55 protein-coding genes, 2 tRNA genes and 1 riboswitch (2 of these 58 cut by a window edge) are annotated in these 57,671 nt (G+C 59.4%); of the genes, 13 read left to right on the plus strand and 44 right to left on the minus strand.

What is annotated here, in order from left to right:
• Nucleotides 1–1,548, minus strand: partial view of an acetate--CoA ligase gene (acs, locus tag FYJ43_RS06590; protein WP_154563078.1) — the 5' portion only. The gene continues 339 nt to the left of window position 1, outside the view; 1,548 of the gene's 1,887 nt are visible here — the first part of the coding sequence; it begins with the start codon at nucleotides 1,546–1,548; the stop codon falls past the left edge of the window.
• Between the two features lie 224 nt (nucleotides 1,549–1,772).
• On the opposite strand from acs, the gene FYJ43_RS06595 reads away from it, so the two are divergent.
• The 4 genes from FYJ43_RS06595 (at nucleotide 1,773) to FYJ43_RS06610 (ending at nucleotide 5,790) form a co-directional block, all read left to right on the plus strand.
• Complete coding sequence (locus FYJ43_RS06595) at nucleotides 1,773–2,294, plus strand: rhomboid family intramembrane serine protease (RefSeq protein ID WP_154563492.1); 522 nt, start codon at nucleotides 1,773–1,775, stop codon at nucleotides 2,292–2,294.
• Nucleotides 2,295–2,373: 79 nt separating this feature from the next.
• Nucleotides 2,374–3,303, plus strand: a complete 930-nt coding sequence (locus tag FYJ43_RS06600) for a 1,4-dihydroxy-2-naphthoyl-CoA synthase (protein WP_326833453.1) — start codon at nucleotides 2,374–2,376, stop codon at nucleotides 3,301–3,303.
• Nucleotides 3,304–3,332: 29 nt separating this feature from the next.
• A complete protein-coding gene (locus FYJ43_RS06605) occupies nucleotides 3,333–4,517 on the plus strand; it encodes an AMP-binding protein (RefSeq protein ID WP_154563080.1) in 1,185 nt (394 codons plus the stop codon).
• 46 nt (nucleotides 4,518–4,563) lie between these two features.
• Nucleotides 4,564–5,790, plus strand: a complete 1,227-nt coding sequence (locus FYJ43_RS06610) for an isochorismate synthase (protein ID WP_154563082.1) — start codon at nucleotides 4,564–4,566, stop codon at nucleotides 5,788–5,790.
• 41 nt (nucleotides 5,791–5,831) lie between these two features.
• Here FYJ43_RS06610 and FYJ43_RS06615 read toward each other — a convergent pair whose 3' ends face one another.
• The 4 genes from FYJ43_RS06615 to lepA form a co-directional block, all read right to left on the minus strand.
• Nucleotides 5,832–7,004, minus strand: a complete 1,173-nt coding sequence (locus FYJ43_RS06615; protein ID WP_154563084.1) for an alpha/beta fold hydrolase — start codon at nucleotides 7,002–7,004, stop codon at nucleotides 5,832–5,834.
• 184 nt (nucleotides 7,005–7,188) lie between these two features.
• Nucleotides 7,189–8,778, minus strand: coding sequence for a 2-succinyl-5-enolpyruvyl-6-hydroxy-3-cyclohexene-1-carboxylic-acid synthase (menD, locus tag FYJ43_RS06620; protein WP_326833401.1), 1,590 nt, complete (start codon nucleotides 8,776–8,778; stop codon nucleotides 7,189–7,191).
• A 1-nt stretch (nucleotide 8,779) separates the two neighbouring features.
• Nucleotides 8,780–9,781, minus strand: a complete 1,002-nt coding sequence (locus FYJ43_RS06625; protein ID WP_326833402.1) for an o-succinylbenzoate synthase — start codon at nucleotides 9,779–9,781, stop codon at nucleotides 8,780–8,782.
• Nucleotides 9,778–11,625, minus strand: a complete 1,848-nt coding sequence (gene lepA, locus FYJ43_RS06630; RefSeq protein ID WP_326833454.1) for a translation elongation factor 4 — start codon at nucleotides 11,623–11,625, stop codon at nucleotides 9,778–9,780. The genes FYJ43_RS06625 and lepA overlap by 4 nt, the downstream gene beginning before the upstream one ends.
• Before the next feature lie 138 nt (nucleotides 11,626–11,763).
• Between lepA and FYJ43_RS06635 the strand changes: the two genes are divergently transcribed.
• Entirely contained in the window at nucleotides 11,764–13,671 is a 1,908-nt protein-coding gene (locus FYJ43_RS06635) for an alpha-amylase family protein (protein ID WP_154563088.1), read from the plus strand.
• Nucleotides 13,672–13,791: 120 nt separating this feature from the next.
• Nucleotides 13,792–14,058 (plus strand): 30S ribosomal protein S20, encoded by a 267-nt coding sequence (rpsT, locus tag FYJ43_RS06640; RefSeq protein WP_326833403.1) that lies wholly within the window; start codon nucleotides 13,792–13,794, stop codon nucleotides 14,056–14,058.
• A gap of 129 nt (nucleotides 14,059–14,187) precedes the next feature.
• On the opposite strand, the gene holA is transcribed toward rpsT, so the two are convergent.
• From holA to leuS, 5 genes are all read right to left on the minus strand, one after another.
• A complete protein-coding gene (holA, locus tag FYJ43_RS06645; RefSeq protein ID WP_326833404.1) occupies nucleotides 14,188–15,192 on the minus strand; it encodes a DNA polymerase III subunit delta in 1,005 nt (334 codons plus the stop codon).
• Nucleotides 15,193–15,212: 20 nt separating this feature from the next.
• A complete protein-coding gene (locus tag FYJ43_RS06650; RefSeq protein WP_154563506.1) occupies nucleotides 15,213–16,922 on the minus strand; it encodes a DEAD/DEAH box helicase in 1,710 nt (569 codons plus the stop codon).
• Between the two features lie 117 nt (nucleotides 16,923–17,039).
• Nucleotides 17,040–19,310 (minus strand): ComEC/Rec2 family competence protein, encoded by a 2,271-nt coding sequence (locus FYJ43_RS06655; RefSeq protein ID WP_154563509.1) that lies wholly within the window; start codon nucleotides 19,308–19,310, stop codon nucleotides 17,040–17,042.
• Between the two features lie 52 nt (nucleotides 19,311–19,362).
• A complete protein-coding gene (locus FYJ43_RS06660) occupies nucleotides 19,363–20,205 on the minus strand; it encodes a helix-hairpin-helix domain-containing protein (RefSeq protein WP_154563090.1) in 843 nt (280 codons plus the stop codon).
• Nucleotides 20,206–20,369: 164 nt separating this feature from the next.
• A complete protein-coding gene (leuS, locus tag FYJ43_RS06665) occupies nucleotides 20,370–22,850 on the minus strand; it encodes a leucine--tRNA ligase (RefSeq protein ID WP_326833405.1) in 2,481 nt (826 codons plus the stop codon).
• A 142-nt stretch (nucleotides 22,851–22,992) separates the two neighbouring features.
• Between leuS and FYJ43_RS06670 the strand changes: the two genes are divergently transcribed.
• Nucleotides 22,993–23,823 (plus strand): VIT1/CCC1 transporter family protein, encoded by an 831-nt coding sequence (locus tag FYJ43_RS06670; RefSeq protein ID WP_154563094.1) that lies wholly within the window; start codon nucleotides 22,993–22,995, stop codon nucleotides 23,821–23,823.
• Between the two features lie 8 nt (nucleotides 23,824–23,831).
• On the opposite strand, the gene FYJ43_RS06675 is transcribed toward FYJ43_RS06670, so the two are convergent.
• A complete protein-coding gene (locus FYJ43_RS06675; protein ID WP_154563512.1) occupies nucleotides 23,832–24,848 on the minus strand; it encodes a DUF4192 domain-containing protein in 1,017 nt (338 codons plus the stop codon).
• Between the two features lie 105 nt (nucleotides 24,849–24,953).
• Nucleotides 24,954–25,307, minus strand: coding sequence for a hypothetical protein (locus tag FYJ43_RS06680; protein ID WP_154563096.1), 354 nt, complete (start codon nucleotides 25,305–25,307; stop codon nucleotides 24,954–24,956).
• On the opposite strand from FYJ43_RS06680, the gene FYJ43_RS06685 reads away from it, so the two are divergent.
• On the plus strand, nucleotides 25,300–25,542 hold the full coding sequence (locus FYJ43_RS06685) for a hypothetical protein (protein WP_326833406.1): 243 nt from the start codon (nucleotides 25,300–25,302) through the stop codon (nucleotides 25,540–25,542). The two genes, FYJ43_RS06680 and FYJ43_RS06685, sit on opposite strands and share 8 nt — an antisense overlap.
• A 41-nt stretch (nucleotides 25,543–25,583) precedes the next feature.
• Here the strand turns inward: FYJ43_RS06685 and FYJ43_RS06690 are convergent, their stop codons facing one another.
• The 4 genes from FYJ43_RS06690 to thiM all read right to left on the minus strand — a co-directional run bounded on the left by FYJ43_RS06690 (nucleotide 25,584) and on the right by thiM (nucleotide 29,869).
• Entirely contained in the window at nucleotides 25,584–27,290 is a 1,707-nt protein-coding gene (locus FYJ43_RS06690) for an NAD-dependent malic enzyme (protein WP_154563098.1), read from the minus strand.
• A 42-nt stretch (nucleotides 27,291–27,332) separates the two neighbouring features.
• Nucleotides 27,333–28,301: an L-lactate dehydrogenase gene (locus tag FYJ43_RS06695; RefSeq protein ID WP_154563516.1), complete on the minus strand. Its 969-nt coding sequence runs from the start codon at nucleotides 28,299–28,301 to the stop codon at nucleotides 27,333–27,335.
• 97 nt (nucleotides 28,302–28,398) lie between these two features.
• Nucleotides 28,399–29,049, minus strand: coding sequence for a thiamine phosphate synthase (thiE, locus tag FYJ43_RS06700; RefSeq protein WP_154563100.1), 651 nt, complete (start codon nucleotides 29,047–29,049; stop codon nucleotides 28,399–28,401).
• Entirely contained in the window at nucleotides 29,036–29,869 is an 834-nt protein-coding gene (gene thiM / locus FYJ43_RS06705; protein WP_154563102.1) for a hydroxyethylthiazole kinase, read from the minus strand. Before thiM ends, thiE begins: the two co-directional genes overlap by 14 nt.
• Nucleotides 29,838–29,951: riboswitch (TPP riboswitch) on the minus strand. Its footprint overlaps the gene before it by 32 nt.
• A gap of 134 nt (nucleotides 29,952–30,085) precedes the next feature.
• Here thiM and FYJ43_RS06710 point away from each other — a divergent pair.
• Nucleotides 30,086–30,223 (plus strand): hypothetical protein, encoded by a 138-nt coding sequence (locus FYJ43_RS06710; RefSeq protein ID WP_229771636.1) that lies wholly within the window; start codon nucleotides 30,086–30,088, stop codon nucleotides 30,221–30,223.
• Nucleotides 30,224–30,740: 517 nt separating this feature from the next.
• Here FYJ43_RS06710 and FYJ43_RS06715 read toward each other — a convergent pair.
• Complete coding sequence (locus FYJ43_RS06715; protein WP_154563104.1) at nucleotides 30,741–31,163, minus strand: hypothetical protein; 423 nt, start codon at nucleotides 31,161–31,163, stop codon at nucleotides 30,741–30,743.
• Between the two features lie 378 nt (nucleotides 31,164–31,541).
• On the opposite strand from FYJ43_RS06715, the gene FYJ43_RS06720 reads away from it, so the two are divergent.
• The 4 genes from FYJ43_RS06720 (at nucleotide 31,542) to FYJ43_RS06735 (ending at nucleotide 35,604) form a co-directional block, all read left to right on the plus strand.
• On the plus strand, nucleotides 31,542–31,796 hold the full coding sequence (locus FYJ43_RS06720; protein WP_154563106.1) for a type II toxin-antitoxin system Phd/YefM family antitoxin: 255 nt from the start codon (nucleotides 31,542–31,544) through the stop codon (nucleotides 31,794–31,796).
• A 3-nt stretch (nucleotides 31,797–31,799) separates the two neighbouring features.
• On the plus strand, nucleotides 31,800–32,060 hold the full coding sequence (locus tag FYJ43_RS06725) for a Txe/YoeB family addiction module toxin (RefSeq protein ID WP_154563108.1): 261 nt from the start codon (nucleotides 31,800–31,802) through the stop codon (nucleotides 32,058–32,060).
• Nucleotides 32,061–32,825: 765 nt separating this feature from the next.
• Nucleotides 32,826–33,257, plus strand: a complete 432-nt coding sequence (locus FYJ43_RS06730) for a MarR family winged helix-turn-helix transcriptional regulator (protein WP_195839917.1) — start codon at nucleotides 32,826–32,828, stop codon at nucleotides 33,255–33,257.
• 427 nt (nucleotides 33,258–33,684) lie between these two features.
• Complete coding sequence (locus tag FYJ43_RS06735) at nucleotides 33,685–35,604, plus strand: excinuclease ABC subunit UvrA (protein ID WP_154563520.1); 1,920 nt, start codon at nucleotides 33,685–33,687, stop codon at nucleotides 35,602–35,604.
• A 60-nt stretch (nucleotides 35,605–35,664) separates the two neighbouring features.
• On the opposite strand, the gene FYJ43_RS06740 is transcribed toward FYJ43_RS06735, so the two are convergent.
• From FYJ43_RS06740 to FYJ43_RS06865, 27 genes are all read right to left on the minus strand, one after another.
• Entirely contained in the window at nucleotides 35,665–35,868 is a 204-nt protein-coding gene (locus FYJ43_RS06740; protein ID WP_229771637.1) for a hypothetical protein, read from the minus strand.
• Nucleotides 35,865–36,113 (minus strand): ribbon-helix-helix domain-containing protein, encoded by a 249-nt coding sequence (locus FYJ43_RS12025; RefSeq protein WP_195839918.1) that lies wholly within the window; start codon nucleotides 36,111–36,113, stop codon nucleotides 35,865–35,867. The genes FYJ43_RS06740 and FYJ43_RS12025 overlap by 4 nt, the downstream gene beginning before the upstream one ends.
• A 95-nt stretch (nucleotides 36,114–36,208) precedes the next feature.
• Nucleotides 36,209–36,284 (minus strand) — tRNA-Ala (locus tag FYJ43_RS06750).
• 70 nt (nucleotides 36,285–36,354) lie between these two features.
• Nucleotides 36,355–36,427, minus strand: a tRNA-Ala gene (locus FYJ43_RS06755).
• Between the two features lie 210 nt (nucleotides 36,428–36,637).
• Nucleotides 36,638–37,942, minus strand: coding sequence for an N-acetylmuramoyl-L-alanine amidase (locus tag FYJ43_RS06760; RefSeq protein WP_154563110.1), 1,305 nt, complete (start codon nucleotides 37,940–37,942; stop codon nucleotides 36,638–36,640).
• Between the two features lie 81 nt (nucleotides 37,943–38,023).
• Nucleotides 38,024–38,683, minus strand: a complete 660-nt coding sequence (locus tag FYJ43_RS06765; RefSeq protein WP_326833407.1) for a histidine phosphatase family protein — start codon at nucleotides 38,681–38,683, stop codon at nucleotides 38,024–38,026.
• Entirely contained in the window at nucleotides 38,680–39,066 is a 387-nt protein-coding gene (gene rsfS / locus FYJ43_RS06770) for a ribosome silencing factor (protein WP_154563114.1), read from the minus strand. The genes FYJ43_RS06765 and rsfS overlap by 4 nt, the downstream gene beginning before the upstream one ends.
• Complete coding sequence (gene nadD, locus FYJ43_RS06775; RefSeq protein ID WP_154563116.1) at nucleotides 39,063–39,725, minus strand: nicotinate-nucleotide adenylyltransferase; 663 nt, start codon at nucleotides 39,723–39,725, stop codon at nucleotides 39,063–39,065. Before nadD ends, rsfS begins: the two co-directional genes overlap by 4 nt.
• Nucleotides 39,725–39,847: a hypothetical protein gene (locus tag FYJ43_RS12430; RefSeq protein WP_002515513.1), complete on the minus strand. Its 123-nt coding sequence runs from the start codon at nucleotides 39,845–39,847 to the stop codon at nucleotides 39,725–39,727. Before FYJ43_RS12430 ends, nadD begins: the two co-directional genes overlap by 1 nt.
• A 47-nt stretch (nucleotides 39,848–39,894) precedes the next feature.
• On the minus strand, nucleotides 39,895–41,142 hold the full coding sequence (locus FYJ43_RS06780; RefSeq protein WP_326833455.1) for a glutamate-5-semialdehyde dehydrogenase: 1,248 nt from the start codon (nucleotides 41,140–41,142) through the stop codon (nucleotides 39,895–39,897).
• A 49-nt stretch (nucleotides 41,143–41,191) separates the two neighbouring features.
• Entirely contained in the window at nucleotides 41,192–42,337 is a 1,146-nt protein-coding gene (gene proB, locus FYJ43_RS06785) for a glutamate 5-kinase (RefSeq protein WP_326833408.1), read from the minus strand.
• A complete protein-coding gene (obgE, locus tag FYJ43_RS06790; protein ID WP_154563118.1) occupies nucleotides 42,330–43,847 on the minus strand; it encodes a GTPase ObgE in 1,518 nt (505 codons plus the stop codon). Before obgE ends, proB begins: the two co-directional genes overlap by 8 nt.
• A 92-nt stretch (nucleotides 43,848–43,939) precedes the next feature.
• The gene (locus FYJ43_RS06795; protein WP_154563120.1) at nucleotides 43,940–45,664 is read right to left on the minus strand and encodes an MDR family MFS transporter; all 1,725 of its coding nucleotides are present in this window, start codon (nucleotides 45,662–45,664) and stop codon (nucleotides 43,940–43,942) included.
• A gap of 89 nt (nucleotides 45,665–45,753) precedes the next feature.
• The gene (locus FYJ43_RS06800) at nucleotides 45,754–46,350 is read right to left on the minus strand and encodes a TetR/AcrR family transcriptional regulator (RefSeq protein ID WP_326833409.1); all 597 of its coding nucleotides are present in this window, start codon (nucleotides 46,348–46,350) and stop codon (nucleotides 45,754–45,756) included.
• A gap of 97 nt (nucleotides 46,351–46,447) precedes the next feature.
• A complete protein-coding gene (locus FYJ43_RS12030; protein WP_195839933.1) occupies nucleotides 46,448–47,062 on the minus strand; it encodes a hypothetical protein in 615 nt (204 codons plus the stop codon).
• Between the two features lie 231 nt (nucleotides 47,063–47,293).
• The gene (gene rpmA / locus FYJ43_RS06810; protein ID WP_154563122.1) at nucleotides 47,294–47,563 is read right to left on the minus strand and encodes a 50S ribosomal protein L27; all 270 of its coding nucleotides are present in this window, start codon (nucleotides 47,561–47,563) and stop codon (nucleotides 47,294–47,296) included.
• Nucleotides 47,564–47,574: 11 nt separating this feature from the next.
• Nucleotides 47,575–47,883, minus strand: a complete 309-nt coding sequence (rplU, locus tag FYJ43_RS06815; RefSeq protein WP_002515641.1) for a 50S ribosomal protein L21 — start codon at nucleotides 47,881–47,883, stop codon at nucleotides 47,575–47,577.
• A gap of 159 nt (nucleotides 47,884–48,042) precedes the next feature.
• Complete coding sequence (locus FYJ43_RS06820; protein WP_154563538.1) at nucleotides 48,043–50,466, minus strand: Rne/Rng family ribonuclease; 2,424 nt, start codon at nucleotides 50,464–50,466, stop codon at nucleotides 48,043–48,045.
• A 479-nt stretch (nucleotides 50,467–50,945) separates the two neighbouring features.
• Nucleotides 50,946–51,674: a TIGR03936 family radical SAM-associated protein gene (locus tag FYJ43_RS06825; RefSeq protein WP_326833410.1), complete on the minus strand. Its 729-nt coding sequence runs from the start codon at nucleotides 51,672–51,674 to the stop codon at nucleotides 50,946–50,948.
• Between the two features lie 2 nt (nucleotides 51,675–51,676).
• Nucleotides 51,677–53,629, minus strand: a complete 1,953-nt coding sequence (locus FYJ43_RS06830) for a TIGR03960 family B12-binding radical SAM protein (protein WP_326833411.1) — start codon at nucleotides 53,627–53,629, stop codon at nucleotides 51,677–51,679.
• A 45-nt stretch (nucleotides 53,630–53,674) separates the two neighbouring features.
• Entirely contained in the window at nucleotides 53,675–54,091 is a 417-nt protein-coding gene (ndk, locus tag FYJ43_RS06835; protein ID WP_154563124.1) for a nucleoside-diphosphate kinase, read from the minus strand.
• Nucleotides 54,092–54,123: 32 nt separating this feature from the next.
• A complete protein-coding gene (locus FYJ43_RS06840) occupies nucleotides 54,124–54,510 on the minus strand; it encodes a DUF4233 domain-containing protein (protein ID WP_326833412.1) in 387 nt (128 codons plus the stop codon).
• A complete protein-coding gene (locus FYJ43_RS06845; protein ID WP_154563128.1) occupies nucleotides 54,507–55,967 on the minus strand; it encodes a bifunctional folylpolyglutamate synthase/dihydrofolate synthase in 1,461 nt (486 codons plus the stop codon). The genes FYJ43_RS06840 and FYJ43_RS06845 overlap by 4 nt, the downstream gene beginning before the upstream one ends.
• Entirely contained in the window at nucleotides 55,964–56,320 is a 357-nt protein-coding gene (locus FYJ43_RS06850; protein WP_154563130.1) for an RNA polymerase-binding protein RbpA, read from the minus strand. Before FYJ43_RS06850 ends, FYJ43_RS06845 begins: the two co-directional genes overlap by 4 nt.
• 115 nt (nucleotides 56,321–56,435) lie before the next feature.
• Nucleotides 56,436–56,678 carry a preprotein translocase subunit SecG gene (secG, locus tag FYJ43_RS06855; RefSeq protein WP_195839934.1) on the minus strand — a complete coding sequence of 81 codons (243 nt, stop codon included), beginning with the start codon at nucleotides 56,676–56,678 and terminating at the stop codon, nucleotides 56,436–56,438.
• A 156-nt stretch (nucleotides 56,679–56,834) separates the two neighbouring features.
• Nucleotides 56,835–57,614 (minus strand): triose-phosphate isomerase, encoded by a 780-nt coding sequence (tpiA, locus tag FYJ43_RS06860; RefSeq protein ID WP_154563134.1) that lies wholly within the window; start codon nucleotides 57,612–57,614, stop codon nucleotides 56,835–56,837.
• On the minus strand, nucleotides 57,614–57,671 hold the final stretch of the coding sequence (locus FYJ43_RS06865; RefSeq protein ID WP_154563136.1) for a phosphoglycerate kinase. 1,151 nt of this gene lie beyond the right edge of the window; only the last 58 of its 1,209 coding nucleotides appear in the window; the start codon falls outside the window, past its right edge; its stop codon occupies nucleotides 57,614–57,616. Before FYJ43_RS06865 ends, tpiA begins: the two co-directional genes overlap by 1 nt.

The raw sequence follows: 57,671 nt of genomic DNA on the forward strand, positions 1-57,671 counted from the left end.
GATGACGTCGTCGGTGCGACCGATGATCCAGATATAACCATCCTCATCAATACGGGCAGAATCACCAGTGAGGTAAACCCCCGGATACTTTTCCCAGTACGTCTTAAGATAGCGGTCCGGGTCTTTATACAGAGTGCGCATCATGGCTGGCCACGGGTTTTTGAGAACAAGGAAGCCCTCCTTGCCCGCAGGCAGCTCGTTCCCGTCTTCGTCGACGACGGCTGCCTCCTGGCCGAAGACCGGACGCCCAGCCGCGCCAGGTTTCAGCGGCATCGACGGCACGGTAGTTATTTGGAACATGCCGGTCTCGGTTTGCCACCAGGTATCGGTAATCGGGCATTTGCCGCCACCAACGACGTCGTGGAACCAGCGCCACGCCTCAGGGTTGATGGGCTCACCAACCGAACCGAGTATGCGCAAGCTGGACAAGTCGTGCTTACGCACCCAGGCGTCACCAAAACGCATGAGAGTACGAATCGCGGTCGGTGCAGTGTAGAAGCTCGTGATGCCGTAGTGCTCAATGAGCTGCCACCAGCCGTCCGGATAAGGGTATGTCGGGCCGCCCTCATGCATGAAGGCCGTGGCGCCGTTGAGTAGCGGGCCGTAAACGAGGTAGGAATGGCCGGTGATCCAGCCCGGATCAGCGGTGCACCACCACCGGTCCTCTTCCTTGATGTCGAAACACTGCTTGAGGGTGGTGTAGGTGCCAACCTGGTATCCACCATGAGTATGGACGATAGCCTTGGGCGTGCCGGTAGACCCAGAGGTGTAGAGGATGAATAGCGGGTCTTCTGCGTCCACTTGAACTGTTTCGCACTTGCCCTTAGCGATGGGCAGCTTGCACAACTCGTGGTACCAATGGTCGCGAGTCGAATCCATCGAGACCTCGGACCCGGTGTTACGCACCACGATGACGTTTTCGACCGTTGGAGAGAACTTCACAGCATCATCGATGATCTGCTTCATCGGGAAGATCTTGCCATTAATCCATGACCCGTCAGCGGTGATAACGACCTTCGACTCCGAGCCATCAATACGGGCGTTGAGAGCCTCCGACGAGTACCCGGCAAACACCACCGAATGCACCGCACCGATCTTGGCACACGCCAGCATCGCGAAAAAGATCTCAGGGATGCGGGGCAGGTAAATAGTGACGACGTCACCCTTGCGCACGCCCATGGCCTTGAGAACATTAGCCATCTGCTCAACTTCGCGGTTGAGAGCAAAATAGGAGAAAGTGCGTACCTCGTCGGTGTTCTCGCCAACCCAGATCAGAGCCAGCTTATTGCGGCGGGCAGTAGTCAGATGACGGTCCACCGCGTTCGTAACGATATTGGTGCGTGCACCGGTAAACCACTTAAAGAAGGGCTTATTCGAGTCGTCGAGGACCTTGTCCCACGGCTTCGACCATTCCAGTTCTTGGGCCCGCTCTTCCCAGTACGCGAGTGGATCAGCCTTGGCCTTGCCCTCAAGCGCCTTCCAGTCTGAGACCCAGGCGTTGTCAACGATGCTCTGATCGGGTTCGAAGACGTCCTTGTGGTCCGTCATACGGTCCTCCTCGACCTTCAGCCGCTGGTGCGGCATCCGACATGTTGGCAACGATAGAACCACACAATGGGGCCATATGTGAAGAAAATCACAGAAAATTCTTGATTCTTCTTTGACACACTGGAGGTATGACTTCCTATCCGCCCCCATCATCTATCCCTGTCCGCCGGCGTCGGACCGAACCTCCGAGCCGCACCAACTCTGTCGCCAGCAGCGCAGGCGTCATGGCGGTCGTCGTCGCGATCATGTGGATCCTCGAAGGCATCGACACTATGCTTGGCAACACCCTTGACAGGTTCGGCATTCATTCCTGGACCGGACAGGGGTTGTGGGAAGTCTTTACTGCACCATGGCTCCATTACGGCTGGGCACACCTGGCAGGTAACTCCGTGCCACTGTTCATTCTTGGAATGCTCGTGTACCTTGAGTCGACGCGAACCTGGCTCGTCTCGGGATTGACGATCACTGTGTGCTCAGGCCTGTTCGCATGGTGCTTGAGCGCTCCTGGCACAATTACGCTGGGTGCATCCGGAATCGTCTTTGGTTGGTTGGCCTATTTGCTGGTCCGTGGCCTATTCACCAAGAAGCTGCGCGACATCCTGGTAGCAATCGTGGTATTCCTCATCTACGGATCAGTGCTGTGGGGAGTATTGTCAGGCGCAGCGGGGGTCTCCTGGCAAGCCCACCTTGGCGGAGCAGTCGGTGGCGTCATCTCGGCATCATGGCTAGCTCGTCATCCCAGATAGGAGTGGTAGCTTCCACCGAGTGAGCACCCTTCCGTTCATTTCTGACACTTTTGACGCACACCGATGGCGCGACGTTGACATTCCCGGCGAGCCACTGACTGACATGACCTTCCACCGCCTGGTGTCTCGGGGCGAATCGGACCATGCTCCGGCTGGAGAAGACCTACCAGTAGTGCGCATTGCCTTCGACCGTCCGGCAATCCGCAACGCCTTCCGCCCCCATACTGTCGACGAGTTGTACCGCTGCATCGACACAGCCCGTTGCAGCCCAGATGTTGCAGCGATCATTCTCACAGGTAATGGCCCTTCCCCCCGGGACGGCGGATACTCTTTCTGTTCTGGAGGTGACCAGCGCATCCGTGGAGCCGCCGGATACCAGTACGAGTCGGATGAATCGGCCGGTGACGAGGATCTCGCCGTCGACGCTCGCAGAGAAAAAATAGCTAAGGGGCGACTAGGGCGTCTACATATCCTTGAAGTACAACGCCTGATGCGCGCTACCCCGAAGCCAATCATCGCGGCCATCCCAGGATGGACGACCGGTGGCGGACACTCCCTGATGGTGGTAGCCGATATGGCTGTCGCCAGCCGGGAGCACGCCCGGTTCAAGCAAGTCGACGCCAATGTTGGTTCCTTTGATGCCGGGTATGGTTCGGCCCTCCTGGCACGTCAAATCGGCGACAAACGAGCCCGCGAGATCTTTTTCCTTGCCGAAACCTACGATGCCGACCAGGCCGAAAAATGGGGTGTCATCAACCGGGCTGTTGACCACGCTGAGCTAGAGAACACGGCCATTGAGTGGGGCCTGACGATCGCCGGCAAGTCCCCACAGGCCATCCGAATGCTGAAGTACGCCTTCAATATGGTGGACGACGGCATCGCCGGACAGCAAGCCTTTGCTGGAGAAGCCACTCGGATGGCATATATGACCGACGAAGCTCAGGAAGGACGCGATGCGTTCCTTGAGCATCGCCAGCCCGACTGGTCATCGTATCCATATTACTTTTGATTCCAGCTGGAATCACGGAAAGGACTGCCATGTCGATTGCAGAGACGTCGCGGGTACGCGTCGTGCGTGTCGAGCGCACCGCCGCCGATGTCACCTGGCTCATGGGGAGGCTGTCACGCTTTCTGGATGGCGAATCCTCAGTGCTCGTACCTGTCGGGGGTGACGAGCTGCCTCCAGCTGTGGTCCAAGATGTCGAAGATCGAGTCGTGTGGCTGCCCGATGAGGTCGGGCTGATCGTGAGAACCTCAGGATCGACGACGGGGACCGGTCGCATCGTCGGACTGTCTGCCACTCAGATGCGGGCATCGGGAGCGGCCACACGACAGTGGTTAGGAGGCCCATGCACGTGGGTGCTTGGTCTGCCCCCACACCACATTGCTGGGTTACAGGTCGTGGCGCGCGCGGTCGCCGACGGTCGAGACGTTGTGACAATTCAAGGCCACGTCGATCCGTCCTCGGTGACGGCAGCGATCGAGCAGGCAGAGCAGCGCCATCCCGACGGTCGGGTAGCGATCTCTCTCGTACCTACCCAATTGACTCATCTCATAGATGACCCACAATGCGCCGCAGCATTAGCCCGATGCGTGGCAGTTCTGGTAGGAGGCGCACCACCGACAGCAACCCTGTTGGATCGAGCCCGCAACCTCGGTTTGACAGCGACAGTTACCTACGGCATGAGTGAAACCTGTGGCGGGTGTGTCTATGACGGGGTTCCGCTTGAGGGGGTACGAATCGAGGTAGCCGATGACTCCCGCGTCTCCATTGCTGGCCCAATGGTCATGAGCGGCTACCTTGACGAAGGGCCGGTCGGTCCGTGGCTTCGTACCCAGGATTTAGGTCACTGGGCAGACGGACGGCTCATCATTGACGGGCGCGTCGACGACGTCATCAATTCCGGCGGGCTGAAAATTTCAGCACCTGAGGTGCTAGGACAGGTCCGGGCCAGTCAGATGGTGCTCGATGCTGTCGTCATCGGGATAGACGACGACACCTGGGGCCAGGTCGTAGCAGCTCTAGTAGTACCGAGTCAGCAATGGCAAGGAGGACAGGCTTTGCGCGACGCGGTAGCTGACCGATTAGGGCGTACTCACGCACCGCGAGTCGTCGTCGAGACATCTGCGCTGCCGATGTTGGCCTCGGGCAAGGTAGATCGGGTGCGGGCGCGTCAGGTGATAACCCAAGCACTTTCAGATGCGAGCGCATGGCAGCGGTGAAAAACCCGCCGGTTGTGATCGTAGCCAGGTCGGCGTAACACTGCCAATGGCGTCAATACGGCTAGAGTCAGGCTTCGTGCCGACGCTTTCATGTTCCGACGCCATCTCCACCCTCCCCGGTGCAGAATGGCTAGCCGAGGTCCTGCACTGGGTGCCCGATGGCATCGATCCGTGGATCTGGCTCGCTCCTGACTCCGATGACGCCCCAGCAATGGTTGGTTGGGGGGTCCGACAGCGGTTCGTCGCCTCGGGCCACCGAGCGGTGGAATGCGCGTGGCACCGCATGGCATCGTGGAGCAACGACCACATCGTCGCCTTCGGGTCCTTCCCCTTCTCCAAGACTCAGGAGGGGTTTCTCGTCGTACCGCAGGTACTCGTCACTCGTCAACACCTGGGATCGCCAACTGTCGTCACCGGTGATGTCTCATCCCTGGAACGTCGCGATCTCAACCTACAGCCTCCGCGCATCCGCAGCAGTAGCCCAGCCACCTCCCACGGACAGTGGACTGCCTCAGTCAAAGCGGCCACCCGCCGTCTACGCGAGGATCCCTACCTTGAGAAGGTCGTGTTAGCCCGAGCGGTCGACGTCGACACCGATTCGCCAGTGAGCCGCAGCGACATGGCGTCACGCCTGGCTTCACGGTTCCCTGGATGCTGGACGTACAGCCATGACGGCCTCGTCGGAGCCACACCGGAGCTACTAGTTGACTGCCGAGACGGGCTCTTTCGCGCCCGGGTGCTGGCCGGTACCCGCAAACCAGAATGGGCCGACGAACTGTTGTCGAACGCCAAAGAACGCCGTGAGCACGAACTTGCTGTCGCATCAGTCACCGGGAAACTCGCCGAGGCTGGCCTGAGTGATCCCACCGTTCGGGGCCCATTCCGTTTGCAGCTTCCCAATGTCGTGCACTTGGCAACAGATGTCACAGCTCGGGTCAACGGATCCAACGCCGCTCGAATTGTCGACGCGATGCATCCCACAGCCGCCGTGTGTGGCACGCCCAGAGAAGACGCTTACCGGCTCATCAGCGAGATAGAAGGTCTGGATCGCGGGCGGTTCGCGGGCCCGGTTGGCTGGATGAGTTCTGATGGATCGGGGCAGTGGGCGCTCGCGTTGCGCTGCGGACAATTTAGCGACGACTCGCAACAGGTACGTCTATACGCCGGAGCCGGGATCATGCCAACCTCTGATCCAGCGAAGGAGTGGATCGAGGTCGGCGCCAAAATGGAGGCTTTCTGGACAACACTGGAGCATAGTGCGACCTCGTGGTGACCCCGGCCCCTGAGTAGTTCGTCACCCAGGTGCTGGGCACCTCACTTGTTATGGTCATTGATCCACGACAGCACCATATCTATCGGCTGATCCTTGACAGTCTCATTGAACACCTCGTGCATAAGCCCCTTCCAGAACACGGCCTTCTTATCCTTGGAACCGATGGCATTAAGCCAGTTAACGTCAGCGTAGGACGGAGCGAGACCATCAGCCTGGCCGTGCATGATAAGAGTCGGATCCTTGAAATCACGCGCATTGAAAGTGTTGTAGAGCTGCCCAACAACCATCTGAGTGAGTAAGCCCTGAGTGGCATACCGGTTATTGAGGGGATCATTCATCATCTGCTGTTCCACCTCTGGATCGGTGCACACACCGTTCCGCATAGCGCCGGGCACAAGAACCAGTGTATTTGGGTACTTAATTAACGCAGACGCCGCTAGTGATGGGTGATCGAATCCGCGAGGGTCTTTGATAACTTGAGGAAGGAGCGAGCTCTTCACGGACGTGATCTGGTCTAGTGGAAGGAGCTGTGACACCGTTGGCTTTGCATGCTGCTCGGCTGGGGTGAGGTTCTTGGCCGTCACGACCTCAGGCTGCTCGACGTCTTTGCCGAACGGGTTCATGAAAATACCGCCGGCATTTGAAACAATCCCGTCGACCTCACCGGGGTACGTGATTCCAAAGGATTGGACAGCCATAGCGCCCATCGAATGCCCAACGAGGAAAACCTTTTTGCCAGGGTTTTGTTGCTTAGCCCGACCAACAAGCTCGTGGACGTCAGAGACGACAGAGCTCCAGTTATCGAGATGACCACGAGGAACCACGTTGTCAACGTAGGGTCGGGCACTGCGACCATGACCACGGTGATCGAGGCGATAAACGCTGTAGTTCGCGTCATTGAACCGCTTAGTGATGTAGTCGTAACGCCCCAGGTGTTCACCGGCACCAGGAACCACAACGATGACGCCCTTGGGATCGGCGACAGCGTCAGTCTTGGTGAAAATTTTAGTGCCCCACCGGTCAGTTGAGGTCATGTAGTTCGTCGTCGTCACCACGCTCGGCGCGCTTGACGCAACCGGGGCATGAGTCGGCACCGGAGCGGCCTGTGCACAGATACTTAGACCGCTGAAGGCGGTAACCCCAGCAACAAGACCCGCGGTCATCCGCATCCGAAAACTGTGCGCCCCGCCACGTTGCATCTTCTGTTCTGACATCAGCAAGCCCCCTTTGGCTTCTATTGATCTCGACGTCGAGATCCATCCAGTAGTCGTCACCCTAGAGGTCGAAGGGTCACATCAGCCGCAGCGCGTGAGCTATTTGTGCGTCAGTGCACACCAGTGCATACGGAATACTAACAACGCGCACTGATGTGCATCATGTGCTCGCAACAATCACGGGTCATACCGCAGGCAGAGATACCTCGACGACACTTCTGCCACGGATCGGCTCAGCCAGCAGGCGACGCATCTCATTAACCGTATCGTTACGATCGCGCATCGTTACGGTGCAATGGCGCGCACCGAGCCCAACAGCCAGGGCTGAAATATCTAGACGCTGCGGGGTAAGAAACATCCTCTCTAGGACAGGGCGAGGCGCAGCTGAATGCTCCAGGCCTCCAAAGATCGCACCCCCGTGGTCGTCGAGAACAATAACCTGTACGTCGACGTCATCGTCATTGTCGCCTCTGAGCAGCGCCATGGCGTCATGGGCGAAGGTGAGATCACCGACGACCACCCTGACTGGACGTCGACCGCCGATCGCAAGCCCAATTCCGGTGCTCACCGTTCCATCGATACCAGCCAGCCCACGGTTTGCCACTGCGCAGGCAGGCTCAGGCCCTGGCACCGCACCAATGTCGAAGGCCCGGATAACGTCGGAAGCCCCGATGACAAGCTGCGGAGCGTTCGCACAGACTGACGCCTGCCAAATGACGTCGCACATTTCCTGCTTATATGTACGGTCAGTCGGCTGATCGGCATCCAGCCAGCACGGCAACCAGGATTCATCAATCGTGACGTCGGTCAGACTGACTGGGCCTACTACTACCCGCGCGTCGCCAGCAACGTCGGTCCACCGTGCCCGGTGTGTGACAACCGTCACTCCGGGGCGCGCTAGCAGCCGCGACACCGGACGTGAGAGGGTCGGATGCCCCAGCACGAGTATCCCGTCGATTCGATCAGCCACCGCGCTGCCCAAGACCGCCTGGTAATTGGTCAGGGCATGCGAGCCAGCCCGAGCACCCGATGTGGGTTCGGCCAGCAGAGGCCATCCGCCTTGTTCGGCCAGCTCCCGGGCATCTGGCCCGGCACCGTCTCCGGCCACCACGACGGTATGCGACGGCATGGATAGTGGCGTCGCGTGCTCGGCTTCATCCCGGCTACGATCGGCTCCGTAGAGCTCGATTCGGTGATGTGACAGGCGAGTGGGCTGCCACGAATCGTCCGGTACCAATGGATCCCGGAAACCAACGTTGACATGAACCGGACCAGGATCACGGGTCAGAACCCCAGTCGCAGCACTCACGGCACGCAGCACAAGAGAGTCGAGGCGCGTATCAGGGGGGAAACCAGCTGGGATTTGGGCATCGAATCGAGATGCAGACCCGAAAATCCCCGCCTGCAACGTCGTCTGGTTAGCCCCGGTATGCCACATTTCATGCGGTCGGTCAGCTGATACCACGATCAGTGGTACCCCGGCGGCATCCGCCTCAAGCACAGCTGGGTGAAGATTGGCTACAGCCGTACCAGACGTTGTTACCACTGCAGCTGGATGCGATAAACCCAAAGCCTTCGACAAGCCTAAAGCGACGAACGCAGCCGACCGCTCGTCCAGACGTACCTGAACCCGCAGCCATCCAGCAGCCTCGGCATCAGCCAACGCATACCCAATAGGGGCATCTCGGGATCCTGAGCAATACACGACATGCTCGACCCCAGACCTGCCGAGAGCACTCACCAGGCGTCGGGCCACTGCTGTAGAGGGGTTCACCTCAGCTCCGTTCTACGAGGGCGGCTACCGTGAGACCCAGACGCTGTGCCCACCTCGGACACAGATCCGCATCCGGCTCCTCGATCTCGACGTCAACCTCCCCGCGCCGGGGGACAAGGTAGCCGTCAACTGGCAGGAGCGGCGAGGCGCTGACGTCACCGTGAAAAAGACGAATCGTACCTAACCCGCAGGCATGGTCAAGGGCCGGTAAGGCTGCCGCCAAGTGAGTTGCCAGGCCAATACCGACACTGGTGTCCAAAGCTGAGGAGACGACGACTGGTAACCCAGCTGCGTCAATAACCTCAAGGGCTCGGGAGAGTCCGGCCAACGGCTGAGCCTTGATGACGAGGAGATCAGCAGCGCCAGCACGTGCCACCGCGAGTGGGTCTTCAGCCCTACGTACGGACTCGTCGGCCGCCACTGGAACGGTGACCTTACGCCTCACCTGAGCCAGCTCCGCCACGCTTGCACAGGGTTGCTCGACATATTCCAGCCCCTCGGCGGCGGCGTCGAGCTCGGTAATAGCTCGGACCGCTGTCGAAACATCCCAGGCGGCGTTGGCGTCCACCCGAATGGCTCCGTCTGGCATGGCCTCGCGCACTGCGGCGACCCGCTGGCAGTCCTCCCGCAAATCGCTACGCGGATCAGCAACTTTAACCTTAGCCGTCTTGCAGGCTGACTCAGCGGCCATCGTCCGGGCACGGTCAGTGTCGACAACAGGAATCGTGACGTTGATCGGTACCCGATCTCGTCGCGGCGCTGGCAGGCGTTGCGTGGCACCCTCGATGCCTGCACGCAACCACGCCGCCGACTCGACAGGGTCGTAGTCCCAAAACGGCGACCACTCCCCCCAGCCTTCGGGACCGTGGAGGAGGGTTCCCTCCCGCACCTCAATGCCACGAAACCTCACCGTCAAGGGCACAGTGAATGCGACAATCTGGTCGATACCACGATCGGCCAGCAGACGCGGAACATCTAACCGGTACGCCCTGAGGCCGTTCACTTCTTCTCCGTCGACTCTCCGGTACGCAGCGCAGCCACGAAGGCTTCCTGAGGCACCTCCACCGAGCCGACGACCTTCATACGTTTTTTACCAGCTTTCTGTTTCTCGAGCAGCTTGCGTTTGCGGGAAATGTCACCGCCGTAACACTTGGCCAACACGTCCTTACGAACGGCGCGAATAGTCTCGCGGGCGATAACCCGCGCACCAATGGCAGCCTGGATCGGTACCTCGAATTGCTGGCGCGGGATGAGTTCCTTGAGTTTGGCGGCCATCGCGACACCGTAGGAATAAGACTTGTCGCGGTGGACGATCGAGCTTAGTGCGTCCACCGGATCTCCATTGAGCAAAATATCGACCTTGACAAGATCGGCGGCCTGCTCACCGGCCTCGTGATAGTCCAGCGAGGCATACCCCTTCGTTCGAGACTTGAGCTGGTCAAAGAAGTCAAACACAATCTCTGAGAGCGGCAGACAGTAGCGGATCTCCACCCGATCAGACGACAAATAATCCAATCCCTGCTGAACACCACGACGCTGCTGGCACAACTCAAGGATGGTGCCAATGTAGTCGGCCGGGCTCAAAATGGTGGCATCAACGATAGGCTCACGCACCTCGGCGATCCGCCCACTCGTCGGGTATTCCGACGGGTTTGTGACCGTCACAGTCGATCCGTCTTCCATAAGGACGTGGTGAACAACCGAGGGAGCCGTGGAGATAAGGTCAAGGTCAAACTCGCGTTCCAGACGCTCGCGCACGATCTCCATATGCAACAGCCCAAGGAATCCCACTCGAAAACCAAATCCCAAGGCCGTCGACGTTTCCGGCTCATACACCAAGGCCGCATCATTGAGCTGCAATTTGTCAAGGGCGTCACGCAGCTCAGGGAAATCCTTGGCATCAATCGGGAAGAGCCCCGAGTACACCATCGGCTTGGGGTGCTGATAACCGCCGAGGTCCTTTTCAGAGGGCTTAGACGCATTGGTGACGGTATCACCGACCCGGGATTGTCGAACGTCTTTGACCCCGGTGATGAGGTAGCCAACCTCCCCTACCGACAGCCCCTCAGCAGACACCATTTCTGGGGAAATGACGCCGATTTCGAGCACTTCATGGGCTGCGCCGGTGCTCATCATCAAGATCTTTTCACGGTGACGCAGGGCACCGTCAACGACGCGGACATATGTGACGACACCGCGATAGGTGTCGTAGACAGAGTCAAAAATAAGGGCTCGGGCGGGCGCGTCCGCCACCCCTTTGGGGGCTGGCACTTTAGCGACGATTGTGTCGAGCAACTCGTCAACGCCATCGCCGGTCTTCGCTGAAACTCGCAGCACCTCGGATTCGTCGCATCCGATGATTCCAGCAATCTCGGCAGCATGACGATCTGGCTCAGCCCCCGGCAGGTCTATTTTGTTAAGTACCGGGATGATCTCCAGATCAGCTTCCAGAGCCAGATATAAATTAGCCAGTGTCTGCGCCTCGATACCCTGGGCAGCGTCAACGAGCAAAATTGCTCCTTCGCAGGCCTGCAGGGACCTCGACACCTCATAGGAGAAGTCAACGTGACCAGGGGTGTCGATCATATTGAGAAGGTAAGTGACGCCGTCGACCTCCCACGGCATCCGCACCGCCTGGGACTTGATGGTAATTCCGCGTTCCCGTTCAATATCCATGCGGTCCAAGTACTGAGCGCGAGCGCTGCGCTCGTCAAGGACTCCCGTAATTTGCAACATCCGATCGGCCAGGGTCGACTTGCCGTGATCAATATGCGCAATGATGCAGAAGTTCCGGATGATGGCCGGATCTGTACTGCCAGGCTGAGGCGCGGACATCTGCTCCCTTATCGACGATGGTGCCGGAGGTTCCCGGCTCAGCTTTCAGTCTCTCACGCGTCAACGACACCGTGCTTTCAGTGACGACTCACTCAGCCGAGACCACCATCAATTCTCTCGGCGTAACCGCAACCCGGCTAGGCTCGCATCATGGTCACCGACGACACCACCGGACGCGTGAGCCTCGATCCATCCACCCAGCAATCCTTCGACCTGCGCTGGGAGCATTATCTACCAGATCTGTGGATCGGGCTGAGTAAAGTTTACGGCGACCGCGCCGATGAAACTCTGCAGAGAATCTGCGCCATACTGCTCCGACGGTGCGCCGAACGTCCCGATGATCTCAAGCGCCTCGACGAAGCCCGCCTGTTAGAGCCCGACTGGCTCCAACAGGAGACCATGATTGGTTACACCATCTATACCGACCATTTCTCCGGCACGCTTAATGGCATAACGGATCACCTCGACCATCTTTCAGAGATGGGTGTGCGCTATCTGCACCTCATGCCAATACTGCAACCTCGTCAAGGCATCAACGATGGCGGCTACGCCGTCGCGGACCATCACAGTATTCGCGCAGATCTGGGAACCATGGACGACCTAGCCAACCTCACGGCTGTCCTCCGCGCCCATGGCATATCCCTCGCTATAGACCTCACCGTCAACCACGTGGCGGCCGAACATGAATGGGCCCAATTAGCTAGGGAGGGCCAACAGAAATACCGCGACTATTTTCATATTCTGTCAACCCACGATGAGGTTAACGCCTGGGAAAAGAACCTCCCAGAGACGTTTCCGGAGTTTTCCCGTGGGAACTTCACGTGGGACGATGACTGCCAGGGATGGGTATGGACAACCTTCAATGATTTTCAGTGGGACCTCAACTGGGCTAACCCGGACGTTTTCTGCGAATTCCTCGACGTCATGTGTGTCCTGGCAAATCGCGGGGTTGAGGTCTTCCGCCTCGACGCCATCGCTTTCATCTGGAAGACATTCGGCACCACTTGCCAAAACCTTCCGCAAGTCCACGACATTACCCAGTCCCTGCGTCAGGCGATGCGGGTCGTTGCCCCCTCCGTCGCCTTTGCAGCCGCAACGCTTTCTGGCCCCGATGATCTCGTGGCATATTTTGGACGCGGACGTCACTGGGGAAAGACCTGCGAGGTGTCCTACCACAACACCCTCATGGTGCAATTGTGGAATGCCCTAGCTACCCGCGACGTCAGCCTCATGGAAACAACCTTGAGTCGGATCCCCGACAAGCCATCGACGGCAACATGGGCCAGCTACATTCGCTGCCATGATGACATCGAATGGACTATCGACGATGCCCGTGAAATCGGCCTCGACCCCGTTTCCCACCGGAGGTTCCTTTCCGACTTTTATTCCGGACACGCCCCGGGATCATTTGCTCGCGGTCTGATCTTTCACAACAATCCCGTGACAGGCGAATCCCGGATTAGTGGGTCCTTAGCGAGCCTGGCCGGGCTGGAATTGGCGCTGGAGGCCGATGACCCGGCTGAGGTTGACGCCGCCATTGCCCGGATTGTCATGCTGCAGACCGCGGTCCTCGGATATGGCGGAGTACCGCTGATCTGGATGGGCGACGAGGTCGGGATACTCAACGGTGAGTGGCAGCACGACCCCGACCATGCTGACGACAACCGCTGGGTCCATCGACCCCTCATGGACTGGTCGATGGTCGAGCAGGCCCATGCGGAACCGCACAGCATCCCGGGCCGCATATGGAGCGGGGTCAGGCGGGCGATTAATGCTAGGCGTCGCAGCCCGGAATTCCATGCCTCCGTCGAGACGGTGATCCTGCCGTCACCCAACCAAAAAGTCATGATGTGGGGGCGTCCGCATCCGCAGGGCCGCATGATTGAACTGTATAACGTCAGTGAGCACGAAGTGTGGTTCCCGATGGAGGCCTTGCGCTCGGAGCTCGCTGACGTCGTCACCGAGGTGCTGAGCGGGTTTGAGTATGACCTCACTCCTATGAATCTGCGGCTCGGCCCCTATCAGTGCCTATGGCTTAGCGACAGATCTCAGGACTAGCCATGAACCACGGCTCAGCATCGGCTGATTTGGGACCAACCGTATTGATTTGGTAGCGTGTTCTGTCGCGCCTGTCTGGCGCACTCCACGTACATCGACCAAGGAATCAGAGGCTGCCCAGTGCCGAACATTAAGTCGCAGATGAAGCGCGTGAAGACCAATGAGAAGTCGCGCCAGCGCAACAAGGCCGTCAAGTCCGCCCTGCGCACTTACGTGCGCAACTTCCGTCGCGCTGCCGAGGCCGGCGACGTCGAAGCCGCTACTAAGGCTGCCAGGGTCGCTAACCGCCAGCTCGATAAGGCCGTGTCGAAGGGCGTCATTCACAAGAACCAGGCCGCTAATCGCAAGTCGGCTATTTCCAAGAAGCTCAACTCGCTAGCCGTCTGAGCTTTTCGCTCCTCTGGAATCTCCGGAGGATGTACATAGCGCCTCGATCCACTGGGTGGTCGGGGCGCTTGACGTGCATCCGATGACGACATTGGCATGCCCACAAGCCGATTCCAGGCAACTTTTCGCTCAGGTTTGGCGAGCCTCGTCGATGGCGATAAGCATCGACTCCAATGCATAGTTGGCGTCAACAGCAGCCCCCTTGACGGCAGCATCGCACGTGGTCACAAGCCGAATAGCCTTCGCGACGCCGGCCTTATTCCACGACCTACCCTGCCTATTGAGGGACTTTAGTTTCCATGGGGGTACGCCAATAGCCTGAGCGAGTTGCTTATCACCCATTCGTTGAGTTCGCATATCTAGATAGAGACCCAAAGATCGCAATCCGCGCGCCATCGCAGCCGTCACCGCAGCCGGTTGCACCCCAATCGACAATGCCCAGCGTAGGGTCTCCAACGCATCGGGAAGTCTTCCTTCCAAACTGGCATCGGCCACATTAAACGACGAGATCTCCGCCCGTCCGCCGAAGTACGTCCTGACGGCATCGGCCCCAACCTGCCCGTTCGGGGAATCGCTAGCGAGCTGGTCGACAGCTGCGACCAGGGTACGCAGATCGTTGCCAAGGGCCTGGTGCAACGCGTTGACGGCGTCGCGATCCATATCGAGATGGAGTCGACGGGCCTCCTTCGCGATGAAGTCTGGAATCGCTGCCGCCTTGAGGGCGTCAGCTTTGATGGTTTCCACCTTGGCCTTCGACAGCTTAGTCAACAGCCCTCTGCCTTTGGCACCACCCGGATGGACCAGGATAAGGCACAGAGTTTCCGGAGGATGAGCCGCAGTGACAGTGACAAGGTCAAACAGATCCTTGTCAAGGTCAGACACAGCGTCGACGACGACGATCGTTGCCTGGCTAAACAGAGAGCCTCCAGTAGCCTCCACGAACCTGCCAGCGTCGACCTCCCGGCCTTCCAACGTGACGAGTTCGGCATCTGGATGCTCTCGACGAGCAGCCTTGACCCGGGCATCAACAGCCCTGTCCGATAACAGCGCCTCCGCGCCCTGGACTAGCAATGCCGTGCCGTAGACCGTTTTCACCCTTCCAAGAATGCCAGAGGACGACGTCACAATTGCCACGCTGTTCGTTCGTCAGGTTGTTAATGGGAGTGAAGCCACTCCAGCCGACTACGCAACAAGTCCATCGACGCCGACTCATTCTTCGGCCCAGGAACTTCCCGGTAGAGCTGGCCCCAACCCGCTTGTGGAGTGAGATCATGGTGGCGGGAGTAATCCAGCAAGGCTCGATGTATTTCGCGCCGCATCTCTCGTGGGTCGCTGATGACGTCAATAGTGGACCCACCCCGACGCTGTAATGCAACCATCTCCTCTCGTCGGGCTTGCCTCTCCTCAGCTTCTTTCGATGCTTTGGACGCGCGGCGTGCCGAGGCGACGCGACGTGCCTGCTCTGCGCGAATTTTCTCGTCACGCGCTAGCAAAGCTCGCTCTTGTTCAGGGCTGAGCAGACCATCAAGGGCGAATAGACCACCATCGGAGGGTGTGTAGGTGTCAATCACCTCGCCGAGAATGGCGTCAGACGCGACGGCCTGCCAGGTACCGGCGTCAGGATCGGGCTCAGAACGCTCACGTGTGTCGAATTCCTCAATAAGGTCAGACTCGACGGGAGGACCGATGACGTGATCGCGCACCTCCTCCATCTCGGACGCCAGATCCAGGAGCCGCCCTACTGCGGGAAGGAAGACCGTAGCCCGTTCGCGACGATTCCGTGCTCGAACCACACGTCCCACCATCTGAGCGAAGAACAGCGGAGTGGACGCCGTCGTCGAATAGATGAGAACAGCTGCGTCAGGGACGTCGACGCCCTCGGTGATGAGGCGTACACACACGGCACAGATCTTGTCTGGATCGTCGCGGTAGGCGGCAAGTTTTTTGGCTGATGCGGCGTCCTCCGAGAGGATCACAGACGGTTCATTGCCGGTTACGTCTCGCCAAACCTCGGCATATTCTTTAGCAACCTTCTGGTTAGAGGCCGGGATAAGGACCTTGGCATGTGGGATCGTTCCCGAATCGCGCAGCTGATTCACCCGGGCCCACGCTGCCGCCATGACGTGAGCAATCCATTCACCGTCAGGATCCAGGGCAGTACGCCAGGCCATGTCCTCATGGGCCTTGGTGAGCTCGGAATCCCCAAGGATAGCCGTGTGGGTCTCCCCCACTGCGTCCGTCCAGGTGGAGCGCCCGGTGTACGTAGCGAACGTAACCGGACGCACGACACCGTCACGTAGGGCGTCACCGTACCCGTAGGTATAGTCGGCCACCGACTCGAAGACTCCCTCGCCAACATCTTCGTATCGGACGTGGGCGATTCTGGCGTCATCAGACCGGAAAGGGGTTCCCGTCACGCCAAGTCGGCGCACCGCCGCAGAGAAAGCCTCAATGACGCCGGATCCCCAACTCATGACGTCGCCGGCATGGTGGATCTCATCGAAAATAACCAAGGTGCGCATATTGGTCGCTCGAGCCGCATGGAGGGCCGGTTTCTGGGCAACCTGGGCGTAGGTCACAACGCATCCGTGGCAATCGGAAGGAAGGGCCTCAGCATTGGTCGTATCGCGCAAGTCCAGTCCGAGCCCACGAGCTGCCGAAATCCACTGGGAGCGCAGGTGATCGGTCGGGCACACCACGATGACACGATTAATGACGTGGTCTTGCCACAGATGGGCAGCAACGGCCAACGTGAACGTCGTCTTGCCTGCTCCCGGAGTAGCGCAAACCAGCCAATCGCGAGGGCTCGCAGCAAGGTACGAATCCAGCGCTTCTCGCTGCCAGGTGCGCAGACGCATTGGCATCCGAGGTCCTTTCGTCGTGAACCGTGACGCCACCTGTTCTCCTTCCCACGACAGTTCATTGCGAACCGACCGCTCACAGTAGCGCGGCCCGGCGACACCTATCGACGACACCGAGTGTCATGACCGTGTCTGCACCACGACAGATCCACCACTGCGAGCTAGCAGCACCGTCCCCTCAAGATCAGTGCGATGTAGCTGCATTCCCATCCGTTTAGCCAGTGAAACCGTCTGGTAGGAGGGGTGGCCGAAAGAGTTTCCTTGCCCGACAGAAGCCACCGCCACACTTGCCCCGGTTGCCGCCCAAAACCCCTCGTCTTGACGAGACGATCCGTGGTGAGGCACGACGAGAACATCACTAGTGATATCTGCTTTTCGCACCACAATGTGACGCTGTTCCTCAGATTCGGCGTCTCCAGGGAGCACAACTGTCAACGTGCTCACCGTCGCCTTGACTACAAGCGAAGAGTTGTTCTCTGTGGAGGATTCTTCGCCAAGTTCATGTGCGCTGGTATCGGGTATTCCTGCCCACAGTTCTAGACGCGCCGTTCCAGCAGTCACGACCTGGCCTGAACGGGCCGCGACGACTCTAGCCCCTAGCTGTGCAGCAGTGTGCTCCACTCGCTCCGCGGACCACTCTGGTGACGCCATCGGGGACACCACGACGGCTCTGGTAGGACCGCGATCACGGATGGCATCGAGGCCGCCGACATGATCGACGTGGAAGTGGCTAAGGATAACCATCGGTACCTGGGCAACATCGAGGTCATTAAGGCACCGACTCAGCCGGCGCGGGTCCGGCCCCGTATCGACGACGATGGCCTGGCGGGGGCCAGCACGCACGAGCGCGGCGCTGCCCTGAGCAACGTCACAGATCGCCACCTGCCATTGCCCCGGCCAGCCCGGGACGGGAGGACGCACGACCGTCGCCGTTAACACTGCTAATCCAGCGAGCACGGTTAACCACGGCCTCGCCAAGACTGTTGGAGTAAGTAAAGCCAGTCCCACACATAGTCCAGCGAGCACTACGAGAGCCCATCCGCCTGCTGGCCATCTCAGGAGGCCTGATGGCGCCTTGGCTCCAAGGTGGGCTATCCAGATAATCGGCTGGACGCACCATCCGGCCAGCCGCCCGAACGGCGTCCCCAACGGCGGCCAGATCAAGGCCGCAAGCCCGGCCACCATACCTAGCGCCGAGGCTAACGGCACAAACGGAGCAGCAGCGAGATTGGCGACGAGGCCAGTCGTCGATACCGTGCCCGCCATCCAGGTGACGACCGGCTGAGTCGCCAGCTGGGCTGCCCATGGCACTGTCACGGCTACCGCTAGCCACGTCGGCGCCCACGTCATCGCAACCGACCACGGTTGGGCCCACCACAAAATGCCAGCTGTGGCGCAGACCGACAGCCAGAAGCCCGTTGATCGTACTAGCCACGGATCGACGAGCATGAGCCCGGTCACCGCGACGGCTAAAGTCCTCATGCCACCGCGACGGTCGAAGGCAATCCCCGTCGCGGTCATGGCGACCACTCCCATAGCAGCTGCTCGCACGACTGATGCTTCCGCCCGGCACACCACCACGAACACCGCAACGCCGACTACCGACATCATCCTTAACCCGCGCCGCCTTAGGCCGCACCACGCCCCTACCCACCACAGCAGTGCCGTCGTCGATGCAAGGTTGGCTCCAGAGACGGCCATCAGGTGGGTCAGCGCTGTCATCTGAAAATCTTCGGACATCTCTTCGGAGACTGCTGCCGTGTCTCCCACAACCAGCGATGGCACAATGGCCCGTTGCTCCTCAGGGCATCCCGCAACAGCACTGACCAGACCGGCACGAAACCTATTGACCCCACGGTCAAGAGGCCCAGGCGGCGCGACGATCGTCGGCGAGGACCGCAGCTTCAGTATCGCCGCTTCAGCCCGCCCTTCGCGTGGCGGAGTTAGCAAACCCTGCGCCTGGATCTCGTGCCCCACCGTTACTGTCGCCGCTGAGTCCGCCATCGCATTCGACGCCATGACGACAACCTTCACCGACTGATTCATCGCCTGGTCTTCTGCGACAATACGGTGAGCTATCAGCGTCATCATGACGGTGCGCCCACCAGATATTGCCCGCGGATCGGCAGTGACCCGACCGGTCACCGTCGCCGAAACTCCCTGCTGAGCAAGCTCAGCGAGGCCAGTGTGGTGGACAATATGGTTGCGCACTTCAGTGCTCACCAGAACTGTCAACCCCACCGCTGCGGCTACGACAGCGAGCCATGCCTTGCGCCGAATCGCAATCATGCCCGCAACAAGGCAACCGGCTCCAGCTCCGAAACTGATCCAGCGGTAGCCGCCGGTGCCGATAGCAGCCATCGCCCCTGCCGCGAGGGCTACCGGGACCATGCGCACATCCGGGGCGACGGCGACCTGACGTTGAGCGCTTTCGTGACGAGGTTTAGACCGTGACATGCGGCTTGATCTTTTCGAAGGTCTTCGACCCGATTCCAGAAATCTCCCGCAGCTGGTCGATGGACGAGAACTGCCCGTGCTCCTGACGCCAAGCCATGATCTTGCCTGCCATCACTGGACCGATGCCATCGATCGTTTCAAGCTCACTCTGGCTAGCAGTGTTGAGGTTGATCTGGGCGCTACCGGCACGTGACGTCGCTGCTGCGCCACCCTTACTGTTCACCCCGGTTGTAGGCCCCGGAAGGCCACCAGCACTGCGGTCTGGCGACGTCACCGCCCCATCTCCACGTGAGGGGATCCACACCTGGCACCCGTCACAGACTGGAGCAGCAAGGTTGAGATGCCCAGGTTGGGCACCTGACGTCATCCCGCCGGCAGCTTGGATAGCATCGGCGACCCGAGCGTCAGGATTAACGGTATATACACCAGGATGCTTTACCCGTCCGGCCACGTGAACTTGGATAGGTGTGGGCGTCGTCGAGGCGGGAACCTCGGCAACTGGGGTGTTGTCCGGTGCTACCTGTACCTCACTGGTCTCCCGACCAGGCATGGTCGCCCCTTCAGGCACTGTCGACACCATCACGGCGCCTGCTGGAACTTCGGTAGGTTTCGAGCGCATGAGAACGACAGCAATGACAGATAGCACGACGACAAGGACAATCCCCACTGCTGATGCGTGTACCCGGGTTACTGGTCGCTGAGGGGTTGAGGCCCCCTTTGACGTCGTCGGCTCCTCCTCAACTGGGGTTGCTGAGCGGCGAGGCCCCAGATTTCGGGCGGGCAGCCGCGCCATAAGGTCCTCAAGACGCTCTCGGTAGTCGTCACTCATACCTTCAGTTGTCGTCGGAGCAACCAGATTTTCGCCACGAAATGTCAAAACTGTGGATAACGTGATGTGGCGGCGAACCCGCTATCCACAGGCTCGCCGCCAACCCGTCATGTCAGCACGAAACTGATAAGCCACGCAATTGCGTGAAAGAGCTGATCACACCGTCACTTCGCGACGATCGAAATCATCTTTGGCAGTCGGGTAATGACCTTGACGATTTCTTTGCCCTTGGTAAAACGCTGCACGTTCGCGTCGGCCAGGGCCACCTCGCGGGCCTCATCCTCGGTGATGTCGGGACTTACCTGGATTTTCGCGCGTACCTTTCCTGTCACCTGGACCACCATGGTCACCTCCTCGGCAACGAGCAATGTCTCGTCAGGTGTCGGCCATTGAGAGTTGGCGACAGAGGCTTCCAAACCGAGTATTTCCCACATCTCCTCAGCCAGGTACGGTGCCACCAGGGACAGCGCCTGGGCAGTAAATGTGACAGCTTCGCGCACCGCAGGATCAGCTGGGCCGCATCCGGAATCTATCGCCTTGCGGGTGGCATTGACCAGCTCCATGATCCGCGCCACAACGACGTTGTAACGTCCGCCCTCTATCAGGTCAGTGATGTCGGCAATACTTCGGTGGGTGACCCGACGCAGGCTGACGTCACCGGCCGTCACGTCGACGTCAGGATCGCTCGTAACCTCGGATGCCACACGCCAGGCACGCTGCAAGAACTTCAACGTCGAGGCTGGGGAGACGTCGGCCCAGTCGATGTCCTCATCTGGTGGACCAGCAAAGATGACGGTGGTACGCACCGCATCGACGCCGAATTCGTCGATCTGCTTGCCGAGATCCACGCCGTTGCCTAGCGACTTCGACATCGCCCGGCCCTCATTGATGACTTGGCCCTGGTTCATGAGTCGCTGGAAAGGTTCGGTGAAGTCGACCATGCCGAGGTCATGCAGCACTTTGGTGAAGAATCGCGAGTACAGCAGGTGCATCGTGGCATGCTCGACGCCACCGATGTATTGGGCTACTGGCATCCAGCGACGAACCGCCTCCACGTCAAATGGGCCTTCGTCATAGTGCGGGGAGCAGTAACGCAGGAAATACCACGAAGAGTCTACGAAGGTATCCATGGTGTCGGTGTCGCGTTGCGCGGGTCCTCCGCATGACGGGCAGGAAACGGAACGCCATTCCTTCGCTTCGTCACCGGCTAACGGTGACGTTCCTTTGGGAGCAAGGTCAGCGCCGCGCAAATCAGGCAATGTCACTGGCAGCTGATCGTCAGGGACAGGGACGTCACCACATGACTCGCAGTGGATGATCGGAATGGGGCATCCCCAAAACCGTTGACGACTCAGCAGCCAATCGCGCAACCGGTAGGTGACTGTCGGCTCGCCTACCCCCTTCTCTTTAAGGACCTCACACATCTTCGCGATAGCCTCAGCCTTCGTGGTGATGCCGTCGAGGAATCCAGAATTCTGGTAAGCGCCGTCACCTGTCGTGGCGATCCCAGACTCGCGCGGATCGGCTTCACCGGTGTCAATGACAGGGATGACGTCAATGCCATATGCGCGCGCGAAGTCGAGGTCGCGCTGGTCGTGAGCGGGTACAGCCATGACGGCACCCGTCCCGTAGTCCGCTAGCACGTAGTCACCTGCCCACACCGGAATCTTGGCGCCATTGACGGGGTTAGTGGCCTCAACTCCGAGGGGCACACCTGTCTTCTCGTGATCGGTGGATTGCCGCTCAATTTCGGACTTCTTCTTGACCTCGTCAAGGTAAGCCTCAAAAGCTGGCCGAGCCTCATCGGAAACGACCTCTTGGGCCAAGGCCGAGTCGGGAGCCACCACCATGAAGGTCGCTCCGTACAGGGTGTCCGGGCGGGTCGTGAAAACCTTTACTGGCTCGGCACGGCCATCAATGGTGAAATCAACGTAAGCGCCCTCAGAGCGACCGATCCAGTTGCGCTGCATCGACAGCACACGCTCGGGCCACGTGCCCTCGATCTGATCCATATCGTCGAGCAGGCGCTGGGCATAGTCGGTAATACGGAAATACCACTGATTAAGCTGACGCTTAGTCACGACGGCGCCGCAACGTTCGCAACACCCGTCTTTGACCTGCTCGTTGGCGAGCACCGTCTGATCGTTGGGGCACCAGTTCGCCCAGGAATCCTTGCGGTACGTCAGCCCTTTTTCGAAGAAGCGGTTAAACAGCCATTGGGTCCAGCGGTAGTACTCCTCGTCTGAGGTGTGCAGTCTCATCGACCAGTCAAAAGAAACCGCGTACCGCTTAAACGACGCTGCTTGAGTGTCAATGTTGTGGTAGGTCCATTCCGCGGGATGGGTGCCATGCTTGATCGCGGCATTCTCAGCCGGTAGACCAAAGGAGTCCCACCCCACCGGGTGCAGGACGTCGAATCCGCGCAGCCGCCAGTAACGGGCCAACACATCGCCGATGGCGAATGCTTCAGCGTGGCCCATGTGAAGGTCGCCAGAGGGGTAGGCGAACATGTCAAGCACGTAACGACGTTCCTTTGAACCATCGTCAAGAGCTGCGAAGGTGCGGTGCTCCTCCCAGTACTTAGACCACTTCTCCTGGGCTGCAGCCGCGTCGTAGCCCGTCGTCTCGCGCACGTCGTCGCTCACGTCACACCTCTCGGATCCACTGCAGGTCCAACCAGACCCGCAACACATATGGGCCTGAGTTTAGCGATACAGCCCCACACCTAGCGTCAGGGTTCCCTGTCCTTCCTTGTGACCAGCCGTTAGACAGGCGCACAGTATTGCTATGCACACCACGGCACACGGCGTGAACACGCCCGACGAGAAGACGGGAACGCCCACCATTGCGGCTGAATCTCCCCTCGTCCACGACGTTTCTTCAACCGAACCTGCTGACTCGTCGGCACCTACACGTCGACCTCACGAGGCCGACAAAGGCATGGGCAGCCTCAATTCAAAACTCAACTGGCTGCGTGCCGCCGTGCTGGGCGCCAATGACGGCATTATCTCGACAGCGGGCATTGTCATGGGTGTCGCAGGTGCCACCGTCGATCGTTCCTCCCTCCTCATTGCTGGCCTGGCTGGCCTGGTCGCTGGTGCATTGTCTATGGCAGGCGGCGAATACGTATCTGTAAGTTCCCAGCGCGACATTGAGAAAGCTGTCATGGCTAAGGAAGCCGCCGAGCTACGCGATTTTCCTGATGAGGAGCTCGAGGAACTCGCCGGGATCTACGCAGAAAAAGGGTTATGCCATGACACCGCCCGGCAGGTGGCGGCAGAGCTCACGGCCCATGACCCACTGCGCGCCCACGCCGAAGCTGAGCTCGGCATTAACCCCGACGAGTACACCAACCCGTGGCACGCCGCCTTCGCCTCGATGGCCGCGTTCACCGTTGGCGCGCTCGTACCGCTGTTGGCCATGGTGTGCTCTCCGACCGCGACCCGGGTTTATATCACCATCGCCGCGACCATAATCGGCTTGTTCCTCACCGGTCTGGGCTCGGCAATTGCCAGTGGAAGCGGAAAGGCCCGCCCCATCGCCCGCAACATCATCGTCGGCATCTGCTCCATGACGATCACCTATCTCATCGGTCACCTCGTCGGTACCCGGGTGTAGCCCCGTCGCTACGCCGATAGGTTCAATCCCTCGTCAGCCTCATCCACACGTGGGTCGACAATCACTGCTGGATCATGATCCATGACGTCCCACATTTTGGGCGGAACGAAAGCGTCAAGGATCACTGCCAGCGCGGCGGACAGGGTGCCTGCTGCGGCCATGAATTCGCATCGGCGTGCGCACACTGCTGCCACTGCCCCCTCACCGCTCAGCCATCCTGCCAGACCGCAGAGAGACAATGGTGCCGCCGCCATCCGGTCGGGGACGATCTCGACTGCACGGCTCCATATCGTCAGCCACCGCGACGCGTCAGCCCGTTCCATTGACATCCACAGTCTGCGCGCTACGCCGCTACGCTGAACAGCGACCACAAGCTCCGTCACGACACCATCGTTGATCTCATCAGACTCGAAGAGGAGTTGGCACCGGGCAGCCACGGCGTCGTCGTCCTTACGGGACAGCCGCCGTCGAGCGTTGGCCAGCTGTCTGCGGGTATCTGGATCACATGTGCGCCCTGGGCCCGAAAGTGCATGGACGAGACTGGTACGACTGGGCAACACGCTCAGCCCGCGATAAACCGCCTCAGCCGAAATAGCCGGATCTGGAGCAAAGCGGTGGTTGTCACGACAGCCTCGCTCATCGCAAAAAATGCTGCGCCAGTATTCACCGTCAGTCCACGCAGCGTCACCGATATTCATGCCCTCCATTGCATGGAAGGCGGTTGCCACAATCGTCATGGCACGATCTTGACGACGACTGAACGCCAGCACGACCGCTCGACCCCGCCCTGCCAAGGGGCTGACTCGTGACACAAAGGCATCCATAGCGACGGTGGATGCGAGGTCGTCAAGATCAGCTCGGGCAACGAAGCCCTGACACGCAGCACCGTCGTCAGCGACGATGAGAACCAGACTCTCGCTTGGTTGAAATCCCAAGAGGTACGGAGCCAAGGTCACCGCTTCTTCAACGGTCCGGATGGTCAGCGGGTCTCGGCCATTAGTGGTGGAGGAATGTCGTGCTGTCATACCACCAGTTGTCGTCGTCACCCCGCCGAATTCGCCACGCAATTTCGAATCTGTGGACAACTCCCATCGACGCCATCTCATCCCAATGCCAGGCTGTGGACAACATCATCCGCCGACAACAACGTACAGTAGAGCCACCATGAGCCAACCGCCTGACATCAGCCAGTACCAGCCACCGAAACGCCACGGCGGCTGGATCGCAGCGATCATCGTCGTTGCGATCGTCATCGCACTGGTCATCGTGGCACGCCGAGTCACTAGTGAGCCAGCGGCCCCCGTTACCCCGACGCCGTCTCCCGTTGCGACGTCCACGTCATCTGCCCTGAAGCGCATCCCAGCATCAGCTACCGCCGTCGCATCCTCGTTGCCTTTCTCCTCGAAAGATGATGGTGCCGAAGGATGGTGGTCGATCGACAACGTGGAATGGGGGCCTAACACCGTTACCCTGACGGTGACCATCGCAGTCAGCAAAGGTTCTCTGAGCGACTACACCTTCTTCATCATGGAAAACGAGTCGACCAATATCCATCAGGCAAGCCAGCTACCCACTGGTTCTCTCGGAACCGCCGTGGCACAAGGTCAGAAGGTTCACGGCACGATCACCATCGACTGTCCACGAACTGACTCCACCGTGATGCTCACCCACGGATCGGGAATGTCCTCCCCCATCTCGGCATTAACCATCAAAGCATGACTAGCGCCAGAGCCTATGAAGCGCTAGTCATTCCCCGCGTATTAGGCAACCTCGACGCGCGGATAGCGCGGCTGCCACATCGCCGAGAACACCTTCTCAACTGGGTTGTCCGTCATCTCGGTTGCGACGCCCTCCTCCATCGCTTGCTGGGCAACAGCAATGGCCACAGATGCCGACAAGGGCCTCAGGTTCTTAATCGACGGCAGCAGTGATGCCCCCACAACACGGCTATCGGCGTGCATCGCCACCGCCTCGGCAGCTGCTGCAACCATCCCGCTGGTAACTCGAGACGCCCGAACGGCAATAGTCCCTAACCCGATTCCCGGGAAAACCAAAGCGTTATTGGCCTGCGCGATCTGGTAGGTCACACCGTTCATCATGACCGGCTTGAACGGTGATCCGGTGGCAACTAGGGCACGCCCATCAGTCCACTTCAGGATGTCGGACGGCAAGGCTTCAGCTTTACGGGTCGGGTTGGATAGCGGCATGATCACCGGACGCTCGCAGTGGGCAGCCATCGTCGTGACGATCTCCTCAGTAAAGGCGCCAGGCTGGGCAGAACAGCCAATAAGGATCGTCGGGTGAACGTTTCGTATTACGTCGCTGAGCGTGTACTTGTCTGGATTATCGAGGGTCCAACCTTCCAACTCCTCCTTGCTACGAGCGAAGGGTTGCTGGAAGTCGCGCAGTCGCAAGCCTTCTCGCAGCAGGCCTCGCGAACCGAGTCCCCAGAAGTGAGACCGAGCCGTCTTTTCATCAACGCCCTGGCTGACCATAAGCTGCACCAGTAAATTCGCAATTCCGGTTCCAGCTGACCCAGCGCCGTGGATGACAATGCGGTGCTTACTCAGCGGAATACCGGATAATTTGACAGCACTTAAGACCGCCGCTACGACAACGGCCGCAGTGCCCTGGATATCGTCATTAAAGGTGCAGTAATCATCTCGATACTTATTGAGTATCCGTGTGGCGTTACCGGCCGCGAAGTCCTCCCAATGCAGCAGGGCATGGGGGAACATGCGGTGAGCGGTTTCAACGTACTGCTGAACGAACTCGTCGTAACGCTCACCACGCACGCGGGGGTGGCGTACCCCAAGGTAGCCGTCGTCGTTGAGACGCTCCATATTGTCGGTGCCCACATCGAGGATAACCGGGAGCACGCGGTGAGGGTGTATTCCTGCGGCAGCAGTGTACACGGCCAGCTTTCCAACCGTGATCGCAACACCGCCGACGCCCTGGTCGCCAATACCCAGAATGCCCTCAGCGTCGGTGACCACAATGAGGTCAACATCGTCAGGGCCATGCCCCAGCTGGCAGAGCGCTTGCCCCATATCCTCCGGATCGTCGATGGACAGGTAGATGCCACGCGGACGGTCGTACCAGTGGCTGTATTCCTCAATAGCCTTACCAATCGTCGGTGTATAAACGATCGGAAGCATCTCCTCAATATGCTCGGCCAGAAGACGGAAATACAGCACCTCATTTCGGTCATGCATGTGATTGAGGTACAGGTATTTTGCCAAATCATCAGGCTGTGCCGAATATTGTGCATATACCCGCTTGAGCTGATCAGTGATAGTCATGACTCCCGACGGCAGTAGGCCGGTGAGACCGAGCGCCTTCCGCTGCTCGAGAGTGAAGGCAGTGCCACGGTTAGTCAGGGGGTTCGTCAACACCTCCTGGCCACGAGCCGCGATCCTCAAAAAGTCTCCGTCGTCATCGTGCGCATACTGAAAGGGAACTGACATATCCCCTAGCTTATGCGGTCAGCAGCACAAATGGTCATCAGGTCACGAGATCGATGACAAAGTGTCACGCAAGCGTTCCGCTGACGCCTTGAGAGAGGCGATTTCGTCGGCGTCCATAGAGACCGGGACGACCCCCTCAATGCCGTCTCGAGAGACGAGACAGGGCATCGACAAAGCCACTCCAGAGATCCCATGCACATTTGTCATAACACTTGACAACGGCAGGACAGACCGGCCTGGACGGAGCAAAGCCTCGGCCAGACGTGCACCCGTCAACCCGATGGCGTAATTCGTGGCGCCTTTGCCCTCAATAATTTTGTATGCAGCAAAAGCTGCCTCGTGGGCAAGGTCGGCCAGCACCTCTTCAGTGAACACCTGCTCACCGTCAACTGCCCACTCGCGAATCGGTACTCCCGAGATATTAGCCGTCGACCACAGCGGGAACTCCGAATCACCGTGCTCGCCCACGATGGTGGCATGGACGTGACGCTGCTCTACGTTCGCCCACTGACGGATGAGCCAGCGCAGCCGCGAGGTGTCGAGCATGGTGCCCGTGGAGAAAACACGGTTAGCAGGCAACCCGGTAGCCTGCTGAGCAACGACAGTCAGCACGTCGCACGGATTTGTCACCAGCACAAACAGGGCATTTGGGGACTGCTCAACAAGTTGTGGCATGAGGGAGCGCAAAATACCGGCATTGACGCCAGCCAGGTCAAGACGAGTCTGGCCCGGCTTCTGCCTAGCTCCGGCCGTGATGAAGACGACGTCAGAATCGGCAGTGTCGTGGACGTCAGCGCCACCCATGACCGACGCCGGGGTGAACTGAGTGCCGTGGGCGAGGTCCGCCACCTCAGCCTCAACTTTGTCCTTGGCAATGTCGTACAGGGAAACGAGGTCGGCAGATCCGCGGATGAGGCAGGCGTAAGCCAGTGAGGAACCGACCGAACCAGCACCAACAACAGAAATCTTGGAGGCGCGACGAGTGGCGTCAAAAGTGCTCATGACGGTCATCTTAAGGTGGCCTCGCACCTTATTCAGAACGCTGCGCACCAGGGCCGCTCATCTGAACAAGATGCCAGCGACCCTGGCCGTTTGTGCACGCGGTCCATCACGCTTTCGCGTTGCGCCACGCTTGAGCAAGTTCCCGGGCGCTCGCCTCGGGGTCAGTACTCCGGCAGATCGCCGAAACAACGCTGAGGCCATCACAACCCAACCGGGCAAGGTCTTGAGCGTCAGCCGCAGTAACTCCCCCAATGACGCACACCGGCCACGGACTGACGTCGACGACGTCGCGTATGCCGGCCAACCCGAGCTCGCCAGCCTCGGGTTTAGTTCCAGTACCATGCAGCGCCCCAACCCCCAGATAGTCGACGACATCGCGCCCCTGGGACAGCGCAGCCTCTACCTGAGCAGGAGTCTGTGCGGACAAGCCGATAAGCAGATCATCGCCCAGCATCGCGCGGGCTTGATCAACAGGCATGTCCGACTGGCCAATATGGGCACCGTCGGCTCCGATCTCGGCGACGAGATGGACCCGGTCATCGACGATGAGGGGCACTCCAGCCGGGATACACACATCCTTGATGCGTCGCCCCAAAACAACGAACTCATCGTCGGACAGATCGTGGTCGCGCAGCTGCACCAGGGTCACGCCACCAGCGATGGCACGCCGAACAGTCTCGACGACCTCATCAGGACCACCACATTGGTCAGTATCAGTCACGAGATAGACCGATAGATCAAAATCAGGCCGTGACATCGCGAAACCCTCCCCGTTCGCCGACTTCGTCGGGCGAAACTAAGAATAATTCGTCAATGAGAGCTTGAGCGAAAGCGCCTGGACCCGCACTGCGCTCGACCGCCCGCTCAGCAGCCACACACAGCATGGCGGTCGCGGACGCGGCCGCAATGAGGTGGTCATTCTGGACGCCAGCAAAAGCCGCCGTGAGGGCCCCCAACGAGCATCCCACCCCGGTGACTCGCGTCATCCACTCATGTCCCGATGACACGGTCACATGGCGGTCAGCATCAAGAATGTGATCGACAGGACCACTAATGGACACCACGCAGTTGTGGTCGCGCACTAACTGAACCGCAGACGTCAACGCATCCTCAACGGTGTCTCCCGCCTCTGGCCCTCGCGCGGACGCATCGGCGCCAGCTAACGTCAACACTTCGGAGGCGTTAGCCCTGATGACGGCGGGAGCGCCAACGTGCAAGGCGTCGAGAGCTACCTGGGTGCGCCATGGCATACCCACCCCTACTGGATCAAGCACCCATGGCGTATTGCTAGTTACGGCACCGCGCGCAGCAACAACCATGGCTTCGGCGGTTTCTCGGTAAGGGGTTCCCGTATTGACGAGCACACCATCGGCAGCAGACGCGAATCCCTCAGACTCCTGAGGGTTATCGACCATAGCGGGAACCGCCCCTGCAGCTAGCAGCACATTGGCCGTGAAATTAGCGACCACGATGTTCGTCAAGCACTGCACCAACGGCTTATCCCGACGTAAACGCTCCACAGATTCCGACACCAGATTCGACAATTCAGCCACGTCAAGCACTCCCTTCGCCGGCATAACCCGGACAGGTTCAGGCGGTCGGCACCTTCTTGGCGCCCTCTCAGCCCACAGCGGCCAGTGGGCTCCCGCGTTGTTGGTTTCTAACTTATCCCCATACCGAGCGCATAGCGTCATCGGCATAGCACCGTGACGACGACCGGACTACCAGCAGTGCTCAACGACCTATTGGCCTACGGCATCCACCACGTGAGCTAGGCTGGGCACAAGATCGTGATGCATGTTCGTGATGAGATCGTCGTCGAAACCACCACCGTCACCGCTAGCGAGATCTTCGAGCTGATGGCTAGCACGCCTGATTGGGCATCGGGACTGCCTGACGGGTACGAGTGCGAGTTCTGCCGCAAGGACTAGATATGCCAGAGAAGCGAGAGCGGGCCGAAGACGCGGTTCACGTGCCCGGACGGCTGCCAGCTGGGGATCGTCCTTGAGTTTAGAGACACGGTTGAACATACGGGCGTCGTGAGCGCCAGATTGCGCAGGATATTCGGTGATGCAGGATACTCATTGATGTGAGCCACGACTCTAGTTGGGGAGCGCTTAGCGCGTGCTCGGCCAGCGATGTACATACCTCGTAAACACAGCAGGTCAACTTGTTCTTGGTATGTAGTGAATGGTTTAGGCTACGTTACCGGGCTAAATACCATTCCAACAATTGATGTCGCCAGCGGGTTGAGCACTGTTGAATATAGTTATTCTACGATAACTGAAGAACTTGCCATTTCCTCAATGGTGGTGCTGTCAGATGTCGTTGACTCTTCAAAGAAGATATTAAACGTATCAAGATAGGTTAATCTCATGCCGACTCCGGCAGTCGTCATGGACTGCTGGCGGCTCAAAACAGGATGAGCGAAACCAGCCCAAGTGTGGTTCATCGACGACGCCATCTCGTCCGGGACGTCGCCAGTTCGGCAATCATGGGCCATGGCAGGTGGCGTCGAATAACAGCGCATCGCGACTGGTTGGGCTTGGCAGCCAGCGCTTCATCAGCTGCCGCCCGTACGAGTTCAGTGTCGGCGCCGAGGGCCTCTGCGATCCACAATAGCCCCTCTGGGCTCTGAAGCCGGTTATAAGCGCGTTTGGCTGAATGGTTCGGTTTGTTGCGCGTATAAGCACCAGATCCGGTCGTGCGCTGTCCCCTAAACCAGCTCGTCATGTGCTCACGCTGCGATGACCACCGACGCTCACTTTGCCCCACTACGGCGTCCTCGAACGCATCAGATACCTCCAGATGCTCTTCAAGCTTGCCAAGGATTCTGGCAAATTTCTTCACATCAAGGTCAATTTCATTCACTGTCGTCCACCTTCGCACATCCAGGTCCCGTTTTTCCAGCCCTGCGAGCTGCTCTCAATAACGCTGCGACCTCGTTCGGGGAGAGCGATTCTCGGACGAAAAACTGGCAGATCCATCCCACTCTCGGCCGAGGTCGAGGCGGGCTGAACTATTGGCTACAAGCTAGCAAAAATCCATGCTTGACCTCTAGTACAAAGCAGACACCTTGGTTCCTGGCAGGTGCAAAAGTCGCCATGCTTCTCACGGAGACCAGCTCTGGACTCACCGCCACCAAGAGACACTGAGCGGAAGCTGCGACTCGCTCCTGCAACACCGACTTCATCGGCCTTGCCGTCGTATCACCCGCGACGTACTGTTTTCCGTACAGGAGGGAGAGCCATGAAGACGCTCAGCTACACCGAGTCCCGCGCCAGCTACGCCCAGGTACTCGACGATGTCGTCAACAACCGCGAAGAGGCCATCATCACCCGCGCCGGCCACGAGCCAGTCGTGATCGTCTCACTAGCCGACTACGAGTCGCTGCGCGAGACCGCCTATCTACTCCGCTCCCCTGCCAACGCCCGTCGCCTGCTCGATTCCATCGACAACCTGGAGCACGGCCACGGAACACAACACGACCTCGTCAAAGACTGAGACATGATCCTCGTCTGGGATGAAGCCGCCTGGGAAGATTACCTGTGGTGGCAGACCGAGGATCGCCGCACGCTCAAGCGCATCAACAAGCTCATCAATGACATCGCCCGCAACGGCAACGACGGCATCGGAAAGCCCGAAGCCCTAAAACACGGCTTGTCTGGCTACTGGTCAAGACGGATCACCGACGAGCACCGGCTGGTCTACAAGGTCATCGACGACGAGGTCCGCATCGCCGCCTGTCGCTACCACTACGGACGGTGAGAACCAAGCACCACCAACGCGCGCTCCTAGCCGAACTGCTCACCGATGTCAACAGCAATGGAGACCCCGGTAACAGGCCGTCATTGTCGTCAGCAGGATGTATCGGGGTATTCGCGAAGAGCCGGGGTGGTTACTTAGACGTTCATTTTGATACAAGGCTCTAGGTGGGTGCAGGTTCCGGCCAGGTGGGTGCAAGACTTGTGAGGGTGGGTGCAACCGCGTAGCAGGCGGGTGCATGAAGACGTCTCGCCCATTTGCGTGCTGAAACTCGGCAAATGTTGCTGGGCATGCGACGGCAGCGAAGTTCTTATAGCCGAACGCGTTCTTACCCCAGCTCGGGTCTCCAAGCTTGTAATACTGGCAAGACCTCTGCGGTCTAGTACGCGCCTTCTTCTAGGAAAGCGTCGCAATACGCCACGGATTGGAGGTGATATAGGCATGTTTGATTACGATCGAGGTCGCGTTGACATCCCAGTTACCTGCATGCCACACGGTCCATAACAAGACATCGGATTTGATAAACAGAATGTTGCTTCGGCGGGTTGGCTTTGAGGGGGTCTGGTTCCCAGGTTGCGTCGGCGGGTGCTTTGCCAACGGTGCGGCAGGTCGCCATCTGCTCGGCGGCTGCTGTGACAGCGAGTGCATCTATACCGAATCTCCGGGCGTGCAGTCGGTTCGATCTTCGCCCTGGATTTCGGTCGTGGCCACCAGAAGTCCGTCCAATCGATATAGTTTCTATATGGCAACTATCTGCGAAAGGAAACTATGACGGATGTGCGAAGCATCTTGATGCATCTGCAGTGCGAGCTGGTCGCGGAACGTGCGCTGGTAAATCCACTCGGTGTTTCCTGGCTGCAATACGATGTCCTCCTCCAGCTGGACAGGGAGCATCGAATGCTGCCGTCGGACCTCAGCATCATCATGGGGATCTCTCGCACGAAGCTGTCCAAGGCACTCAAGAGCTTGAAAGCCATGGGATACGTTCGCCAGACCCCAAGCGAGTCAGACGGCAGGGAGCTGCACACATCCATCACCGAAAGCGGCAGGCAGCTGCTCGAAGACATTTCCCTTCAGCACACGTCGCTATACGAGACGGCAATCGAATCGATGACGAAAGATGAGCTCGAGGAATTTGCCCGGTTGTCCGACAAGCTCTCGACGAGCCTCAAGCAACAACGAATTGCCCGCCATGAATAGAGATGTTCCCGAAACATACTCGTCCAGGCCTGTGAACTCGATCGAAATCCGTGGCGCTAAAACGCATAATCTTCGCGACGTCACGGTGCGCATCCCCAAGCATGCGCTCGTCGGCATTGCCGGTGTCTCCGGTTCGGGGAAGACGTCCCTTGTATCAACGTTGGCCGCCGGGGCGCAGCAGGCGGTCTCGTCGCTGTTCCCGGCTTTCATTCAAGCCCGGATGAAGACCTTGGAGCCTGGCCAGGTCGACGGCCTTGATGGTCTGACCTTCACCGCGATCGTCGCGCAGAAGAAGTTCAGCAAGAACGCTCGCTCATCGGTGGGCACCGCCAGCGGTATCGCACCCTATCTGCGTCTGCTGTTCTCCCGGTCTGCATCTCCATCCGCCGGATACTCCCCGTTCTACTCACCAAACGATCCGCGCGGCATGTGCATGGACTGCTCGGGGCTCGGCTATGTGGACGACATCGACCTGCAAGAGCTCATCGACGCCGATAGGAGCCTGAACGAAGGCGCAGTCCGCTTCCCCTCCTTCGAGCCGGGGACGTACCGATGGAAACGCCTCGTTTTCTCTGGGATTTCCGATCCGGCAATACCGTGGAAGGATCTCCCGGAGCTCGAGCGTGAGCTACTGCTATACGGACGGGGCGTCCGCCTGGAGCACCCTCTGACCGGCTATCCCAAACACGGCGTCTTCGATGGCGTGATTCCTCGTCTCAAGGTGTCATATCTGGAAAAGGCCAACGCGAAAACAACCGAGAAAGAAGACGCCGCCCTACGCAGAATCGTCAAGCGGGTTCCATGCCCTCATTGCCACGGTCAGCGCATCAACGGTCCGGCCCGCGACAGTAAAATCAACGGGCTCAACATCGCCGAGGCCTCTCATTTGAGCATCGATGAATGCGCTACCTTCATCGAGGGCATCTCCGACAAGGTCACTCAGGCTCCCCGCGAAGCGATCCTTGCAAGGCTGAACAACATGCATGACATCGGCCTGGGCTACCTCAGCCTGGACCGTCCTACCGACACCCTATCCGGCGGTGAGGCCCAACGGCTGCGCCTGGTGTGCCTCTTGGACGCGCCCATCACGGACGCGACTTTCGTGATGGACGAGCCCTCAAGCGGTTTGCATCCCGCGGACATCGAACGCCTACTCAGATCACTAAGAAAACTACGGGACTCTGGTAACACCGTAATCATTGTCGAGCACAACCTCCAGATTCTGGCCGCCTGCGATCACATCATTGAGCTCGGGCCAGGAGCAGGAGATAAGGGCGGACGGGTTCTCTTTGAGGGAGATCCACGACGTTTGCCTGACCGTGACACCCCTACGGGAAACGCGTTGCGCGAAGGAATTCAGCTCAATCAGCAGTCTCTTACCACACCCGAGGTGATAAAGGTCACCCACGCCTCCTACAACAACCTCAAAGACGTTTCCGTGAGCTTTCCGGTCGGCGCGCTCACTGTCATCTCCGGCGTCGCCGGTTCGGGCAAGAGCTCGCTTGCCTCCGTCTTGGCGCGCCAGCACCCCGAAGTCACTGTCATCGATCAAATGCCGCTGGCTGCGTCCAGCCGTTCCTCCCTCTTGACCGTCTTGGGACTCGATACCCCGATACGCGAGGCCTTTTCTAAAATCTCTGGTCTGCGCGCCAGCTGGTTCAGCGCGAACGGGAAAGGCGCCTGCTCATTGTGCAAGGGGCGGGGCACAACGCGCGTGGACATGGCATTCATGGATGACGTGCAGACACGATGCGAGCGGTGCGGCGGAAGGAGGTTTAACGAAACCGCCATGGCAGTCCGACTTCCGCTAGCTTCACAACGCTTCACGATCGCGGACATCCTTGACAGCGGTTTGGATCAGATCAGCGAACTATTCGCCGATCAGGATGAGGTGCTCACCGTCATATTCTTACTTCAGCGAGTCGGCCTGGGATACCTCACCTTGGGACGGACACTCAACACGCTTTCAGGCGGTGAGCTCCAGCGGATCAAACTCGTCCGCTTCCTCAAAGAACACCAGTGGGATCAGAAACATGTGTTGGTCCTAGACGAAATCACTACCGGATTGCACCCCAAAGATGTGGAGCAGATGATGCGCTTCCTGCGCCACCTCACCACGAAGGGCGTGACCATCATCGCCATCGACCATAACCCAGAGGCCATCGCCCAAGCCGACTACAACATCGATATCGGCCCCGGCGCGGGTGCCCAAGGCGGGACAGTAGTCTTCGAGGGAACGCCGCGAGGACTAGCTGACTGCCCATCCTCTCTAACCGGGAGCTGGCTCCAAAAAGGCGCTATTCGTCGACATTGGACTAACGAAATGAGGGGACAAGGAATCGTGTGAAAACTGGCAGCTATGGCAAAAGTGCGATGTATTGCGGCCTAGCCTTCATGGCATGGATGATCAGCTCGCTGCCGCTATCAAGAGAACAACGGTCTCCAACAACCTGCCAGCATCATCAAAGCCGAGCCTGAGTTCGCGCTGTGGATTCTCGTCATCGAGAGGCTCTACCCACAATGGGAATTCAGCAGCGAGAATAATCCCGTCGTCTGTCAGACCCTGATTGACCTGATGGTTGCGTGCGGAAGCATGGAGCTTCACACTCACAACAAGGCCGCTTCTCGAATCAGCTCCGACCGCGACATCTCCCGCGACTGCGCCCGCCGATCCAACTCAGCAATCTCTTCAGGCGTGAAGCGAACTGCCACAACCTGGCTCGGCTGCGCACCTCGACCAGGACGCCCGCGTCCGCGCTTCTTCAGCTGTGCGACGTCGTAACCATCTTCAGCCTCACGAACCCACTGAGAAATCTGCTCCTCAGTAACCGCTTTACCGTCGATCTTTTCACCCATGGGTAAATCGTAATACACAATTACGCTCGTGAGAAGCACCCTCACGAAGGTCACAGCAGAAGGACGCTCACTTGGTATCAAAATGAGCGTCCTAGTGGTGGAGCATAGGGGATTCGAACCCCTGACCTCTTCCATGCCATGGAAGCGCGCTACCAACTGCGCCAATGCCCCTCGGGCGGCTCTCTCAAGCCTTAACACAGCCTTCCGCTGAGCCATAACCGCACCGGAAAACTGAGCCTTGTGGAGCATAGGGGATTCGAACCCCTGACCTCTTCCATGCCATGGAAGCGCGCTACCAACTGCGCCAATGCCCCAAAACACCCTCACCAGGAGGGGCTCCTTCGTTCTCCCGATTACCCGGGCGACCCGCCAAACATTACCGGACCCCGCCCGTCCTCACCAAATCGGCCCGAGGGGGCGAGCATCGTGGTACCCACACAAACAAGCTCACCACGTCAATACTGTTGCCGTACATCACAATGCTCCAGCCATGGTGCAGGGCCACAAATCGGCTCCCGGTCAGTTCAGCTCTGCACGTCCTTGGCTTTTAGATAACCCTGACGGTGCCCTAAGAAAACACACACATACCGGTCGTGACCGACCACGTCGACGTGGTCGGTGGGCGGTGGAGAATCGAAAGTCTTGGAACGGTAATAGTCTGTCGCCGGCTCAGGGTCAATGACGACGTAACGCTGACCAGGCTCCAGCACGTACGGCAACGCAGCATCTGGCTGCACCCATGCGCGATCTGGATAGGCAGACGTTTCTGGATATGCCCGCCCATAGCCTGGCGTGCGTGAAACCACCGTTACTGTTCGCGCCCCTGGGACGACCCGCGCCACAGGCTGCGTGACAGGGTTATGAAACCACGCCTTAGCCCCTAAATACCAGACTGCTATCCACTCGTCATCCTTGCCTCCAACTTCTGCTACCACATACTCGGCACCGGTATTAAGACGGGCGCCAACGTCGGAAGGTTCTGTCGTCGCTGGCTCTGGGCTGATACCGACGTCAACGATAGTCGGCGCATTGTGCGATGGAGCTTGCCGCGCCGTCACAAAGTTCACCCCTGTAATGACCTGACCATCGTAAATCTGGGTGTTGCGCTTAAAGTCGGGCAGGATCCTCACAACGTCATCACGCTTCGGTCTGGTGCTCACCGTCCCATTGGCCAGTGGGCTCCCCAGCAGGTAGAAGTACCGAGCCCAGTTCCAGAATGGTCCCGGGTCCCAATGCATCCCTTTGATGTGTTCGGTATCAGTCCCAGGGACTTCGTCGTGGCCAATCACGTGACCACGCGTGAGAGGAATCGAGTACTCATCGCACAGGTAGCGAACTAATGCTGCGCTAGAGCGGTACATGGCGTCCGTGTACCAGGCTGTCCCCTCGAGAGCCTTACCTTCATGCTCGAGGCCAAGGGCATGCATGTTGTAGTACCAGTTTCCTGCGTGCCAGCCGATGTCCTTGGGATCAAGGTGTTGGGCAACGTGACCGTCGGATGACCTCACCGTGTAGTTCCAGGCGAGGTAGCTCGGATTCTCGACGAGCTTGATGGTGTTGTCGTACGTCTCCTCGGTGTCATGGATGACGACCCGTGTCAACGAGGGCGCAGAGGGACGATGCGCGATGTCGTGATTTCCATATGTGACCGGTTCAGACCCGTAGCGCTGATACGGAGCAGGTAACCACTCGATAGACAGACCGTCTGGTCCATCAATCGGCGGCTCGGACGCGACAGCAACGCGGTCATGCCTCGGTAATGCCACACGTCCTATGAGCGGTGCGAGAACCGTCATAGCGGTAAAGGAGCGTCGGCTAATGTCATTCATCGCAATGGCCCCCGATCGGTAAAACTGCTTGTGAATACGCTATAGAAAGCACACCACACAAGGGGGTCAGGTCACAAAGAATCACCGCGCTGGAGCGTTGCCGCGCACTGCTGACAGCACAGCGTTATACGTCCGCAATCGCCACCGATCGTCCATCCCGCGCTGGTCAGCTTCACTGGATCCAATCCGGTCAAGGACAGTCCACGAACAATTACCCAGCCCACCGAACCTCAAAAACTCCGGGTATCCGCCACCGAGCAGCCACACCACCGCCGCCCGCAGCGCAAATCCGTGCGCAACGACGCACACCGTCTGCCCCTGGTTCGCGCGGGCCGCGTCCTCAATAGCCGATGTAACCCGCTCGGCAACCTCAGCAGTCGTCTCGCCATCAGATCGCCGAAAATCCTCTCCCGAGGCCATCAAGCGCGTGTAGTCGGGGTCATAGCGACGCAGATCGAACACAGTTTGGCCCGCCCACTGGCCGACGTCGACTTCCTGAAGCCGCTCGTCAATACCGACAGCAACTCCAGCGGCTGTGCCAATCGCATCAGCAGTGACCCGAGCACGCATCAACGGCGACGACACGATCGCCACCGGCTTCATCCCGGCAATGACGGGCGCAACCGCTTCAGCCTGAGCAATCCCCACCGAAGACAGTGGAATGTCCAACTGCCCCTGCAACCGCCCGTCGGCATTGAACTCGGTTTCCCCGTGCCGCACCAGGACAATCCGTGTCGTCACATTTGGTCCCAGTCAAGCTGCTCATCCGGCAGCTGCAAATCAACCGCTGGGCAGTCCTTCCACAGCCTCTCCAGAGAGTACAACTCGCGCTCCTCCTGGTGCTGAACATGCACGACGATGTCAACATAGTCGAGCAACACCCAGCGGTTCTCCCGCTCACCTTCACGACGCGCCCGGTGTGCCTTGTGATCGTGCATGGCCTTGTCGACAGCATCCACCACCGCAGAAACCTGGCGCTCGCTGGCAGCCGAGACGACAACGAAGATATCGGTTATGGCGAGGTGCTCTGAAACATCGAGGGCGACGATGTCGAAGCCCTTCTTATCAAGGGCGGCATGTGCCGCTACACGGGCGAGTTCGATGGATTGCTCAGTGGCGCTCAATGATCCTCCGCAATGTTCCTGATGTCGCGGTAAAGACCGCGCTTGTTAATGTATTGCACAATGCCGTCAGGCACGAGATACCAGATTGGCATGTTCTCCCCAACCCGCTGACGGCAATCGGTCGATGAGATAGCCATAGCTGGCACTTCGAGCAGAGTGACCTTTTCTGCTGGCAGGTGAGAAATGTCTTTGGCTCCCAGTGGCACTCCAGGCCGAGACACCCCAATGAAGTGCGCCAGGTCAAACAATTCGTCAGCCCCACGCCAGGTAAGGATCTGGCTCAGAGCATCGGCACCGGTGATGAAGAATAGATCCACATCATTGCCACGCTCTCGGCGCAAATCTTTAAGAGTGTCGACGGTGTACGTGTCCCCGGGACGATCAATATCGACCCGCGACACCGAAAAAGACGGATTCGACGCCGTCGCAATGACAGTCATGAGGTAACGATCCTCGGCCTGAGAAACCTTGCGTCCCTTTTTCTGCCACGGAACGCCGGTGGGCACGAAGACGACCTCATCGAGATCGAACCTGGCTGCAACTTCTGAGGCCGCAACGAGGTGGCCATGATGAATAGGGTCGAAGGTACCACCCATTACCCCGAGCCGGTATCGGCGTCCGTTGTGGACCCGCGCCAGCCCCAACTCAACGCTAGGCATCAGGAATGCGGCCGCCCCTTGCCGATACCACGAACAATGGCCAACGCGATTAGCAGCACCAGCAGCGTCAAGATGCCGACGACGAGGGCCGACGACTCCATCAGGAGAGGAACGATACTCATGGCGCCTCAGCCTATCCCACAACCGCGCCTCAACAACCGTGAAATGGTCACGGACGGGTCTGGCCGTCTCCATGAAGGATGTACGTCGTCGTCGTCATCTCTGTTAGACCCATCGGCCCGCGCGCATGAAGCTTCTGGGTAGAAATACCGATTTCGGCACCGAATCCGAACTCGCCGCCATCAACAAATCGGCTAGAACAATTCACCAACACTGCCGCAGCATCCACGCTTGATGTGAAGAATTCTTGCGAGGACATCGACCTGGTGACGATAGTTTCCGAATGCCCGGAACCATGCTTGGCAATGTGATCAACTGCGTCTTCCAGATCATCCACAATGCGCAATGCAAGATCCAACGACAGGTACTCGTTGTCGTATTCGTCGGGGCTTGCCGGAACGATCCTCGGATCCAGTCGGATGCTCTGGTCATCACCGTGGACCGTCACTCCGCGGTCAGTCATAGCGTCAACTAGTGCAGGCACAGCCAAACCCGCAATTGCCCGATGCACCAGAACAGTCTCGATAGCATTGCACACACTGGGACGCTGGGTCTTGGCATTGACGGCAATATCGACCGCCATCTCAACGTCTGCTTCGGCGTCGATAACAAGGTGGCAGTTGCCCGTACCGGTCTGGATAACGGGAACCTTAGCCCCGGTCACGACGGCGTTAATAAGCCCGGCGCCACCACGCGGGATGAGCAGGTCGACGTAACCTCGAGCAGCCATAAGCTCATCGGTGACATTGTGGCCACCCTCAACAAGCTGCACCGCCTCGCGAACTTCTTCAGGCAGCCTGGTGCGCATCGCTGCAATCACGGCCCGGTTCGACTCCAAAGCCGACGACGACCCGCGCAACAGACATGCATTTCCAGATTTCACGCAGATACCGGCTGCATCGGATGTCACATTGGGGCGAGCCTCATAAATGATTCCGATAACACCAATCGGCACCCGAATTTGCTCAATCTTGACTCCCAGTGGGGTATACCAGCCACGCACTACCTCGCCGACGGGATCGTCAAGACGAGCCACCTCTTCTAAACCGAGCGCCATCCCTTCGATCCGCTCTGGAGTGAGGGCCAGACGATCCAGGAGAGCCTCATCCATCCCAGCCTCGCGACCACGGTCGACGTCGGCACGGTTAGCTGCAAGGATGTCATCGACACCCGAACGCAATCCGGCAGCCATTGCTGTCAACAGATCGTCCTTGTCGATGCGACGCAGCCGACGCAGCACGGTAGCGGCAGATCGGGCAGCTATGGCCTGTTCAATGACGCGCGAGCTCATAGCCACATAGTATTCGTCCCACATAGTGAGTGACATGACCAGCCCCGACCCATCATCACCCGCTTGACGACTGCGCCCGGCGACGACGACGGCTCAGCACCATGGCGTCACGATGGATGATCTCTCGAGACGCCGCCGGACCCATCTCCGCAGCCAACCAGGCACTCGAACGCCCCCTCATGACCCGTACCTCGTCATGGGGGAACTGCGCGATCCCACGACCGACAACTCGACCGTCGGACGCCACAATCGTTACTGGATCTCCTGCTTGGAAGTCCCCATGTACCCGAATGACACCCACCGCCAGCAAGGAGGAGTGACGCTGGGTCAGGGCCTCGACCGCCCCATCATCAATGACGATTTGTCCCTGCGGGGTGGCAGCGTCAGCTAGCCACAGCAACCGTCGGGATCGTCGTGTCGCCATTGGCGGAAAATACGTACCCACCGGGTCACCGGCCAACGCACCGCACGCGTCCGCCGCGGCTGCAAGCACTACCGGGATCCCGGCGCCCACGGCCATTCGGGCAGCTTCAAGTTTCGTCGCCATGCCACCGGTTCCTACCCCAGAACCAGCCTTGTGAGTGTCAACATCTAATGCGTCAATGTCGTCGACAACCTCGATGCGACGAGCATCAGGGGAATCTGGGTGGGCGGTGTAGAGGGCGTCAACGTCGGAGAGCAAGATGAGAGCCTGAGCGCGTACCAACTCAGCCACCAAGGCAGCGAGGCGATCGTTATCGCCAAACCGAATCTCCCCGGTGGCGACTGTGTCGTTCTCATTGACGATCGGTACGACACCCAGTTCCAGCAAGGTGTCGAGGGTTGACCACGCATTACGGTACGAGGTGGGTCGCACCAGGTCGTTGACGGTGAGTAGTACTTGCCCGACCCTCAGCCCGTGACCGGCAAACCGCGACGTATAGTGAGCCAATAAAATCCCTTGTCCCACCGACGCGGCCGCCTGCTTCCCAGCTAATGTACGCGGACGATGAGTCATCCCCATGGCCGGAAAACCGGTAGCGATGGCTCCTGAACTCACCACAATGACGCGCTTGCCGTCCGCAACGACCTCACTCAGCACATCGACGAGATCGTCGACGCGGCGAACATCGATCCCGCCACCGGGAAGGGTCAGGGACGAGGACCCAACCTTGACCACCACAGTGGTGGCATCGCACATGGCCCTGCGCAGATCAGTCACGGCCCTCAAACCACTCCTCGTCGGCAACGCGAGCTCGCCACGACTCTCCGCGTGGGTCGCGCCCGACCTGGCCGTATTCCTCGCGAGCGCGATGGTATTCGCGGTCCATCTCACGACGACGGGTAGCCGAAGGACGTTCGGTCTCCAACCGCTGGTCTTCACCGCGGCGGGAGAGCAACTCCGCTCCCGACTCGATTTGTGGCGCAAAATCGAAGATGACGGCATCCTCGCCACCGACGGCGACAGCGTCCCCAGCGACGGCACCCATCGCCAGCAATTCTTCCTCGACGCCCAGGTGGTTGAGTCGATCGGATAGGTACCCGACGGCTTCGGCGTTGTTGAAGTCAGTCTGGGCAACCCATCGGGTTGGCTTGTCGCCCGTCACGCGCCAGAGGAACCCGCCTTGGCCGTCACCTTGCCGCTTAATAGCAAATGCCCGACCGTCGTTCTTGGGCTTGGGGCGAATAACGATACGCTCCGGCTCGGGTTCAGGCTCGTCGTTGCGGGCCTTCTCAACCAATTCGGCCATTGCGAATTTGAGGGAATTAAGCCCCTCCCCCGATTTCGTCGAAATGCGGAATACCGGCCAGCCTCGCTCAGCAACATCGTGGAAGACGATATCGGCGAGATCAGCGGCGTCAGGGACGTCGACCTTATTGAGCACCACCAGGCGCGGACGGTACTCGAGCCCACCGTGGGCGATCAGTTCGCCCTCAATGACGTCAAGGTCGCTGATCGGGTCGCGACCTGGTTCGTAGGTGGCGCAATCTATGACGTGCACGATAGCCCGGCACCGCTCAATGTGACGCAGGAAGTCAAATCCCAGGCCTTTTCCCTGCGAAGCTCCAGGAATGAGGCCAGGGACGTCAGCAACGGTGTACGTGGTCTCCCCCGCGACGACGACCCCAAGGTTCGGTACCAAAGTGGTGAACGGGTAATCAGCAATTTTCGGCTTGGCCCGCGAAATTGCGGCGATAAGGCTGGATTTTCCTGCCGAAGGAAATCCCACCAACCCAATATCGGCCACCACTTTGAGTTCGAGCAGGATCTTTCGTTCCTCCCCGGCCTCACCGAGGAGGGCGAAGCCGGGGGCTTTGCGAGCCGCATTTGCGAGGGCTGCGTTGCCGAGGCCCCCGCGACCACCTGCCGCGACGACAAGCTCAGATCCTGCCCCGACAAGGTCTCCCAGTAACTCCCCCGTGTCGGCGTCGGAGACGACCGTGCCATCTGGGACGCCCAGAATGATGTCGGATCCATTAGCCCCAGCCTGATTATCGCCGCGTCCAGGCTCGCCGTTCGTCGCCTTGCGGGTGGACTGCCAGTGATAGTCGACAAGTGTCGTCACCTGAGGGTCAACGCGCAAAATCACGGAACCACCGTGGCCGCCGTTTCCACCGTCGGGCCCACCCAACGGCTTGAACTTCTCACGCTTGACGGAGGCGCAGCCATGTCCCCCCTTGCCCGCCACGGCAGTCAGCGTCGCGCGGTCCACGAAGGATGGGATGGCCATGTTGTCTCCTCAGGAATCATCGGGCCTTCCGGCCTGGGTGGGTTACAAGTCTAGACGTCGGGACGCGTCATCCCAGACGCGTAACCGCTCCTCTAAACTTGTGCCGGCTGGTCCGATCCGGCGGAGCGCCTCGGCGGAGCGGCTTCCACCTTCGTCACATCTGTCGCGCGACGAGCTGACGATTGCGTCGAGCTATCGTCCATCTCCGCGTCGCTTGCCGACACGTCATGGGAGGCCTCGGACGCGGCACGCATCTGCAATCCAGTGTGATGGGACAGCGGAACGTCCTTGAGGAGGAAAGCCAGCAATCCCGCCGCAGCAACCATCGGGGCCATCCACAAAAACAGCGGGGTCAATGAGTTGACGTACGCGTCGACAATCCCTTGACGAATAGGGCCGGGCATCTGGTTGACGGCGCTAGGCGTCAGCGATGCTGCCGCGTCGCTGTGCGAGCTCATAGCTCCCAGAGCCTTGAGGATCGTCGGGTCCTTACTCGCGGCCAAGGAGGCGAACAGATCCATAACGCGGTTGGTTAAACGGGTGGTGAAAGCCACGCCGATCAGAGAGGAGCCTAGGCACACACCAATCTGCCGGAAGAAATTGTTGTGGCTGGTGGCCGTGCCAAGCAACGTTGGGCGAACGTCGTTTTGCACTGCCATGACGAGCAGCTGGAAAAACATCCCCATGCCTAAACCAAGGACGAAGGTATCGCCCATGATGCGCCACACGGGCGAGTTCTCGTCGAGGGTGGACATCAGCACCATGCCGCCAGCCGCAACAATCGGGCCGATGATGATGAAGATGCGGTAGCGGCCAATGCGAGAAGTCAGTAGCCCTGTCACCGTCGAGGCCAGCAGAATACCGATCGTCATAGGAATGAGCAGGAGGCCAGATACCGTAGCCGAGTAGCCGTAGGTCATCTGCATATAGGTCGGCAGGTAAGCCAGCACACCGAACATGGCTCCCATAGCCAACATGCCAATAATCGTCGAGACGACGAAGGTGCGGTTATGGAACAGTTCGAGCGGCAACACCGGATCCTCGACGCGACGCTCCACAGTGGGGAGCAACCCCCATGCCACGACCGTAACGACACCCAAACCAATAATCTGCCACGACGACCAGTCGTATTGGGAGCCACCCCAGGTAGCTAGCAGCACGATTGCCACGGCACCGACATCCATGAGAGTCAGCCCAAGCCAGTCAATCTTCGTCTTCAGCTCGTGCTTGGGTAGCTTCAAAGCGAATAGACAGGCGACCCAGGCCACCACGCCGAGGGGAAGATTGATCCAAAACACCCAGCGCCAGGAGACCGAGTCGGTGAACCAGCCACCCAGCAGTGGGCCGAGCACTGAAGAGACGCCAAACATGGCGCCCATGGGCGCCATATATGCCGCACGGACGCGCGGCGGGATGAGGTCACCGGTGATCGCCTGAGACAAAATCATGAGGCCGCCGCCGCCCAGGCCCTGAATGAACCGGTAGAAGATGAACGTCACCATGGTTCCGGCGGTACCGCAGAGGGCGGACCCTAGCAGGAATAGGCCAATAGCGATGAGATAGAGCGTTTTACGACCGATGAGGTCGGATAGCCGACCGTATAACGGCATGCCTACCGTGATAGCCAGCGTATATGCAGTAATGACCCAGGCCATGTGCTCGACACCGGACAAATCACCGACGATGGTCGGGAGAGCAGTGGCGACGATCGTCTGGTCCAGCGACGACAGGAACATCACCATCATGAGACACAGATAGACAACCCAGAACCGACGGTCCGGTTTGAACTTGACAGCGGCAGCAGCAGTTGCGGTCATATAACAGCTTTCGTAACGATCTGAAATGGATGGAATTGCGCGTCCTCGTGAAGCGCCGTCAGGTCTCGACGGGCCGGGAACAGCCAGACTCAAGGCTTGCCTGCGATGAATTCGGCCGACAGCTTGGACCAGACGTCGACGACGCGATCAAAGGTGTCTGCCACCACAGCCGAGTTGCCCCCGGGACGCGCCACGACTGCCTGAAAAGCGGAGCGTTCCATCGCCTGAACGATGCCGACCAGAGCCAGCACCTCTAACGAATCTTCAGGTTTGCCCGCCCGCCGAGCTGACGCAGTCACTAATTCCGCCCGCTGGTTATCGACGGCTTCTTTAAGGGCCATTCGAAGGTCCGAACTCTCCCCTCCGATTCTCATGAGGATGCAAAGCTCATCGAAGTCGACATCCGCCGAGCGCCAGCGAGCCTCCAGCAGATCACGAATGAGCGTAGCCAGAGGAGTCTCAACGTCCGTCGCGAAAGCATCCAGGGCCTCCTGCGGATAGGGGACGAGGGGTGGCAGATAGACGTCATACTTCGACGGAAAATGGTTGAAAACGGTGCGCCGAGAAACCCCGGCACGCTCCGCAATGTCATCGACCGTGACGTCGTCGACCGGTTTTTCGATCGCCAACTCGATGGCGGCACGGCGGATAACGCCTTGAGTTCGAATTGCTGTCGGTGAAGCCACGTCGATTATTATGCACCCAGTGCAGATTCTGCATCAAATGCAGAATCTGCACTGGGTGCATATATCGCTATATCCTCACGTGCATGGCAGCGCCAGGTCACCGAAAAGCGTTCCAGGCAGCTCGCAAATATGGCCAGGCCCGCTGCGCCGACGCCTTCCACTGCTCGACTGAGCCGGTGGCTCGGTGCACCCACGACCCGGCTTCCTGCCCGGCTGACGGCGCCAACCACAGAACCCCGACGACGACGGTAAGCACACTCACGACGAGGGCGACGGCTACCATGCGAGCCCACATTCCCCGACGCTGACGAACTCCAGAAACACTGCGGTGGGTCCGGGAAAACCACCGCGTGAACAGCGCACCACCTAACGCGATGACCAAGCTTGTCACGGCAGCTCCGATCATCGTCCCGCCGATCCCAAGGCCTCCGACCACCCCGGTAGCGGCTGCAGAAGCACAAGCACCGGCAGCTACCTCATACGGGCGAGGCCACCGGTGACGGGGCTGAGCCTGGGACGCCGTGGCACCGCCACCGGGCTCCCGAGTATCACGCGATGCGGCAGATCGGCCAGAGCGAATCGGCGCAGTGATCCTGGGCAGTGAGCCCGTTGATACCAAAGTCGGCGCATCCGACCCTGGTTCGATCCGGTACAGCCACCGCTCGTCCTCGCTGAAATCCCGGTTGCCCACGATTGTCTGATCTCCCCTCATAGTGCCGTCAATAGCGACCAAGTCCTGAGAGTAGGCCGATATTCCGTCACTTCCAGTCTTTGCACCTCAGTGACGACTACAGTCGCGCTGAGGGTCTGACGACAGTCGCAACCTTCGGCCCAATTCTTCGTGAACGCCGAGTCGATCGCACGCTTTTCTTACGGTGGCTGTAGACACAGATTGACCCCCGCTTTAATAGGCGGGGGCCAATCTTCTTGAATTTGTGGAATCTCAGGCCTCGACCGGGGCCTCCACAGGATTCACGTTGACAACCTTGCGGCCACGACGGGTACCAAACTCAACGTTGCCGTCACGCAGGGCGAAGAGAGTGTCATCACCACCGCGACCGACTCCGTCACCAGGGTGGAAGTGAGTGCCGCGCTGGCGCACGATGATCTCGCCAGCGTTGACGAGCTGACCGCCAAATCGCTTCACGCCGAGACGCTGGGCGTTGGAGTCACGACCGTTGCGCGAAGAAGACGCGCCCTTCTTATGTGCCATGTCTGTCTACCTCAGCCTTCGATTCCGGTGACCTTGACCTGGGTGTACTTCTGACGATGCCCCTGGCGCTTCTTGTAGCCGGTCTTGTTCTTGTACTTGAGGATGCGGATCTTCGGGCCCTTGGTCTCGCCGAGAACCTCAGCGGTGACCTTGACCTTCCCGAGCGCGTCCTTATCGGAGGTGACGGACTCGCCATCAACCACGAGGAGCGGGGTCAGCTCGATGCTGCTGCCCGCCTCGTCGGCGACCTTGTCGATCTCGACGACGTCACCCACTGCCACCTTGTGCTGGCGGCCGCCACTACGCACAATCGCGTACACGCCTGACCTACTCTCGTTCTTGTCGTACATTTCCGGGGGCCGGAACCAGTGGCCCCGGACAAACCTGACCGACGACTCGCGCCGGACCGGCTACCTATTTTACAGTCTGTACAGGGGACGGTCAAAAATACTATCCACCTATCCCCTGTGAGCCTGCTATTACTTGGAGTGGGACTTACCCGAGGCGGCCTTATGACTGCGTCCTCGGCCCTTCGAGCGTTCTCCACCGTCGGCCGGAGCCTGGGAATCAACGGGCTTATCGAAGCGGTGATACCCGCGACCTCCGCAGGCCTCACACTCCTCCGTGAAGGCCTCAGCCAGCCCAGTACCGATCTTCTTGCGGGTCATCTGCACGAGGCCGAGTGATGTCACCTCAGCGACCTGGTGACGGGTACGATCCCGTCCTAGGCATTCCGTAAGGCGACGCACCAGAAGCTCACGGTTAGTCGGCAATACCATGTCGATGAAGTCGATGACGATGATTCCACCAATATCACGCAACCGTAGCTGCCGCACGATCTCTTCAGCGGCCTCCAAGTTATTAGCAGTCACAGTGGCCTCAAGGTTGCCCGCTGACCCAGTGAACTTTCCGGTATTGACGTCGATCACCGTCATAGCCTCGGTGCGGTCAATAACAAGGGATCCACCGGAAGGTAGATACACCTTGCGCTCCAAAGCCTTTGCGATCTGTTCATCAATGCGGTATTCAGCAAAGGGATCCTTGTCGGCATCCTCCCAATGAATCAGCCTCGACGCCATCTCCGGGGCCACATGATCGACGTAGGCCTTAATGGTGTCGTAGGCATCGTCAGGCCCACCATTGCCGGCAATAACGAGCTCGGAAAAGTCCGCAGTGAACAAATCACGAATGATGCGCACCGTGAGGTCCGGCTCGGTGTACAGCATCAACGGCGCCTTGCTGCTGGCTGCTTTGCGCTCAATGACCTCCCACTGGGCCTTGAGGCGGTTGATGTCACGAATAAGGTCTTCCTCGGTGGCTCCCTCGGCGGCCGTTCTCACGATGACGGACGCATCCGCCGGAATGTTGTTCTCGACGATCTTCTTGAGACGCTTGCGCTCCGAATCCGCCAACTTGCGCGAAATTCCTGAAAGGTGACCACCAGGAGAATAGACGATGAAACGTCCAGGCACTGAAATATGGCTCGTTAGGCGGGCACCCTTGGCACCCACCGGATCCTTGGTGACCTGCACCAGAACCTGATCGCCAGACTTCAGCGCCTGCTCAATGCGCTTATCCTCGCCTTCCTTGCCATACTTGGCCCAATCGACTTCACCGGCATACAGCACAGCGTTGCGACCACGACCGATGTCAATAAAGGCAGCCTCCATCGACGGCAGGACGTTCTGCACCTTACCAAGGTAGATATTGCCGATTGACGAGGTAGCAGAGGCGCGGTCAACGTAATGCTCGACGAGCACCCCGTCTTCCAATACTGCCAACTGGGAGTAGTCATCAGACTGACGCACAACCATCTTGCGGTCGACCGACTCGCGACGAGCAAGGAACTCCGCGTCAGTGATGACGGCGCTGCGACGACGCCCGGCAGCTCGTCCCTCCCGACGGCGCTGCTTTTTAGCCTCAATGCGAGTGGAACCCTCGATTCCGGTGACCTCATCGGCCACTGACTGACGTGACCGCGGCTCACGCACCTTGATCACGACGTCACTGGGATCATCGTCAGAACCGCTGATGTCTTCACCACGACGGCGGCGGCGACGACGACGGCGATGGGTGGTATCCGAATTGCTCGACTCGGAATCACCGTCAGAGCTGGTTTCGTCGTCGTTGTCGCTCGACTCATCGACCGATGTGTTGTCCTCGGTGTCGTCGCTACGACGGCGACGACGCCCACCCCGACGCCGACGACGACGATTCTGGCCATCCTCGTCGCTAGCCTCCTCATCGTCACCGACAATCGGCTCCTCCACCGCATCAGTGGTGCCGCGATCGGATTTCTCATCCTTCTTGTCGGGGTTGTGACGGTTGTCGACGTCGCTCTGATCGTCCTTACTTTCGGCTGCCTCACTCACGGTCTGCGACGAATGACCGCCGGCCTCGGAGGGGCGAGTCGCACGACGACGGCGGCGCTTCGGCAAGGCGGACTCGCCGCCACCAATCTCGGCGGCGAGGGAGTCGAGAATGTCGTCTTTTGAGCGCTCCTCGCCGTCGCTGAGACCAAAGGGATGAGCAAGGGCACCTTCAACCTTGCGGCTACGGGCCCGAGCTTTTGCCTTCGTCAAAGCAGCATTGATGAGGTCGTCGTCAACGGGCTTCGTTTGCGTGGCTTCTTCCTCGGTCGCGTCCGCAGCTTTCTCCACACTCCGAGGAGAACGACGGCGTGTGGCACGACGACGCTGAGAAGTTCCCCGCTCAGACTCGGTGGACGGCGCGGCACCACGACGGGTGCGGCGCGGCTTGTCCTCAGCCTTCCGATCCTCAGGCGTCTTGTCCTCGGACTTCTGATCCTCAGTCTTGGGCTGCTGCGATGCCGACTCTGGGACGTCGACCGCCACCGCTTTTGCGACCTGAGGCACACTCGTCGCCTTGCGACGCCGTCCCATCGGAGGACGCGGCAGATCAGATGCGTCAACATCAGAGGTGATAATCGAACCACCCGATCCGGCGGCGGTAATCGTCACTGGAGCGCTCGTCGTCTCAACGGGGGCTGGGGCTCCAGCCGGCCGCGACGCCGCGCGGCGACGTCGAGAAGCAGAAACTTCAGTGATGGAATTCTCGCCAGAATCCAATGTGGTGTTGTTAGTCTCGTCGAGCACTGTGCTCTCCTTGGCCTTTCGGCACGGTCAGTGCCCACCCGGGTCACGGTCCTGCGGGAATCCTCCCGCGGATACACGCCTCGCACTATTACTGACGACGTCGTTCCCCGGCATGGGGCAAAAGCTTGCGGTGAGCCCTCGAGTCCCCCGCGGTCGCCTCTCGGCGTCGCGGTATGAACCGTCGAGTGGGGTGGCACCCCGTTCACCTAGTCCCAGTATGTCACGTCCCCTGGATCAATGCCAGATTTCGCACACCCGCTGATGCCTCACCACACTGTCACGGCAGCACCGGTGAAGGGATCCGCCAACACAGCCCCGCTAGCATCCTCATCCCAGATCCCTTGAGCCAGCCGCGTTACCCGGGCCCCGTCAATCCCCGGACACGTTTGAGCTAACGCGCGCAGCACGTCATCGGGGCGTACCAACGGCGTGACGTGGCGCAGCATAAGACGCACGTGCCCATCTACGACGTCCAGTCCGATAAGGGCGGCACGCACATCAAAAGTACGCATACCTGACTTTGTCATTCGCTGTACTTCGACGGCATCAGCTGCCATGACGGCGTCTACTGCCTCCGCCAGTCCCGGCGCATCGCGCACGGGCTCAATTAGCCACGCGGACGCCGTCAACAACTCTGTGAAAGGAGTGCGATCGGTCTCGACGACCTCCAGGACATCCATTCCCGGTGGCATTTCACGACTCAAGGCCGTCAGAACCTTCTGAGGATCACACACCTGAGCTAGTGCGACTTCAAGATACTCCGCCTCCGACGCTGCCCCGGTTGCTGCGGCGTTGGCGTAGGAGATGCGCGGGTGAGGATTAAATCCTGACGAATACGCCATCAGGATATGCGCCCGGTTGAGAGCCCTCTCAAAAGCGCGAGCAAAATCACGGTGCGACATGAATCTTGCGGTACCACGCTTGGCGTAGCGCATCCTTAGACGCTGCTTGGGCGGAGCCTGTTGTTCTGGCTGTTGTTGCGCGCGCTTCGACACTGTCACTCCCCCTCAGACGGTGCTAAATCAGGTGCCACTGGCGTCAGCGGAATCAACGGATGACCCGACGGGCCCACCTGGATCTCGGTGCCCATGTGCGGACACACCCCGCAGTCGTAACACGGATTCCAGCGACAGTCGTTGACAGCCTCGCCATCCAGGGCGTCCTGCCAGTCGTCCCACAGCCAGTCACGATCCAGTCCAGAATCCAAGTGATCCCAAGGCAGCACCTCCTCATAGTCACGCTCACGGGTAGTAAACCAATCCAGCGAGACGCCTAGCGGCTCCAATTCCTGCTCACAGCAGGCCACCCAGCGGTCGTAGGAAAAGTATTCGTTCCAGCCGTCAAAAACTCCCCCGTCACGCCACACAGCCTCAATGACATTGCCGACCCGGCGGTCGCCGCGCGAGAGTAGTCCCTCGATAATTCCAGGACGCCCATCGTGGTACCGCATACCTATCGACCGACCGAATTGACGGTCAGCACGAATAGAGTCGCGCAACATTGAGAGGCGATGATCGACTTCATCAGCGGAGGCTTGAGCCGCCCACTGAAATGGAGTGTGAGGCTTGGGTACAAAACCACCAATAGAGATCGTGCAGCGAATATCTTTACGCTTGGCGGCGGCCCGACCAGCCTCGATGACGTGGGAAGCCATGTCGTGAATTCCCAACACATCCTCGTCAGTCTCTGTCGGCAATCCGCACATGAAATACAGCTTGACCTGACGCCAGCCATTTCCGAAAGCGGTAGCAACCGTGCGAATGAGATCTTCCTCGGTCACCTGCTTATTAATGACTCGACGCATTCGCTCCGAGCCGCCCTCGGGGGCAAAGGTCAGACCGGAGCGACGACCGTTACGGCTCAACTCGTTGGCCAGGTCGATATTGAACGCATCGACGCGGGTGCTCGGCAGGGACAAAGACACGTTCGTACCTTCATAACGGTCGGCCAATCCCTTAGTAATGTCGGAGATCTCTGAATGATCGGCACTAGACAAACTCAGCAGCCCGACCTCTTCCAGGCCAGTTGCCTGCAGCCCGTCGTTCACCATCTGGGCAATGGTGTCAATAGACCGCTCTCGCACTGGGCGGGTGATCATCCCGGCCTGACAGAAGCGACAACCACGAGTGCAGCCCCGAAAGATTTCCACCGAGTATCGCTCGTGAACAGTTTCAGCAACCGGCACGATGGGGCGTTTCGGGTACTGCCACTCGTCGAGATTCATGACAGTGTGCTTGCGGACAGTGAACGGCGCTTCTGGACGATTCGGGGCCACCCGTCCAATTGTTCCGTCGTCGAGGTATTCGACGTCATAAAAAGACGGCACGTAAACGCCGCCCGTCTCAGCGAGTCTTACGAGCAGACCTTCACGGCCACCGGGACGGCCCTCGCCCTTCCAACCCCTCATGATCTCGGAAATCTCCAGACAGGCCTCTTCGCCGTCACCGAGGACAGCAGCATCTATGAAGTCGGCTACCGGCTCGGGGTTAAATGCGGCGTGGCCACCAATGAGGACGATGGGGTCATCGTCGGTCCGTTCGGCTTGACGAACGGGGATACCGGCCAGATCGATCGCGTTGAGCATGTTGGTGTAACCCAACTCCGTCGACAGCGAAATAGACATGATGTCGAAATCGCGAACCGGCCGGTGCCCATCAAGGGTGAACTGGGGAATCCCGGCTGCCCTCATCTGCTTCTCCATATCCGGCCACACCGAATACGTACGCTCAGCTAGGATCCAGTCCCGTTCATTAAGCACCTCGTAGAGGATGGCCACACCCTGGTTAGGCTGGCCAACCTCATACGCGTCGGGGTACATCAACACCCAGTGGACGTCAACGTCCTGCCAGTCCTTGACAATGCTGTTGTGCTCGCCACCCACGTACTGGATGGGCTTATTGACTCGGGCCAGCAGCGGTTCAATCCGACCGAGGAGATCCTGGGTACTCACAAACGGCCATGGTAGGCGGTGATACCCAGATCGTGGAATCGCGCGTTACCCCAGGTTGGGGAACCACAGACCAATCTCGCGCTCGGCAGACTCGGGGCAATCGGACGCATGCACAAGGTTATGGTTCTTCTGGGTGCCGAAATCACCGCGAATCGTTCCGGGTAGGGCCTCAGCGCAATCTGTTTTCCCATTCATGGCACGCACGACCGAGATAGCCTTACGCCCCTCAAGCACCACGGCGACCAGCGGCCCGGACGTGATGAACTCCTCCAACGGCGTGTAGTAATCCCGACCGACGTGCTCGGCATAATGCTCGCGGGCCATAGAAGCGTCAATCGTGCGCAGCTCCATTGCTCGCACCGTCAAACCTTTGGCCTCATACCTACCGATGATCTCACCGATGAGATGGCGCCTCACGGCGTCCGGCTTCAGCAGAACCAAAGTGCGTTCCTCGTCACTCATGGGCCCAACCTATCGCAGCGAGGATCGCCGCCTCACCGCACCTCAGGGTTTCCGTCGATACGCCTTCCCAGCACCATCACTGACACCCAGATAGCGGCGAAGATGATCCCGACAACGTACATCATCGGCGTGGCTAACCCGAGCAGAATGCCAAAGGCTTGCAGGGCCCATGACAGCACGTATCCCCATGCTCGGGGCACACCGATGGCGCACACGATTGAGACAGCCATGCCAACACATCCCAGCATGACCGACACGGCAGTGCTGATTCCAGAGACGAGGATCATACCCGGAATGGCCAGGCCAAAGACGATGACCTCGAAAGCGAGGAAGCTCACCACAACTTTCGTCATCGGGTTGTCGGCAGGAAGAGTGAGGATCCCACCCTTCCTCGCACCGGGCCGTGCATCCACCGTCACCAACCCCTGTCGTCGCTCGCGCCATCGTCGGGCATGTCATCGTCAGGCAAAGGCTCGAGTCGGTGGCCCTCCATCGCCGTGATCTGATCCTCGGAGAGGTCAGGAGTTTCAACCACAGCAGTCTGCGGGGGATCAAGCATCGTGCCGTCGGGACGAAGAATGGCTCGAGCGCGTCCGGCCAAAACCACTGATCCGGCAATGAGAACCCCAGCGCCCGGACCGCAGGAATCCGCAATCCGAAACGCCTCTTCGAGTGCTTCGGGGACGTCAGCAACGCGAGTGAGATGATCCGAATCCCAATGCGCCGATGCCTTCTCTGCTAACTCGTCAACACTGAGGGCGCGGGGAAGATCCGGCATTGAGGTGGCGACGAGGTAGCTCACCGAATCCGATAGCACCGACAGCACACCGTCAATATCCTTGTCAGCCATTGCTGCCACGACTGCAATAAGGGGCTCAGCCTCGAAGGACTCACGCAACCCAGCCATCGCTGAGGTTGCACCGTGGGGATTATGGAACGTATCGAGAATGACCAACGGGGAGCGTCGCACCACCTCAAGGCGAGCTGGAGCTTCCACAGCTGCCAGCCCTTGCTCAATAATCGCGGGGTTAAGCGCCCCGGTGAGGGCCTCGACGGCTGCAACCGCCTGGGCGGCGTTATGGGCCATGTGTTCGCCAAAGACCGGTAGAAACAGCTCCCCGAGCGGTCCAGATGCTGTCTGGAGACGAAGAACCTGGCCTCCGACGGCGCTGCGACGATCCAACAAGGCCCAGTCAGGGCCTTCCAACAACGGCTTGACGCCGGCATCGGCACATTGAGCCAATAGCACCGGAGCAGCTTCTGCCACTTGGCCAGCAATGACTGGGGTACACCCAGGTTTGATAATTCCAGCCTTCTCAGCAGCGATCTTGTCGATGGTGTTGCCAAGAATGTGCATGTGGTCCATGGCAACCGGGGTGACGACCGCGACGGTGGCATCGGCAACGTTCGTCGCGTCCCAGCGTCCCCCCAGGCCCACCTCGACCACAGCGACGTCCACCGGGGCGTCAGCGAAGGCGGCGAAAGCCATCGCCGTCATGACTTCAAAAAACGTCATCTCAATGCCGTCGATGTGCTGAGCGTCAACTAAACCCACCATCGGCTCAATCTGACGCCACGTCTCGTCGAAGAGGTCGTGGCTGATTGGACGACCGTTGATACAGATGCGCTCAGTAACGTCAACGAGGTGCGGAGAACAGTATCGACCCACTCGTAGACCTGCCGACCGCAGCAACGAGTCGACCATGATTGCCGTCGAGCCCTTGCCATTGGTACCAGCAATCTGGATGACGGGGCAGGCCTGCTGCGGGTTCCCGAGCAGGTCGAGGAGGGCTCGCTCCCGTTCCAAACCGGGCCCGATGCGATGCTCGGGCCAGCGAGCGGTTAGCTCAGCGACGAGCTGGTCGTGGCCGCTCAATAGATGACCTCACCATCGCGGCGACGCTGACGCAGGTTTTCCAGTGCCTCGGCAAGAATCGCAGCCGCCTCGGCCTCACTGCGACGCTCTTTCACATAGGCGAGATGAGTCTTGTAAGGCACAATCTTGGGTGGGGCAGGCGGATTCGCCTGATCGCGGTTGGCCGGCAAACCGCACTTGGGGCAATCCCAGGTGTCAGGGATCTCAGCCTCGGCCGCGAAGGCCGGACGGATCACGTGGTGGTTGGCACAAAAGTACGAAACGTACTCACGAGGGGCAGCCTCGCCACGCTCTGCCTCTCCCATGGGGCCGGCACCGACGCGACTTCCACGGATGGCACTTCCACCGGACATTCGTTCACTCTCCTCGAGGGGTCACAAAGCTGCCTGAGGGCAGCACTATTAGGGGTTGGGAAGATCGCACCTTCCCCATACGATCCGGCGCGGCAAACGGCCGCTCGATTCCGGCTCAGGAATGGCTGTAAAGCACGAGCAAGACGACGATTGAAACCAGCCACATCAGGCCTATCACAATCGTCAACCGGTCCAAATTTCGCTCAGCCACGGACGTTCCGCCCATCGAGGTCGACACGCCGCCGCCAAAAAGGTCCGACAAGCCGCCACCCTTGCTCTTATGAAGCAGGACGAAGAGGGTAAGGATGACACTGAGCACACACAGGATGATCGACATCGTCAGTACAGGCCAGGTCATAAGGGGAGCCGAAATCACGTCGTACAGGGTAACCCACGTACCGTCACTTCCCCACATTGGAACCCCGGATTATGCACGAATTCCACATTTCGCATCGGGGATGGACAGCAACGGTCCCCACACCACAGGGTGCGGGGACCGTCTGAAATCAGCTGATCAGGCCTGGTAGAAGGTCACGATCTTGGAGAAATCGCCTGCCTTGAGTGAGGCTCCGCCGACGAGCGCGCCGTCGACGTCAGGCTTGGCCATGATCTCAGCGACGTTGGCCGGCTTAACCGAGCCACCGTACTGAATGCGCACCGCCTCGGCCGTCGGAGCGTCATAAAGCTCCTTCACAGCCTCGCGGATGGCCTGGCAAACCTCCTGGGCATCATCTGCCGTGGCGGTCTCACCGGTGCCGATGGCCCAGATGGGCTCATAGGCGATAACGAGCTTGGCGACCTGCTCGGCGGGGATGCCGTCGAGGTCGGCCTTGATCTGGCCGACGGTATGCTCAACGTGCTTGCCAGCCTTGCGAACCTCAAGGGCTTCACCGCAACAGATGATCGGGGTCATACCGTTCTCGATGGCTTTCTTCGCCTTAGCATTGACCAGCTCATCAGATTCACTGTGGTACTCGCGACGCTCGGAGTGGCCCACAACGACGTAGCTACAACCCAGCTTTGACAGCATGGTGCCGGACACCTCACCGGTGTAGGCACCGTCGTCATGAGCGGAAATGTCCTGTGCGCCATAAGCGATCGGCAACTTGTCGCCATCGATGATGGTGGCCACAGTGCGGATATCGGTAAACGGCGGGATGACGACAGCTTCCGACTTAGCAGAGTCGTATCCGGCGGCCTTAAGGGCCTCACCGAGATCCTGGACGAGAGAGGTAGCGGCAACGTGGTCAAGATTCATCTTCCAGTTGCCGGCCATGATCGGGGTACGGGACATCAGTTGTTCTCCTTGAGTACTGCGATTCCGGGCAGCTCCTTGCCCTCCATAAGTTCA

The organism is Cutibacterium porci (genome assembly GCF_009696315.1).
Taxonomy (GTDB): Bacteria; Actinomycetota; Actinomycetes; order Propionibacteriales; family Propionibacteriaceae; genus Cutibacterium; species Cutibacterium porci.

Coding starts and splice junctions, on each gene's coding strand:
- FYJ43_RS06595 (WP_154563492.1), top strand. CDS start 1,773: ATGGCGGTCGTCGTCGCGATCATGTGGATCCTCGAAGGCATCGACACT.
- FYJ43_RS06605 (WP_154563080.1), top strand. CDS start 3,333: ATGTCGATTGCAGAGACGTCGCGGGTACGCGTCGTGCGTGTCGAGCGC.
- FYJ43_RS06610 (WP_154563082.1), top strand. CDS start 4,564: ATGGCGTCAATACGGCTAGAGTCAGGCTTCGTGCCGACGCTTTCATGT.
- FYJ43_RS06615 (WP_154563084.1), bottom strand. CDS start 7,004: ATGTCAGAACAGAAGATGCAACGTGGCGGGGCGCACAGTTTTCGGATG.
- FYJ43_RS06635 (WP_154563088.1), top strand. CDS start 11,764: ATGGTCACCGACGACACCACCGGACGCGTGAGCCTCGATCCATCCACC.
- FYJ43_RS06650 (WP_154563506.1), bottom strand. CDS start 16,922: ATGCCAATGCGTCTGCGCACCTGGCAGCGAGAAGCGCTGGATTCGTAC.
- FYJ43_RS06655 (WP_154563509.1), bottom strand. CDS start 19,310: ATGGTCCCGGTAGCCCTCGCGGCAGGGGCGATGGCTGCTATCGGCACC.
- FYJ43_RS06660 (WP_154563090.1), bottom strand. CDS start 20,205: ATGAGTGACGACTACCGAGAGCGTCTTGAGGACCTTATGGCGCGGCTG.
- FYJ43_RS06670 (WP_154563094.1), top strand. CDS start 22,993: ATGCACACCACGGCACACGGCGTGAACACGCCCGACGAGAAGACGGGA.
- FYJ43_RS06675 (WP_154563512.1), bottom strand. CDS start 24,848: ATGACAGCACGACATTCCTCCACCACTAATGGCCGAGACCCGCTGACC.
- FYJ43_RS06680 (WP_154563096.1), bottom strand. CDS start 25,307: ATGGTCACCGTCAGGGTAACGGTGTTAGGCCCCCATTCCACGTTGTCG.
- FYJ43_RS06690 (WP_154563098.1), bottom strand. CDS start 27,290: ATGTCAGTTCCCTTTCAGTATGCGCACGATGACGACGGAGACTTTTTG.
- FYJ43_RS06695 (WP_154563516.1), bottom strand. CDS start 28,301: ATGACCGTCATGAGCACTTTTGACGCCACTCGTCGCGCCTCCAAGATT.
- thiE (WP_154563100.1), bottom strand. CDS start 29,049: ATGTCACGGCCTGATTTTGATCTATCGGTCTATCTCGTGACTGATACT.
- thiM (WP_154563102.1), bottom strand. CDS start 29,869: ATGCCGGCGAAGGGAGTGCTTGACGTGGCTGAATTGTCGAATCTGGTG.
- FYJ43_RS06710 (WP_229771636.1), top strand. CDS start 30,086: ATGCATGTTCGTGATGAGATCGTCGTCGAAACCACCACCGTCACCGCT.
- FYJ43_RS06720 (WP_154563106.1), top strand. CDS start 31,542: ATGAAGACGCTCAGCTACACCGAGTCCCGCGCCAGCTACGCCCAGGTA.
- FYJ43_RS06725 (WP_154563108.1), top strand. CDS start 31,800: ATGATCCTCGTCTGGGATGAAGCCGCCTGGGAAGATTACCTGTGGTGG.
- FYJ43_RS06730 (WP_195839917.1), top strand. CDS start 32,826: ATGACGGATGTGCGAAGCATCTTGATGCATCTGCAGTGCGAGCTGGTC.
- FYJ43_RS06735 (WP_154563520.1), top strand. CDS start 33,685: ATGTGCATGGACTGCTCGGGGCTCGGCTATGTGGACGACATCGACCTG.
- FYJ43_RS12025 (WP_195839918.1), bottom strand. CDS start 36,113: ATGGGTGAAAAGATCGACGGTAAAGCGGTTACTGAGGAGCAGATTTCT.
- FYJ43_RS06760 (WP_154563110.1), bottom strand. CDS start 37,942: ATGAATGACATTAGCCGACGCTCCTTTACCGCTATGACGGTTCTCGCA.
- nadD (WP_154563116.1), bottom strand. CDS start 39,725: ATGCCTAGCGTTGAGTTGGGGCTGGCGCGGGTCCACAACGGACGCCGA.
- FYJ43_RS12430 (WP_002515513.1), bottom strand. CDS start 39,847: ATGAGTATCGTTCCTCTCCTGATGGAGTCGTCGGCCCTCGTCGTCGGC.
- obgE (WP_154563118.1), bottom strand. CDS start 43,847: ATGGCCATCCCATCCTTCGTGGACCGCGCGACGCTGACTGCCGTGGCG.
- FYJ43_RS06795 (WP_154563120.1), bottom strand. CDS start 45,664: ATGACCGCAACTGCTGCTGCCGCTGTCAAGTTCAAACCGGACCGTCGG.
- FYJ43_RS12030 (WP_195839933.1), bottom strand. CDS start 47,062: ATGAGGGGAGATCAGACAATCGTGGGCAACCGGGATTTCAGCGAGGAC.
- rpmA (WP_154563122.1), bottom strand. CDS start 47,563: ATGGCACATAAGAAGGGCGCGTCTTCTTCGCGCAACGGTCGTGACTCC.
- FYJ43_RS06820 (WP_154563538.1), bottom strand. CDS start 50,466: ATGGGACGGCGTCGCAAGGCGACGAGTGTGCCTCAGGTCGCAAAAGCG.
- ndk (WP_154563124.1), bottom strand. CDS start 54,091: ATGAGTGACGAGGAACGCACTTTGGTTCTGCTGAAGCCGGACGCCGTG.
- FYJ43_RS06850 (WP_154563130.1), bottom strand. CDS start 56,320: ATGTCCGGTGGAAGTGCCATCCGTGGAAGTCGCGTCGGTGCCGGCCCC.
- secG (WP_195839934.1), bottom strand. CDS start 56,678: ATGACCTGGCCTGTACTGACGATGTCGATCATCCTGTGTGTGCTCAGT.
- tpiA (WP_154563134.1), bottom strand. CDS start 57,614: ATGTCCCGTACCCCGATCATGGCCGGCAACTGGAAGATGAATCTTGAC.